This window comes from Pseudarthrobacter sp. As-47, assembly GCF_058215595.1.
Map to the genome: position 1 here is coordinate 4,020,299 of NZ_CM177088.1, position 56,129 is coordinate 4,076,427.

General features: G+C 64.9%; 54 protein-coding genes (2 of these 54 running past the window's edge). 27 read left to right on the plus strand and 27 right to left on the minus strand.

Annotated features, from left to right (window positions below; translation table 11 throughout):
* The 3 genes from pulA to AC4BCK_RS18660 all read left to right on the plus strand — a co-directional run.
* Positions 1-913, plus strand: the final stretch of a protein-coding gene (gene pulA, locus AC4BCK_RS18650; RefSeq protein WP_490566325.1) for a pullulanase-type alpha-1,6-glucosidase. The gene continues 2,165 nt to the left of window position 1, outside the view; only the last 913 of its 3,078 coding nucleotides appear in the window; the start codon falls outside the window, past its left edge; it ends in the stop codon at positions 911-913.
* A 47-nt stretch (positions 914-960) separates the two neighbouring features.
* On the plus strand, positions 961-1,599 hold the full coding sequence (locus tag AC4BCK_RS18655; RefSeq protein ID WP_490566326.1) for a nucleoside/nucleotide kinase family protein: 639 nt from the start codon (positions 961-963) through the stop codon (positions 1,597-1,599).
* Between the two features lie 64 nt (positions 1,600-1,663).
* Positions 1,664-2,656, plus strand: a complete 993-nt coding sequence (locus AC4BCK_RS18660) for an aldo/keto reductase (RefSeq protein WP_490566327.1) — start codon at positions 1,664-1,666, stop codon at positions 2,654-2,656.
* A gap of 59 nt (positions 2,657-2,715) precedes the next feature.
* Here AC4BCK_RS18660 and AC4BCK_RS18665 read toward each other — a convergent pair whose 3' ends face one another.
* From AC4BCK_RS18665 to betT, 3 genes are read right to left on the minus strand one after another with little or no spacing between them, the layout of a single operon-like run.
* Positions 2,716-4,296, minus strand: coding sequence for a GMC family oxidoreductase (locus AC4BCK_RS18665; protein ID WP_400591695.1), 1,581 nt, complete (start codon positions 4,294-4,296; stop codon positions 2,716-2,718).
* 5 nt (positions 4,297-4,301) lie between these two features.
* Positions 4,302-5,801 (minus strand): aldehyde dehydrogenase family protein, encoded by a 1,500-nt coding sequence (locus AC4BCK_RS18670; protein WP_174175207.1) that lies wholly within the window; start codon positions 5,799-5,801, stop codon positions 4,302-4,304.
* Positions 5,798-7,981: a choline BCCT transporter BetT gene (betT, locus tag AC4BCK_RS18675; RefSeq protein ID WP_251420287.1), complete on the minus strand. Its 2,184-nt coding sequence runs from the start codon at positions 7,979-7,981 to the stop codon at positions 5,798-5,800. Before betT ends, AC4BCK_RS18670 begins: the two co-directional genes overlap by 4 nt.
* A 179-nt stretch (positions 7,982-8,160) precedes the next feature.
* Between betT and AC4BCK_RS18680 the strand changes: the two genes are divergently transcribed.
* Positions 8,161-8,811 carry an MBL fold metallo-hydrolase gene (locus AC4BCK_RS18680; protein ID WP_364319247.1) on the plus strand — a complete coding sequence of 217 codons (651 nt, stop codon included), beginning with the start codon at positions 8,161-8,163 and terminating at the stop codon, positions 8,809-8,811.
* Between the two features lie 88 nt (positions 8,812-8,899).
* On the opposite strand, the gene AC4BCK_RS18685 is transcribed toward AC4BCK_RS18680, so the two are convergent.
* Positions 8,900-10,795 carry a DEAD/DEAH box helicase gene (locus AC4BCK_RS18685; protein ID WP_490566328.1) on the minus strand — a complete coding sequence of 632 codons (1,896 nt, stop codon included), beginning with the start codon at positions 10,793-10,795 and terminating at the stop codon, positions 8,900-8,902.
* 327 nt (positions 10,796-11,122) lie between these two features.
* Between AC4BCK_RS18685 and AC4BCK_RS18690 the strand changes: the two genes are divergently transcribed.
* Positions 11,123-11,887, plus strand: coding sequence for a class I SAM-dependent methyltransferase (locus AC4BCK_RS18690; protein WP_174175213.1), 765 nt, complete (start codon positions 11,123-11,125; stop codon positions 11,885-11,887).
* Positions 11,888-11,951: 64 nt separating this feature from the next.
* Here the strand turns inward: AC4BCK_RS18690 and AC4BCK_RS18695 are convergent, their stop codons facing one another.
* Together AC4BCK_RS18695 and AC4BCK_RS18700 are read right to left on the minus strand one after the other, a co-directional pair.
* On the minus strand, positions 11,952-13,340 hold the full coding sequence (locus AC4BCK_RS18695) for an MFS transporter (protein WP_400513076.1): 1,389 nt from the start codon (positions 13,338-13,340) through the stop codon (positions 11,952-11,954).
* 8 nt (positions 13,341-13,348) lie between these two features.
* The gene (locus AC4BCK_RS18700; protein WP_400513074.1) at positions 13,349-14,650 is read right to left on the minus strand and encodes an MFS transporter; all 1,302 of its coding nucleotides are present in this window, start codon (positions 14,648-14,650) and stop codon (positions 13,349-13,351) included.
* Between the two features lie 91 nt (positions 14,651-14,741).
* Here AC4BCK_RS18700 and AC4BCK_RS18705 point away from each other — a divergent pair, with 91 nt between their 5' ends.
* Both AC4BCK_RS18705 and trmB read left to right on the plus strand, forming a co-directional pair.
* The gene (locus AC4BCK_RS18705) at positions 14,742-15,137 is read left to right on the plus strand and encodes a hypothetical protein (protein ID WP_174175219.1); all 396 of its coding nucleotides are present in this window, start codon (positions 14,742-14,744) and stop codon (positions 15,135-15,137) included.
* A gap of 94 nt (positions 15,138-15,231) precedes the next feature.
* On the plus strand, positions 15,232-16,155 hold the full coding sequence (trmB, locus tag AC4BCK_RS18710; protein ID WP_174175221.1) for a tRNA (guanosine(46)-N7)-methyltransferase TrmB: 924 nt from the start codon (positions 15,232-15,234) through the stop codon (positions 16,153-16,155).
* 35 nt (positions 16,156-16,190) lie between these two features.
* Here trmB and AC4BCK_RS18715 read toward each other — a convergent pair whose 3' ends face one another.
* Together AC4BCK_RS18715 and AC4BCK_RS18720 are read right to left on the minus strand one after the other, a co-directional pair.
* Entirely contained in the window at positions 16,191-16,637 is a 447-nt protein-coding gene (locus tag AC4BCK_RS18715; protein WP_363957017.1) for a hypothetical protein, read from the minus strand.
* Between the two features lie 3 nt (positions 16,638-16,640).
* Complete coding sequence (locus AC4BCK_RS18720) at positions 16,641-18,224, minus strand: hypothetical protein (protein WP_364319233.1); 1,584 nt, start codon at positions 18,222-18,224, stop codon at positions 16,641-16,643.
* Between the two features lie 236 nt (positions 18,225-18,460).
* On the opposite strand from AC4BCK_RS18720, the gene AC4BCK_RS18725 reads away from it, so the two are divergent.
* On the plus strand, positions 18,461-19,309 hold the full coding sequence (locus AC4BCK_RS18725) for a DUF1206 domain-containing protein (protein WP_251420277.1): 849 nt from the start codon (positions 18,461-18,463) through the stop codon (positions 19,307-19,309).
* A gap of 19 nt (positions 19,310-19,328) precedes the next feature.
* Here AC4BCK_RS18725 and AC4BCK_RS18730 read toward each other — a convergent pair whose 3' ends face one another.
* A complete protein-coding gene (locus AC4BCK_RS18730; protein ID WP_400513072.1) occupies positions 19,329-19,988 on the minus strand; it encodes a zf-HC2 domain-containing protein in 660 nt (219 codons plus the stop codon).
* On the minus strand, positions 19,985-20,485 hold the full coding sequence (locus AC4BCK_RS18735) for a sigma-70 family RNA polymerase sigma factor (protein ID WP_104186485.1): 501 nt from the start codon (positions 20,483-20,485) through the stop codon (positions 19,985-19,987). Before AC4BCK_RS18735 ends, AC4BCK_RS18730 begins: the two co-directional genes overlap by 4 nt.
* Before the next feature lie 178 nt (positions 20,486-20,663).
* Between AC4BCK_RS18735 and AC4BCK_RS18740 the strand changes: the two genes are divergently transcribed.
* Positions 20,664-21,227, plus strand: a complete 564-nt coding sequence (locus AC4BCK_RS18740) for a COG4315 family predicted lipoprotein (protein ID WP_400513070.1) — start codon at positions 20,664-20,666, stop codon at positions 21,225-21,227.
* 43 nt (positions 21,228-21,270) lie between these two features.
* Here AC4BCK_RS18740 and AC4BCK_RS18745 read toward each other — a convergent pair whose 3' ends face one another.
* The 3 genes from AC4BCK_RS18745 to AC4BCK_RS18755 form a co-directional block, all read right to left on the minus strand.
* Positions 21,271-22,029 (minus strand): hypothetical protein, encoded by a 759-nt coding sequence (locus AC4BCK_RS18745; RefSeq protein ID WP_400513067.1) that lies wholly within the window; start codon positions 22,027-22,029, stop codon positions 21,271-21,273.
* Complete coding sequence (locus tag AC4BCK_RS18750; protein ID WP_400513066.1) at positions 22,022-22,600, minus strand: RNA polymerase sigma factor; 579 nt, start codon at positions 22,598-22,600, stop codon at positions 22,022-22,024. Before AC4BCK_RS18750 ends, AC4BCK_RS18745 begins: the two co-directional genes overlap by 8 nt.
* A gap of 188 nt (positions 22,601-22,788) precedes the next feature.
* Positions 22,789-23,508 carry a protein tyrosine phosphatase gene (locus AC4BCK_RS18755; protein WP_490566329.1) on the minus strand — a complete coding sequence of 240 codons (720 nt, stop codon included), beginning with the start codon at positions 23,506-23,508 and terminating at the stop codon, positions 22,789-22,791.
* Positions 23,509-24,055: 547 nt separating this feature from the next.
* Between AC4BCK_RS18755 and AC4BCK_RS18760 the strand changes: the two genes are divergently transcribed.
* Complete coding sequence (locus AC4BCK_RS18760; protein ID WP_188812199.1) at positions 24,056-24,421, plus strand: peptidase inhibitor family I36 protein; 366 nt, start codon at positions 24,056-24,058, stop codon at positions 24,419-24,421.
* A gap of 747 nt (positions 24,422-25,168) precedes the next feature.
* Here AC4BCK_RS18760 and AC4BCK_RS18765 read toward each other — a convergent pair.
* Entirely contained in the window at positions 25,169-25,549 is a 381-nt protein-coding gene (locus tag AC4BCK_RS18765; RefSeq protein WP_174175252.1) for a MerR family transcriptional regulator, read from the minus strand.
* A gap of 181 nt (positions 25,550-25,730) precedes the next feature.
* Here AC4BCK_RS18765 and AC4BCK_RS18770 point away from each other — a divergent pair, with 181 nt between their 5' ends.
* Complete coding sequence (locus tag AC4BCK_RS18770; RefSeq protein WP_174175254.1) at positions 25,731-27,254, plus strand: SulP family inorganic anion transporter; 1,524 nt, start codon at positions 25,731-25,733, stop codon at positions 27,252-27,254.
* 158 nt (positions 27,255-27,412) lie between these two features.
* Here the strand turns inward: AC4BCK_RS18770 and AC4BCK_RS18775 are convergent, their stop codons facing one another.
* Entirely contained in the window at positions 27,413-27,988 is a 576-nt protein-coding gene (locus tag AC4BCK_RS18775; RefSeq protein WP_246255903.1) for a DUF305 domain-containing protein, read from the minus strand.
* Positions 27,989-28,065: 77 nt separating this feature from the next.
* The gene (locus tag AC4BCK_RS18780) at positions 28,066-28,476 is read right to left on the minus strand and encodes a four-helix bundle copper-binding protein (RefSeq protein ID WP_174175256.1); all 411 of its coding nucleotides are present in this window, start codon (positions 28,474-28,476) and stop codon (positions 28,066-28,068) included.
* A 995-nt stretch (positions 28,477-29,471) separates the two neighbouring features.
* Between AC4BCK_RS18780 and AC4BCK_RS18785 the strand changes: the two genes are divergently transcribed.
* The 3 genes from AC4BCK_RS18785 to AC4BCK_RS18795 all read left to right on the plus strand — a co-directional run bounded on the left by AC4BCK_RS18785 (position 29,472) and on the right by AC4BCK_RS18795 (position 31,810).
* Entirely contained in the window at positions 29,472-30,107 is a 636-nt protein-coding gene (locus tag AC4BCK_RS18785) for a GNAT family N-acetyltransferase (protein ID WP_400513058.1), read from the plus strand.
* A gap of 285 nt (positions 30,108-30,392) precedes the next feature.
* Positions 30,393-31,193 (plus strand): HAD family hydrolase, encoded by an 801-nt coding sequence (locus tag AC4BCK_RS18790; protein WP_400513056.1) that lies wholly within the window; start codon positions 30,393-30,395, stop codon positions 31,191-31,193.
* An 11-nt stretch (positions 31,194-31,204) separates the two neighbouring features.
* Entirely contained in the window at positions 31,205-31,810 is a 606-nt protein-coding gene (locus AC4BCK_RS18795) for a class I SAM-dependent methyltransferase (protein ID WP_400513055.1), read from the plus strand.
* A 13-nt stretch (positions 31,811-31,823) separates the two neighbouring features.
* Here AC4BCK_RS18795 and AC4BCK_RS18800 read toward each other — a convergent pair whose 3' ends face one another.
* Together AC4BCK_RS18800 and AC4BCK_RS18805 are read right to left on the minus strand one after the other, a co-directional pair.
* Complete coding sequence (locus AC4BCK_RS18800) at positions 31,824-32,513, minus strand: SDR family NAD(P)-dependent oxidoreductase (protein WP_400513053.1); 690 nt, start codon at positions 32,511-32,513, stop codon at positions 31,824-31,826.
* A 451-nt stretch (positions 32,514-32,964) separates the two neighbouring features.
* Positions 32,965-33,165, minus strand: a complete 201-nt coding sequence (locus AC4BCK_RS18805; RefSeq protein ID WP_400513147.1) for a three-helix bundle dimerization domain-containing protein — start codon at positions 33,163-33,165, stop codon at positions 32,965-32,967.
* A 201-nt stretch (positions 33,166-33,366) separates the two neighbouring features.
* Between AC4BCK_RS18805 and AC4BCK_RS18810 the strand changes: the two genes are divergently transcribed.
* On the plus strand, positions 33,367-33,594 hold the full coding sequence (locus AC4BCK_RS18810; protein ID WP_306971229.1) for a DUF2188 domain-containing protein: 228 nt from the start codon (positions 33,367-33,369) through the stop codon (positions 33,592-33,594).
* 345 nt (positions 33,595-33,939) lie between these two features.
* Here the strand turns inward: AC4BCK_RS18810 and AC4BCK_RS18815 are convergent, their stop codons facing one another.
* Positions 33,940-35,292, minus strand: a complete 1,353-nt coding sequence (locus AC4BCK_RS18815) for a ParB/RepB/Spo0J family partition protein (protein ID WP_400513149.1) — start codon at positions 35,290-35,292, stop codon at positions 33,940-33,942.
* Between the two features lie 777 nt (positions 35,293-36,069).
* On the opposite strand from AC4BCK_RS18815, the gene AC4BCK_RS18820 reads away from it, so the two are divergent.
* Positions 36,070-36,240: a hypothetical protein gene (locus AC4BCK_RS18820; RefSeq protein WP_490566330.1), complete on the plus strand. Its 171-nt coding sequence runs from the start codon at positions 36,070-36,072 to the stop codon at positions 36,238-36,240.
* A 165-nt stretch (positions 36,241-36,405) separates the two neighbouring features.
* On the opposite strand, the gene AC4BCK_RS18825 is transcribed toward AC4BCK_RS18820, so the two are convergent.
* The gene (locus tag AC4BCK_RS18825) at positions 36,406-36,558 is read right to left on the minus strand and encodes a hypothetical protein (RefSeq protein WP_174182301.1); all 153 of its coding nucleotides are present in this window, start codon (positions 36,556-36,558) and stop codon (positions 36,406-36,408) included.
* A 229-nt stretch (positions 36,559-36,787) separates the two neighbouring features.
* Between AC4BCK_RS18825 and AC4BCK_RS18830 the strand changes: the two genes are divergently transcribed.
* On the plus strand, positions 36,788-37,246 hold the full coding sequence (locus tag AC4BCK_RS18830) for a hypothetical protein (protein ID WP_400513151.1): 459 nt from the start codon (positions 36,788-36,790) through the stop codon (positions 37,244-37,246).
* A 621-nt stretch (positions 37,247-37,867) separates the two neighbouring features.
* Here the strand turns inward: AC4BCK_RS18830 and AC4BCK_RS18835 are convergent.
* From AC4BCK_RS18835 to AC4BCK_RS18860, 6 genes are all read right to left on the minus strand, one after another.
* A complete protein-coding gene (locus AC4BCK_RS18835) occupies positions 37,868-38,932 on the minus strand; it encodes an IS110 family RNA-guided transposase (RefSeq protein WP_400513152.1) in 1,065 nt (354 codons plus the stop codon).
* Between the two features lie 486 nt (positions 38,933-39,418).
* Positions 39,419-40,444, minus strand: a complete 1,026-nt coding sequence (locus AC4BCK_RS18840; RefSeq protein WP_174182280.1) for a DUF4192 domain-containing protein — start codon at positions 40,442-40,444, stop codon at positions 39,419-39,421.
* 569 nt (positions 40,445-41,013) lie between these two features.
* A complete protein-coding gene (gene dprA, locus AC4BCK_RS18845) occupies positions 41,014-41,922 on the minus strand; it encodes a DNA-processing protein DprA (RefSeq protein WP_400513155.1) in 909 nt (302 codons plus the stop codon).
* 376 nt (positions 41,923-42,298) lie between these two features.
* Positions 42,299-42,895: a recombinase family protein gene (locus tag AC4BCK_RS18850; protein WP_174181316.1), complete on the minus strand. Its 597-nt coding sequence runs from the start codon at positions 42,893-42,895 to the stop codon at positions 42,299-42,301.
* 505 nt (positions 42,896-43,400) lie between these two features.
* Complete coding sequence (locus AC4BCK_RS18855; RefSeq protein ID WP_490566331.1) at positions 43,401-47,819, minus strand: RHS repeat domain-containing protein; 4,419 nt, start codon at positions 47,817-47,819, stop codon at positions 43,401-43,403.
* Between the two features lie 188 nt (positions 47,820-48,007).
* Positions 48,008-49,105, minus strand: coding sequence for an IS110 family RNA-guided transposase (locus AC4BCK_RS18860; RefSeq protein WP_174181314.1), 1,098 nt, complete (start codon positions 49,103-49,105; stop codon positions 48,008-48,010).
* Between the two features lie 739 nt (positions 49,106-49,844).
* Here AC4BCK_RS18860 and AC4BCK_RS18865 point away from each other — a divergent pair.
* The 10 genes from AC4BCK_RS18865 to AC4BCK_RS18910 all read left to right on the plus strand — a co-directional run bounded on the left by AC4BCK_RS18865 (position 49,845) and on the right by AC4BCK_RS18910 (position 56,000).
* Positions 49,845-50,429, plus strand: coding sequence for an IS110 family transposase (locus tag AC4BCK_RS18865; RefSeq protein WP_400513159.1), 585 nt, complete (start codon positions 49,845-49,847; stop codon positions 50,427-50,429).
* Entirely contained in the window at positions 50,429-51,076 is a 648-nt protein-coding gene (locus AC4BCK_RS18870; RefSeq protein ID WP_400513161.1) for a transposase, read from the plus strand. Before AC4BCK_RS18865 ends, AC4BCK_RS18870 begins: the two co-directional genes overlap by 1 nt.
* Positions 51,077-51,147: 71 nt before the next feature.
* Positions 51,148-51,519 (plus strand): hypothetical protein, encoded by a 372-nt coding sequence (locus tag AC4BCK_RS18875; protein ID WP_400513163.1) that lies wholly within the window; start codon positions 51,148-51,150, stop codon positions 51,517-51,519.
* Entirely contained in the window at positions 51,516-52,586 is a 1,071-nt protein-coding gene (locus AC4BCK_RS18880; protein ID WP_400513165.1) for a PEP/pyruvate-binding domain-containing protein, read from the plus strand. The genes AC4BCK_RS18875 and AC4BCK_RS18880 overlap by 4 nt, the downstream gene beginning before the upstream one ends.
* Positions 52,583-53,182, plus strand: a complete 600-nt coding sequence (locus AC4BCK_RS18885) for a transcriptional regulator (RefSeq protein ID WP_400513167.1) — start codon at positions 52,583-52,585, stop codon at positions 53,180-53,182. Before AC4BCK_RS18880 ends, AC4BCK_RS18885 begins: the two co-directional genes overlap by 4 nt.
* 271 nt (positions 53,183-53,453) lie before the next feature.
* The gene (locus AC4BCK_RS18890) at positions 53,454-53,810 is read left to right on the plus strand and encodes a hypothetical protein (RefSeq protein ID WP_490566332.1); all 357 of its coding nucleotides are present in this window, start codon (positions 53,454-53,456) and stop codon (positions 53,808-53,810) included.
* 250 nt (positions 53,811-54,060) lie between these two features.
* Positions 54,061-54,189 carry a hypothetical protein gene (locus AC4BCK_RS18895; RefSeq protein ID WP_490566333.1) on the plus strand — a complete coding sequence of 43 codons (129 nt, stop codon included), beginning with the start codon at positions 54,061-54,063 and terminating at the stop codon, positions 54,187-54,189.
* Positions 54,190-54,310: 121 nt separating this feature from the next.
* Complete coding sequence (locus tag AC4BCK_RS18900) at positions 54,311-54,643, plus strand: hypothetical protein (protein ID WP_490566334.1); 333 nt, start codon at positions 54,311-54,313, stop codon at positions 54,641-54,643.
* Positions 54,624-54,950, plus strand: coding sequence for a hypothetical protein (locus AC4BCK_RS18905; protein ID WP_400513174.1), 327 nt, complete (start codon positions 54,624-54,626; stop codon positions 54,948-54,950). The genes AC4BCK_RS18900 and AC4BCK_RS18905 overlap by 20 nt, the downstream gene beginning before the upstream one ends.
* Before the next feature lie 33 nt (positions 54,951-54,983).
* Entirely contained in the window at positions 54,984-56,000 is a 1,017-nt protein-coding gene (locus AC4BCK_RS18910; protein ID WP_490566335.1) for an ATP-dependent DNA ligase, read from the plus strand.
* Here the strand turns inward: AC4BCK_RS18910 and AC4BCK_RS18915 are convergent.
* Positions 55,997-56,129, minus strand: partial view of a hypothetical protein gene (locus tag AC4BCK_RS18915; protein WP_400513178.1) — the 3' portion only. It continues 14 nt past the right edge of the window; only the last 133 of its 147 coding nucleotides appear in the window; its start codon lies off the right edge, out of view — the gene reads right to left on this strand; the stop codon is at positions 55,997-55,999. The genes AC4BCK_RS18910 and AC4BCK_RS18915 overlap by 4 nt on opposite strands.

Sequence of the window (56,129 nt, forward strand, 5' to 3'; positions counted from 1 at the left end):
CGGGACCCCGGAACAGCAGAAGGAAGCACTCCTGCTGGCCCAGGACCTGGTGAAGGTGGGGCTGACAGGCAATCTGAAGGACTACTCCTTCGTGGACCGCACCGGCGCCACCGTCACGGGGGCGGACGTGCCGTACAACGGTGCTCCCGCAGGCTATACGAGCGACCCGCAGGAGGCCGTCACCTATGTGGAGGCCCATGACAACGAGACGCTCTTCGACGCCCTTGCGCTGAAGCTGCCGCAGGACACCCCCATGGCGGAGCGGACCCGGATGCAGACGCTTGCCCTCAGCACCACGGCCTTTGGCCAGGGCATCTCCTTCTGGCACGCGGGCGGCGAAGCGCTGCGCAGCAAGTCCCTGGACCGCAACAGCTACGATTCGGGCGACTGGTTCAACATCATGGACCACACGGACGGCACCAATGGCTTCGGCCGGGGACTGCCGCCCAAGGCGGACAATGAGGACAAGTACGGCTACATGCGCCCGCTGCTGGCAGACCCCTCACAGAAGCCGGCCACCAGCGACATCGCTGAGGCGCGCGGCCGGGCTGCTGAGCTCCTGCAGATCCGCAAGAGCACGCCGCTGTTCCACCTCGGCGAGGCCGGTTTGGTCCAGCAGAAGGTGTCCTTCCCCGACGGCGGTCCCGGACAGGCTCCGGGCGTGGTGGTCATGCACATCGACGACTCCGTGGGCCCGGATGTGGACAAGGACCTGCGCGGGCTGGTGGTGGTCTTCAACGCCGCCGATGACACAGTCAGCCAGACGGTGGCCGCCACGGCAGGCGCGTCCTACGGCCTGCACCCGGTCCAGTCCGGCGGCACCGATCCTGTGGTCAAGACGGCCGCGCACGATCCCGCGACCGGAACCTTCACCGTTCCGGCCCGCACCGTGGCGGTGTTCCAGCTCGGCTAGGCCCGCGAGGCAGCCCAACGGTTTCCCGGGCAGTCTAGGCTTTTGCCATGGACTCCCCCGAGATCTCCGCAGCCGTCGCCGGGCTGCGCCATGCCGTTCGCGGCGCGCCGGGTGTCGGGCGGCGGATACTGCTGGGCATCGCGGGGGCACCGGGCGCCGGAAAGTCCACGTTCGCTGCCTGGCTGCAGCAGCAGTTCGGGCCCGGTGAGGCGGTGGTGGTGCCCATGGACGGTTTCCACCTGGGCAACACCATCATTGAGGGCACGCCGCTGCGGCAGCGCAAGGGGGCCATCGACACGTTCGACGCCGGCGGGTACCTTTCGCTGCTGCGCCGCCTGGTGCGGCGGGACGAGGCAGTGGTATACGCGCCGGAGTTCCGCCGCACCCTCGATGAACCGGTGGCGGCCTCCATCGCCATTCCCGCGGAAGTCCCTCTGGTGATCACGGAAGGCAACTACCTGTTGTTTGAGCAGGAACCGTGGAAGGACATCCGGGCGCAGCTGGATGAGGTCTGGTTTGTCGATGTATCCCCGGCGCTGCGGCTGAACCGGCTGGTGGAACGGCACATCTCATTCGGAATGGAACGGGCCGCGGCGGAAGCGTGGGCAGCCGGCCCGGACCAGGCCAACGCCGTGCTGATCGAGGCCACCCGTCCGGCGGCCAGCAGGATTATTCCCTGGCACTAGGAAGTTGCCACTACCAACGGCATCTCGAAACGGCGCCGGTCACGGCGAGGAACCAGGAGAACTGATGGCACACGTAGTAACCCTCGGAGACGGACTCACTGCCAGCCCGCTCGGCTTCGGCGGCATGGCCCTGACGCCCGTGTACGGGGAGGTGGACCAGGAGGACGCGCTCCGCACGCTGCACCACGCCGTCGACTCCGGTGTCACCTTCATCGACACTGCGGACATCTACGGCGGGGGCAGCAACGAGGAACTGGTCGCCCAGCTTCTGAAAGAGCGGCGGGACGAGGTCCAGCTGGCCACCAAGTTCGGGCTGGTGGGCACGCCGGCGGACGGCTACACGGACATCCGCGGCGACGCCGCCTACATCCGCCAGGCCGTGGACCGCAGCCTGCACCGGCTGGGCACAGACGTGATCGACCTCTACTACATGCACCGCCGCGACCTCCGCGTTCCCCTGACGGAAACCGTGGGAGCCATGGCGGAGCTGGTGCAGCAGGGCAAAATCAGGCACCTGGGGCTGTCCGAAGTAACGGCCCAGGAGCTGGAGGAAGCCACCGCCGTGCACCCCATTGCGGCGGTCCAGAGCGAGTGGTCCATCTGGAGCCGTGACGTGGAACGCAACGTCGTTCCTGCCGCTGCCGCCCTGGGAACCGGTTTTGTGCCGTACTCGCCGCTGGGCCGGGGATTCCTCACCGGCACCGTGGACGCCTCCAGCCTGGGCGAGAAGGACTTCCGCCGCCGGATCCCCCGCTTCGCACCCGATGCCGCCGGCGCCAACCGGGCGGTAGTGGACACGGTGCAGGCCGTGGCGGTCAGCCTGGGCGCGACGCCCGCGCAGGTTGCCCTCGCCTGGCTGCTCGCGCAGGGCAGGAGACTGGGGCTGCCCGTCGTCCCCATCCCCGGCACCCGCAAAGCACACCGGATCGACGAGAACCTCGGCGCCCTGGACCTGGAACTGGCCCCGGCGCACCTGGACGCGCTCGGCGAAGCGTCGGACGCCGTCGTCGGTTCCCGCTCAGCCGATCCCACGTGGGTGTCCGAAGGGCGCGAATAAAGCCTCACACGACGCCGAAGGGCGGCCCCGCAGGGGGCCGCCCGTCGGCACGCGTCAGGTCAGGAGGCGGAACGTGCTTCCCGGACCAGCTCGGCACAGCGTTCGCCGATCATCATGGTGGTGATGTTGGGGTTCACGGTGGTCAGCTCCGGCATGACGGACGCGTCAGCCACCCTCAGCCCGGTGACCCCCTTGACGCGCAGTTCGGGATCCAGCGGTGACATCCCGTCGTCGGCCGCGCCCATCCGGACCGTCCCGGCGGGGTGGTACACGGTGTTGTGGGTCTTCCGGATGTAGTCGGTGATCTCCTCATCGGTCTGGATGTCCGGGCCGGGGTACAGCTCGGTTCCCACCCAGTCAGCCAGCGCCGGCTGCGCGGCAATTTCGCGGGCCTTGCGGATGCCGGCGATCATCACACGCATGTCGTGGCCGTCCGCGTCGGTGAAGTAGCGGGGGTCCACCCTGGGCTTGTCCCGGAAGTCCTTGCTGCGCAGTTTCACGGTTCCTCGACTGCGGGCATGCGTGACGTTGGGCGTGAGGCAGAAGCCGTTCTCCGTGGTGGGGAAACCCTGCCGCAGCGTGTGCATGTCGAACGGCACCGAGCCGTAGTGGAACATCAGGTCGGGCCGGTCCAGGCCTTCCTCCGTGGCGGTGAAAATGCCGGCCTCCCACCACTGCGTGGACGTCTCCGTCATGGGCTGCCTGGCCTCCCACTGGATGACACCCTCGGGGTGGTCCTGCAGGTGCTCGCCGACCCCCGGTGAGTCCACGCGGACAGGGATGCCGAATTCCTCCAGCTGGGCGGCCGGGCCGATGCCCGAAAGCATCAGCAGCTTGGGGGAATCGATGGCTCCGGTGGAAACGATCACCTCGGCCCGCGCCGTGAGCTCATGCGTCCTGGCGAATCCGTTGTCCACCACTGCGACGCCGGTGCAGCGGTTGGCGGCGTCGAAGGTGAGTTCCTTGGCGCGCAGCCCGGTCAGGAGCGTGAAGTTCCCGCGGTCCATGATCGGGTGGATGTAGGACACCGAGCTGGAGGAGCGGGTACCGTCCGCGCGGCGGTTGATCTGGAAGAATCCAGCACCGTTAATCACCGTTTCCCCGGTGTTGAACTGCGCCTTCGGAATGCCGGACTGTTCGCAGGCTTCCAGCATGGCCCGGCCCGTAGGGTCCGACGCCGGGACGTTCATCAGGTGCACCGGTCCGCTGTCGCCGTGGTGAGGTGCGTCGGGGCCGGCGTCCTCGTTGGTTTCCAGCTGCTTGAACAGACGGAAGGCCAGGTCCGAGTTCCACCCGGTGGCGCCGAACTTCTGCTCCCACTCGTCGATGTCCTCGCGGGGCGCCCAGAACGCGATGCAGGAGTTGTGGCTGGAGCAGCCGCCCATGACCCTGGCCCGGGCGTGGCGCATGAAGGAGTTGCCGTTTTCCTGCTCCTCGATGGGGTAGTCCCAGTCGTAGCCGGATTCCAGCAGCTCCATCCAGCGGTCCAGCTGCAGGATCTCGGGAAGGTTCCGGTCATCGGGCCCGGCTTCCACCAGGGCCACCTCCACGGCCGGGTCCTCGCTCAGGCGTGACGCCACGGCGGCCCCGGCGGAGCCGCCGCCGATCACGATGTAGTCGAATTCCGTCTTTGCTGCCATGTGCCTTAGTTCCTCCCTGCAGGTGCGGCGGCGTGGTCCGCGAACCAGCCGGTCACCTGCGGATCGATGTTCTGGTAGACGTGCTTGGCTTCCTGGTACTCGGCCAGGCCCGTGGGCCCCAGTTCACGGCCGACGCCGGACTGGCCGAACCCGCCCCATTCCGCCTGCGGCAGGTAGGGGTGGAAATCGTTGATCCAGATGGTCCCGTGGCGCAATGCCCGGGCCACACGCTGGGACTTGCCGGCGTCCTGGGACCAGACGGCACCGGCCAGGCCGTAGTGGGTGTCGTTGCCCAGTTTTACGGCTTCCGCCTCGGAGGTGAAGGTTTCCACGGTGACCACGGGGCCGAAGGCCTCGTCCACCACCACGGACATGCCGCTCTTGACCTGGTCCAGGACGGTGGGCAGGTAGTAGAAGCCCTTCTCGAGTTCGCCTTCGCCCCACGCACCGCCGCAGCGCAGCCGGGCGCCCTCGGCAATGCCCTTCTCGACGTAAGCGGTGACCTTGTCGCGGTGGGCGGCGGAAATCAGCGGGCCGGTCTCGGCGTCCGGGTCGAACGGGCCGCCGAGGCGGATCTGCTGCGCGCGGCGCACCAGTTCATCCACGAACCTCTCCGCGATGGACTCCTCCACAATCAGCCGGGCGCCGGCCGAGCAGACCTGGCCGGAATGGACGAACGCGGCGTTGAGGGCGTTGTCCAGGGCGGCGTCGAAATTGGCGTCCGCGAAGACGATGTTGGGGTTCTTGCCGCCCAGCTCCAGCGCCACCTTCTTGACCGACGCTGCCGCCGAGGCGGCGATGGCCTTGCCGGTTTCCAGGCCGCCGGTGAAGGACACCAGGTCCACCTCCGGATGGCCGGAAAGGACGGGGCCCACGGTCCTGCCGTCGCCCAGCACAAGGTTCGCGACGCCGTCGGGCAGTCCCAGCTCCGCAAGGACCTCCATCATCAGGATGGAGGTGTGCGGGGTCAGCTCGCTGGGCTTGAGGACGAAGCTGCAGCCCGCGGCGAGCGCAGGGGCGATCTTCCAGGCGGCCTGCAGCAGCGGGTAGTTCCACGGGGCGATCAGCGAGCACACGCCAACGGGCTCGTATTCGATCCGGCTCACCACCGTGGCGCTGCCGGCATCCACCACGCGGCCTGAATCCTGGCCGGCAAGCTTGCCGAAGTACTCAAAGCAGTTGGCGATGTCGTCCATGTCGATCTCGCTTTCCACCAGGCGCTTGCCGGTGTCCAGCGTCTCGGCACGGGCAAACTCGTCCTTGCGCTCCCGCAGCCGGGTGGCGACGCTGACCAGGAAGGTGCCCCGCTCCAGGGCTGATTTCCCGGACCACTCGCCGCAGTCGAAGGCAGCCCTCGCCGCCTCCACGGCACGGTCCGCATCCGCGGCGGTCCCCTCCGAGACAGACCCCACGAGTCCGCCGTCGGCCGGGCAATGGATGTCCCGGGTGCCGCCGTCGGACGCTGCGGTCCAGCTCCCGCCGATGTAAAGCGTTGCCTTGCTCATTTCGTTTCCTCCTGCATGTCGAAGTCGGATTCCCAGTTGTCTTTTGCCACCTGGTCCTCAACCAGGACGGTGTTTCCGGGGGCTGCACGGTTCAGGTGCAGGAATTCAAGGTGCTGTTCGTAGTGGTCCAGGACGTCCGTGATGACCTGTTCCTTGGTGTAGCCCATGAGGTCGTAGCCGTAGCTGCCCTCCTGGGAGAACACCTCCATGCGGTAGTAGTGGTCGTCCGGATCAGCTCTGCGCGTGGCATAGCTGGGCGTCTCGTACTGCACCGGGTAGATCTGGTATTTGAAGGCCCGCTCCTCGCCCATGGGCAGCTGCAGGTCGATGCTGCGGATGCCGCAGGGCTCCACGGTGGTGACGGTCAGCGCGGTCTCCGCACCCTGTGCTTTGAGTTCGGCTTCAACTTCCTGCAGTGCCGGGACGGCCACCGTTTCAGCGAACCGGATGGTCTGCCTCCGCCCTGGGTAGCTCATGGCGCGGCTGAGCCGTTGCCGCCAGGTGCGTCCTCCGCGCAGGTCGCTGGAGCGGCCCGTGATGATGCCGGGCAGGCTGGCGCGGTAGCTGTCGTTGAGCGAGTTCTCCACCCGGAGGGCCTTGTAGAGGCCCAGCATGATGAACACCAGCAGCAGGGACAGCGGAAGGCCCATGACGATCGTGGCATTCTGCAGCGTGGTGACCCCGCCGACCGTGAGCATGGCCAGGGTCAGCAGCCCGGTGGCCACAGCCCAGAACACGCGCATCCACTCAGGGCCGTCGGAGTCCGCGTCCTTCAGGTGTGAGGTGAAGTTGGACATCACCAGGGCGCCGGAGTCCGCCGATGTCACATAGAACAGCAGGCCCGTGAATGTTGCTACCGCCGCTGTGAGGGGGACAGCCGGGTACTCAGCCAGGAGGCTGTAGAAGCCACGTTCCGGATGGCTCATGGCAGCGTCGCCGAAGGCCATGTTGCCGCCCATGACCAGGTCGAGGCTGGAGTTTCCGAAGATGGAGATCCACAGCACGATGAAGAGGAAGGGGACCGTCATGGTGCCCAGCACGAACTGCCGGATGGTGCGGCCGCGGGAGATGCGGGCCAGGAACAGGCCCACGAAGGGCGCCCACGCAATCCACCATGCCCAGAAGAACAGGGTCCACGCGTTCATCCACTCTGTGGGCTTGTCATAGGCAAACGTATCCAGGGTCATGGCGGGGAAACGGCTCACCACGTCACCGATGTTCTGGACGATCCCGTCCAGCAGGAAGTTCGTCTTGCCGGTGGCGAGGATGAACAGCATCAGGGCCACGGCCAGGATCACGTTGAGTTCCGAAAGCCGCCGGATGCCCTTTTCCACGCCGGACACCACGGACACAGTGGCCATCACCACGGACAGGGCGATCAGGCCGATCTGCACGGCAAGGTTCTCCGGGATGCCGAACATGAAGTTGAGCCCGTAGTTGAGCTGCACGACGCCGATGCCCAGTGAGGTGGCGATGCCAAAGATGGTGCCGAGCAGCGCGGCGATATCCACCGCATGCCCCATCGGGCCTTCGATCTTCTTCCCGAAGATGGGGTACAGCGCGGACCTGATGCTCAGCGGCAGGTTGTGGCGGTAGGAGAAGTAGCCCAGCGCCAGTCCCATCAGGGCGTACAGGGCCCAGCCCGTGATGCCGTAGTGGAACAGCGTCCATACGAGAGCCTGCCGGGCGGCCTCGGCGGTTCCGCCTTCCCCTTGCGGGGGCGCCAGGTACTGGCTGACGGGTTCGGAAACGGAGAAGAACATCAGGTCGATGCCGATTCCGGCCGCGAACAGCATGGCCGCCCAGGTGAACATTCCGAACTGCGGTTTGGAATGGTCCGGGCCCAGCTTGGTCCTGCCCACACGGGATACTGCGGCGAACAGGACGAAGACCACTACCGCGGTGACGATCAGGAAGTAGTACCAGCCCATGTTGGTGGACACCCAGCCCACCATGGATCCGATCACGGCTTCTGCGTTGTCCTTGGCAACAATGGCCCACACGGCGATGCCGAGCACCCCGAAAGCGGAGCCGAAGAACACGGCTTTGTTCACCCGGGTGGTGGCTTCGGGGCCGGCGTCGGCGGCCGGGGAGTTCTTCCCGCCCGGTGGTTGCTGCGACTGTGGATCAGCGTTTTTTACTCCCGCGGTGGCCGCGGGTGGCGTTGCGTTGTGGCTCATCGTGTCCCATTCCAGTTTTGAGGCTGTGGTGCGGACGACGTCGGCTAATTGGCTTTCGGACACCGCCGAAAGACCCCAGCCCGCACCATGAGTGACTGTGGCTTGGTTTTCGACGCTACCAAGCCGTTTCCCGAAGGGCCGACTTTTATGAGTCCGGTCACTAGTCCAGACTGAAGCCCATGGACTCACTCATTCACGACCTCCGTGACATCACCATCCGCCGGATTTCGGTCAGCGAGATGGACAACAACGTGTACCTGCTGACTGCCAAAGCCAGCGGCGAACAGGTGCTGATCGACGCAGCGGACGATGCGCCGGCCATCCGGCAGCTGCTGGCAGACAGTGCCGCGGACACGTCCGCGGCCCCGCGGTTGGGATTGGTCGCCACCACGCACCAGCACTGGGACCATGTCCGGGCGTTGAAGGAGCTCGTGGAGGCCACCGGCGCCCCCACCGCTGCAGGAACGGACGACGCCGGCGCGCTGCCGGTTGCGGTGGACCGGAACTTGGAGCACGGGGATACGGTCGCCGTGGACGGGTTTTCGCTGACGGCGGTCCACCTGCGCGGTCACACGCCCGGCTCGATTGCCTTTGTTTATGAGGCACCGGAAGGACCCGTGCACATCTTCTCCGGTGATTCGCTGTTCCCCGGGGGTGTGGGCAACACCCAGAAGGACCCGGAGCGGTTCAACCAGCTCCTCACCGATGTGAGCGAGCGGCTGTTCGGGGCCTACCCGGATGACACCGTGGTGCACCCGGGCCATGGCAAGCCGACAACGCTGGGGGCCGAACGGCCCCACCTCGACGAGTGGCGTGCCCGCGGCTGGTAGCCGTTAAACGCATCGAGTGCTCCGTAGTTGTCTTTATGACGCGTCTAAAGGACAACTACGGAGCACTCGATGGGGGAACTAGTGGGGATTAGCGGCTGCGCCGTTCGTTGGACGCCGGGGCCGATGCGCGGCGGGGACCGCTGCGGGCGGGACGGCCGGAACCGCCGCCGTTGCCGGCGTAGGATCCGCCGGAGGTGCCGCCGGTGTTGGAGGACCAGACGGCCTTGTTGCCGCCGCCGGCCGAAGCTGCACCGGCGGAGCGGGCGCCACCGGTCCGGGCACCTGCACCTGCTGCTGCACGCTGGCCCGTTGCGGGGCGACCGCTGCGCTGGCCGCCGGAAGCAGCCGGGCGCCCTGAGGAAGCCGGGCGGCCGGTGCCGCCACGCGGGGCGTCACTGCGGGTGACGCGTGACTCTGCACGCCCGTCCGAACCGCGGCCAGCCGATGCACGGCCACCTGACGCGGGGACGTCGTTGCGGTGCGTGGAGGCCGTGCCGCGTCCGCGGTTGTTGCGGCGGGCAGCTGCTGCCGCCACTGCGCGGTCCTCGTTCTGCTCAGCTACCCGGTCGAAAGCTGCCCGGGCTTCGGTCCGGCCTTCAAAAGCGACGGCACGGCGCTCGGCGCGGGGAAGGTCGGTGCGGGTGGGCTCAGCCGAAACCCGGCCGCGTCCACCGCGTCCGCCACGTCCACCTGCAGTGGGTGCGGCCTGGCGGCGGGCCCGCTTGCGCTCGGCGTTGGCACCGGTGGAGGTGCCGCCGCCCTGCTGTGCGGCCTTCTTGGCCAGCAGCGCTGCGCGGGTGCGCGGATCGATCTTCTCGGCCATTTCGCCCACCAGTTCTGCAACCAGCGGGGAGCTCGCGGTGACGCGCTCGAAGTTGACCTCGACGCCGGCGGCCTTCATCAGCTTCTTGACGTCGGTCTGCTGCTCCGGGAGGGTCAGCGTGACCACGGTGCCGTCGGAACCGGCGCGGGCGGTACGGCCCGAGCGGTGCAGGTACGCCTTGTGCTCGGTGGGCGGGTCGACGTGGATGACCAGTTCGACGTCGTCCACGTGCACGCCGCGGGCTGCGACGTCCGTGGCCACCAGGACGCGGACGTCACCGGAGGAGAACTCGGCCAGGTTGCGGTCGCGGGCGTTCTGCGACAGGTTGCCGTGCAGATCGACGGCGGGGATGCCGGCGTCGGTCAGGGTCTTGGCGAGCTTGCGGGCGTGGTGCTTGGTCCGCATGAAAAGTACGCGGCGGCCTGCACCGGAGGCAAGCTCAACGATCAGCTGCTTCTTGACGGTCTGGTCGTTGACCACCAGCACGTGGTGCTCCATGGTGGTGACCGCGGCCTGCGGATCGTCCACGGAGTGGGTCAGCGGGTTGGACAGGTAGCGCTGGACGATCTTGTCCACGCCGTTGTCCAGTGTTGCGGAGAAGAGCAGGCGCTGGCCCTGGCTGGGGGTCATGTCCATGAGCTTCTTCACCACGGGCAGGAAGCCGAGGTCGGCCATGTGGTCCGCCTCGTCCAGGACCGTGATCTCCACGGCCTCAAGGGTGAGGACGCGCTGGCGGATCAGGTCCTCCAGGCGGCCGGGGCAGGCGATGACGATGTCGACGCCGGCACGCAGCGCCTTTTCCTGGCGCGTCTGGGAGATGCCGCCGTAGATCACGGTGGTGTTCAGGCCGGCGGCCTTGGCCAGCGGCTCGATGGTGGCGTTGATCTGGGTTGCCAGCTCACGGGTGGGCGCCAGGACCAGGCCCATGGGGCGTCCGGGCTTGCGGAAGTGCTTGGCTTCCCGCTCAGCGAGTCTTGCTACAAGCGGGATGGCGAAAGCGATGGTTTTACCGGATCCGGTCCGGCCGCGGCCCAGGACGTCACGCCCGGACAGCGTGTCCGGGAGGGTCTTGACCTGGATGGGGAACGGTTCAACGATTCCCTGTGCGGTGAGGGTGTCTGCAAGGGCCTTGGGTGTACCGAGGGCAGAAAAAGTAGTCATGTATTTATACGGTCTTTCAGGCGGTATCCAGGCGGATATCGGCCCCCGATGCCGGTTGGACCAGGGGTTCGCCGAAGAAAAGTCAGGTGATCAACCGGGCCGCTGCAAATTTTGGCAGTCAGCCGGGACCAAATGGAACGCGTTCATCGACGCAGGATGTGCCTCTCACATGAAAAAAGCCCAGTCCCTGGCTGGAGGTATACCTCCGAACAGGAAAACCTGGGCATCACTGCACATCAAGTTCCACCAGTCTAGCATCCCGCCGCCGGCAGGTTTCCCCAGTCCCTCCCCGTTGCCTTGAATGGCGGCGCGGGGCAGGCTTGGGGCATGAGCGAAAACGCGGCCCACCAGCATGACACGCAGCATCACCCGCACGACGGCGGCGCCGGCCTTTCCGGCGGCACGCTTGCCGGGGGCGCGGCGATAGGCGGCCCAGCGGACGCAGCTGCCACCTGGGATGAGCGGTACCGGAGCAAACCCCAGATGTGGAGCGGCAAACCCAACCCGCAACTGGTCCGGGAAGCCGGGGGCCTGCGGCCGGGAAAGGCACTGGACCTGGGCTGCGGTGAGGGCGCGGATGCCATCTGGCTCGCCCAGCAGGGCTGGACCGTCACCGCCGTCGACGTTTCCGCGGTGGCGCTGGACCGGGCCCGCTCGCACGAGAAGGCGGCACTCGCCCGGGAAAGCGTCCATGCCGCGGATGGCGCCATCGCGAGCCGGATCACCTGGCAGCAGGCGGACCTGGAGCAGTGGCAGCCCGGGGCGTCCTTCGACCTGGTGACAGCGCAGTTCCTGCATTCCCAGGAGCTCGCCTGGCAGGGGCCGCTGCGCACGGCCGCGTCAGCGGTCAAGCCCGGCGGCACGCTGCTGGTGGTGGGCCACCACCCGGACCGGCTGCCGCCGTGGGGCGGTGCCGGGCACCACCACCGGGGAATGTTCTACACCGGCGATGAGCTGGTCCAGGAACTGGGACTTGCCGGACCAGGGTGGCAGCTGGAGGTCCAGACCAGCCGGGAGCGGCCGGTGACGGGGCCGGAGGGCCAGCAGGCAACCATCGCCGACGTCGTGGTGCGCGCAACCCGGCTCCCCTGACCCCCGATGGAGTTTTGTCCGGACATGCAGGCTTCCGAGGCCTCACCCCTGCCTTGACAAAAACTCAGGGGGTTTTGGCGGCGGCGACCCGGGGCGCCACGGCGGCTGCGGCGGCGGCAAGCACGGCGGCAAGGCCAAAGACCCCGGCGAAGGAACCCGCCGTCGTCGTAAACGCCGCGAAGACAATGCCCGTGGTGGCGAGCGCCAGCGCCCCGCCCAGGGAATCCGCAATGGACATGGCGGAGCTGTTGAAGCCCTCGTTCTCCTTGGTGGACAGTGCCAGGGTCATCACGCTGAGCCGCGGATACAGCAGCCCCATGCCGCCGCCGGCGGAGATCCAGCCTGCTATGGCGACTCCGGCCGGCCAATTGAGCGCTGCCGTTGCCAGGGCCAGGACCACCGCTCCGAGGACCATCAGCGCCCCGATGCCCACGGCGCGGCGGTGCGGCAGTCTGGCACCCAGCCTCCCCTGGACGGCTGAGGCGCCTGCCCAGGACAGTGCCCCGGCGGTGAGGGTCAGGCCCGCGAGGGTGGGTGGGAAGGCGTACTGCTCGATCAGCAGGTAGGGCAGGTAGACCTCCGCGCCGAAGAACCCGGCGGAGGCGAGCCCGCGGGTAAGGATGACGCTGGGCAGGCCGCGCCGGGCAGTGAGGGTGCCCCGGGGAACCAGCGGCCGGACTGCCAGCAGCGCCACAACTACAGCGAAGACGGCCAGGCCGCCTGCGGCTGCGGGGATGCCGGGAACGCGCACCTGGGCGGACAGGTTGAGCCCGAGCACCGCGGCGGCGGCCAGCGCTGCCCACGCCAGCCGGCCCATCGCCCACGGCGTGGCGGGCTGCCCGGCGGGTTTGCTGTCCAGCCTTTTGAGAACGGGAGCGATCATCAGCAGCGCCGGGATCACCAGTCCCACCACGCCCAGGAACACCCAGTGCCAGCTGAAGACCTGCGCCACGACGCCGGCCGCGAACGGGCCCACGAGCGACGGAATCACCCACGCTGCGGAGAACGCCGCGAAGATCTTTGGGTGCAGCGCGCCGGGGTAGATGCGGGCCACCAGCACGTACAGCGAGACGGTCAGGGCTCCCCCGCCGAGGCCCTGCACCAGGCGGCCTGCCACGAGCGCCGGCATCGATGCAGCGGTTCCCGCGATCAGCAGTCCCAGCACAAACAACGCGACGGAGGTGTAGAGCGGGGCCGTGGGTCCGCGCCGGTCGGACCAGTTTCCGGCGGCAACCATGCCGATCACCCCGGTGGCCAGCGGACCGGCGAAGGCGAGGGCGTAGAGGGCCGCGCCGTCGAGTTCGCGGCTGACGAGGGGCATGATGGTGGTGACGGCAAGGGATTCAAACGCTGCCAGGAACACCAGGGCGCACGTGCCCACGGTCACCCAGAGGTACGGGCCGGCAAGGATTCCCGACGCCGGACGGGTGGCTGGAACCACGGAATCCTGCACCTTGTCCCTCAGCTGACGTACCTGTTGCGGCCGGCGCGGTACCCGAAGACCGCGGCCAGCAGGCCGACCACCAGGAACAGGACTCCGGCAGCGGTGAAGGACCCGGTGGCCTGATGCAGCTGGCCCACCATCAGCGTCCCGGTGGAGCCCAGCCCGTAGCCCACGCCCTGCATCATGCCGGACAGGTGCGCCGCAGTGTGCCCGTCGCGGGTGCGGAGCATGATCATGGTGAGTGCGACGGCGGTGAGGCTTCCCTGGCCAAGGCCCAGCAGCCCCGCCCACACCCAGACCAGGTCAAGGGGACCGAAGATGCTCAGGGCGAAGCCGCCGCCGGTCATCAGGGCGACCACGGTGTTGATGGCACGCTGGTCCCGGAACCTGGCTGCGAGCGCCGGGGCAAACAGTGAGCCGAGCATCTGCAGCACGATGCACACGGAGACGATCAGCCCGGCCGTGGCTCCGTCCACGCCCCGTTCCCGCAGGATCGGGGCCAGCCAGGCAAAGACGCTGAAGGACATCATGGCCTGCAGCACCATGAAGATGGTCACTTGCCAGGCCACCGCGGAGCGCCACACGTTGACGCCGTCCCTGACAGCCTGGTGCCGGATGCGGGGCTGGCGGAGTGCCACCGGCAGCAAGAGCAAAAGTACGACGGCGGCAGGCGCGGCCCAGAACCACAGCGCCAGGGTCCACTCCCCCGAGGCCGTGTACACCGGGTAGGTGAAGCCCGCCCCGAGTGCCGCCGAGGCGCAGATGGCCGTGGTGTAGAGCCCTCCCATCAAGCCCAGCCGGTGCGGGAAGTCCCGCTTGACCAGCCCGGGCAGCAGGACGTTGCACAGGGCGATGGCGGCTCCGCATGCGGCTGTCCCGGCGAGCAGCCCGGGCAGGTGGCTGGCTCCCGGCAGCTCAACGGGGCGGAGCAGCAGCCCGGCCGTGAGGACGGCCATGGCGCCGAGGAGCACCCGCTCAGCGCCGAACCGCCTGGCGAGGACCGGGGCAAGCGGCGCGAACACTCCCAGCAGGGTGACGGGCACCGTGGTCAGCACCACCACGGCCCAGCCGGGGAGTGCGGCCTGGGCCGTCACCTCAGGCAGGACCGCCGAGAAGCTGGAGAAGACTGTGCGCAGGTTCAGTCCTATCAGGACCAGGCAGAGCCCCAGGTAGGCGAGCTGCCGGCGGCTCCCAACGTGGGTGGGCCCGGGTACGGGCGACTCATCAACCTCGGCATCCACCAGGATGCCTGCCGGCTCACTCGCCGCAGGTTCATCAGTCCGCTGCTTCCTTGCCCCGGCGTTCGTCGCTTCCCTCACCCGCCCATTCTTGCAGGACTTGTTTCCCCGGTTATCCACATAGAACCTGGGCGCCTCCCGCCCCGCGGATCCGGACCATACCTTGGAAGACATGAGCAATACCCGCCCACCCGGCCCAAGCACTCCGATTCCAGATTCAGCGCCTCCACCCGGGATCACCCGTTCTGCCACGTCCAGCCTGATGCTTGCAGTGATAGCCCCGGCAAGCATCTATCTCACCTTCCCCGTCGCGCTCATCGCACTCATGGGAGCCGCTGATTCCGGACGGCACACTTTGTCGTCTTGGCTGGCCCCCTTAATCTTCTGGAGCCTTCCCATGCCCATTGGGGTCCTCTCCGTCTCCCTGGCCCTTTCCACCATCAGGAAGTTTGGGCCCGAGTCCGAAAACGGGCGCCTGGCGGTGAAGTCGTTGTGGATTTCCGGCATTGTTTCGATTGTCGGTTTCTTCGTCACTCTGCGTTTCATGCACGGAATGCGCTATTTCTGAAGCATCCACCCGCTCCGGAATCACGTACGGCGTCCACGCATGGCCTCCTGCTGCTTTTATTCATCCGCGCCTGCCCGCCGCTATTCTGGAAGGGATGAGCGAATCCCCAGAAAACCCCCAGCAGCCGCATGTTCCGAGGCCCGTCACGCCCGGAACACAGGCTTCCTTCGGCACGTATGGCGGACGGCCGGTGAGCTTTGTCCGCCGCGGCACGCGCCTGCAGGGCCGGCGGCAGGCGGCCTGGGAGGAGCATGCGGAACGGTGGGCTGTGGACGTCCCGCGGCACGTTGCCAACACCTCCGTCCACCCGGATTACACCTTCGACGCCGAAGCGGAGTTTGGCCGAACGGCTCCCCTGATTGTGGAAATCGGCTCCGGCCTGGGCGATGCCGTGTGCCATGCCGCCGAACAGAACCCGGACACGGATTTCCTGGCGGTGGAGGTCTACACCCCGGGCCTGGCCAACACCATCATAAAGATCAACAGCCGCGGACTCAGCAACGTCCGGGTGGTTGAGGCCAATGCCCCGGAGGTTCTGGCCACCATGCTCCCGCCCGGATCCGTCAGTGAGCTCTGGGTCTTTTTCCCCGACCCCTGGCACAAGTCCCGGCACCACAAGCGCCGCCTCATCCAGCCCGAGTTCGCGGACCTTGCGGCGAGGGCGCTGAAACCGGGCGGGCTGTGGCGCATTGCCACCGACTGGTCGAACTACGCCGTCCACGTCCGCGACGTCCTGGCGGACTCCAAAGACTTCGAAAACCTCCACACCGGCGAGCGCCGCGGGCCGGAAAGCCCCCTGACGCAGGTATGGCAGTCCGGCGTCGAGTCCGTGGTGGGCGGGGCCCCGGTCAGGGAAGGCCGGGCTCCCGTCAGCACTGCGCACACCGGACCCAACGAAGGCATCGACGAAACGGGCGGCTGGGCACCCCGCTTCGAAGGAAGGATCCGGACCAGCTTCGAGGCAAAAGCCCACGAGGCCGGGCGGCTGATCTTCGACCTCTGCTACCGCCGGCGCTGACCAGCGCTGGGGACAGGGAGCGGCCAGCGACCGGGTCAGGCCACGCTGATGGCGGCCACAATCTCCTTCAGCATCCCGAGCCTCGGTTCAATGGACGGGTCCGTAGAGGGCCAGATGACCACCACTCCGATGAACCGCCCGTTCTCCCAGACGCCCACTGTCGCTGCAACCTTCGCCGAACCCCCGGCGTCGTTGTAACCCACCACCACGGCGTACGCAGCTTTCCCCGGAAGGTTCAGTTCGCCCTCGGCCAGGAGGGAACCATCCCGTTCTTCCCGGTAGAACTCGGACATCAGGTGCGCCCACCCGTTCGCCTGCGGGGCACCCTGCACGGAGGCATCGTCCTTGATGACGGTCACCAGGACGTCGCCCAGGAGTCCGTACTGCTCTGTGTTGGGCCCGGCGGTGGAATCTTCCAGGACCTGGGTGTGCTCGGGAAATTCTGCGGTGAACCCCAGCGGGGATTCGATGTGCACTGACATGGGTCACAGCCTCTCGAGCTTGGTGTCGTTGGGCACCTTATAGTACGTGGACACGTTGGTGGTGGCCTGGTGTTCGGTCTTGACCTCCACCTCGCCCACCTTCACGTCAAGTCCCGCCTCGTGGGAGGCGGTGACAACACTGTTGACCTGGACGGTGGCAGACCCGGCCTCGTAGAGCTTCGCCGCGTCCCGGGCCGCGCCGTAGTCGTTGCCCAGGGCGACGTTCCGCAGATAGCTGTCGATGACGTCCCTGTTCTCCGGGGTGTAGTCGACGTTGATCTTCACGGTGCCCTGGCTGCCCACGCTGACGGATGATTCCACCTTGGCCGCCTTGACGTCCGTGCCTGCCGTGACGCCCTGCGCTACAGTTCCGTCCATTGACACCGTCACCGAATCGATGTTGCTGTCCTTGTCCAGGCTGACCTGCAGGCCGCCCTTGCCGGACGCTTCGAACACCCGGCCGTCCAGGTTGAGCTTGCCCTGCGCAGAGACCTCGCCGCCCGCCGTCGCGGTCCCGTCCGTGAGGTTCCGTTCGTAGGCCAGGTCCAGCTTCGCGGAGCCGGAGCCGGCGCCTGCCTCCCCCTCTGCTTCAAGGGACAGGGTTCCCTTCGCCTTGTCCGTCTGGCCTGTGGAGCCGTTGTCGCCCGCGGCCTCGTTGATGGTGTCCAGGATGTAGCCCGGCGGGTTGCCGGCCACATCCTTGATCTCGCCCACGCTGTCCGGCGGCAGGTCCCGGTACATCTGTTCCCGGGCCTCCATGGCCTCCTCCACGCTTCCGAACGTGTACTCGCGCGAAACCTCGCCGCTGAGCGTGACTCCCGCAGCGCCGGTGGTGTCATTCACCCCCAGGCCCATGTTCCCGTACACCTTCATGGTGGCGGAGCCGTCAGCGTTCTCCACCACCTCGGTGCCCACTTCCGCGCCGCCGTGGACCCAGGCGACGCGGGCTTCAATGGAAGCCGTGCCGGTCTCGGAGTAGACGGGGATGTCCGCCTTGGCCAGCTCCTGGAGGTGCTGCCTGGCCTGCTCCTGCACGGAGGCGGGGATCCCGCCGTCCATGCGCATGAGGTCCCGGGCAAACGGGCCGGCGTCATTGCCGCCTTCGATCAGGTACTGCCGGTCAGCTGCGGACAGGCTGTCCCACCAGGCGGCCTGCTCTTCCGGGCTTGCCTCCAGCATGCGCTCCAGGTCCGACTGCAGCTCCCGGCGGTGTCCAGCGGCTGCTGCTGCGGCGGCTGCCTGTTCCCGCAGCCAGTCCCGCGCCTGGTCAGCCAGTGACGTGATCCGGTCCCAGGCACTGTTCCCGCCGGTCCCGGCCGGGGACGATGACGATGATTTCTCCTGTTCCTCGGCATGCTGCAGCAGGATCCTGGAGTTCTCCCGCAGGCTGGACACCACCTTTTCCAGGCCTGGGCGGTGGTTTCCGCTCCACTCCTGCCGGAACCGGTCACCGTCGCTGCCCTTCCACGGCGCCGACTGGATCTGGCTGTGCAGTGAGCTTGCCTGGGTGCTCAGCGATGACGCCGCCCTGTCGGCGGCCTTGGCCAGGGCCCGCAGCTGGCTGACGTCAGCGCCGTAAAAAGTCATGGTGTTCCCCCGGGAGAAGTTCGCGGTGCGTGTTTAATCGCTGGTCCATATCGTTGCACGGCTGCCACGGCGGGGCGATGGGCATCCCTCCCCATCGCCCCGTGCCATAGGCAACCGGGCGCGGCCTGGCATGGGCGCAACCGCCGCGGCCAGGCCACAGGGGCGGCCACTGTTCCAGTACCGTCCGGGCGTGGCACGATTGCCCTAGTGTGCAGGGGCGCACACCGGACGAGCACGTGCACAAAGGAACCGCCATCAAAAGAGAACTGAAGCAGGCCGCCGACGCGGCGGAGAATGTCACCAATTCGCGGACGCTGGAACTGCTGGCCAGGGCCGGGTTTGCGGCCAGCGGGATCCTGCACCTGCTGGTGGGGGCAATCGCCATCCGGCTGGCGTTTGGCGGTACCGGGAACGCGGACTTCAGCGGCGCGGTGGCGGAGCTTGCCACCCAGCCGGCCGGGCCGTTCCTCCTCTGGGCAAGTTTCGCGGCGTGCGCTGCACTGGCGCTGTGGCAGGTCAGCGATGCCATTTTCGACTACAACCACCTGCCCACCAAGGAAAAGGCCGGAAAGAAGGCCAAGGCAGGCGCCCAGGCGCTGGTGTTCGCCGGGCTCGCCCTGACCCTGATGTCCTTTGCCACGGGAACGGGCTCCGGCGGGGACAACCAGAAGACCGCCAGCGACCTGACCATTGCGGTCATGAAGGCTCCCGGCGGCGTGGCCCTGCTGGTCCTCCTCGGTGTGGGCATCGCGGTGACCGGGGTGGTGTACGGCATCCGCGGGGTGAAGAAGTCCTTCGAGAAACACCTGGTCATGCCCGCATCCCCCTCGGCGCGGACCGCTGTGACCGTCCTCGGCGTCACCGGGTACGTGGCCAAGGGAACGGTGCTGCTGCTGACGGGCCTGCTGATCGCCATCGCCACCCTGCAGGCGCACCCGGAGGACTCAACCGGGCTCGACGGCGGGCTGCGGGCACTGCGCGACCAGCCCTTCGGCATCTACCTCCTGGCCGCGGTGGGTGCCGGACTGATCTGTTACGGCGTGTTCATGATGGTGCGGGCCAAGCTGGCCAAAATGAACCGCTAAACCGGTAGCGCCAGGAGAATCAGGGGACGGTCACCACGGCCACGGCGCGCTGCGTGCCGTCCCGCAGTTCCACGCTGGAGATGCTCCCCAGCTGGACGGGCGTGGCCCCCGTGATCCTGACCCTGCCGCTGGGAGTGGCCGTCCAGGCGCAGGCACGGTCCTCGCCGCCCGTCCGGTCGCGGACCCACAGAGACAGCGTCCCGTCCTGCGGCAGGCTGCTTCCGTTCACGGCCAGCTCGGTTCCCCAGGTCTTCCGGGCGAGGTCGATGCTGAACTGGAGGCCGCCGGCAGACTGCACCGAGTAGGTGGCGTCCGGCTGCGGCGGCCGGGCCAGGAGCGGACCCGCGGCCAAGCCCAGTGCCAGGCACGCGGCGGCGGCCGCGCCCGCCAGCGCGGTCCACCGCCGTCGTAATGTCCGACGGCGGCGGGCCAGCTTACGCAGCAGCGGCGCGGGATCAGAGGAGGGCAGCGGGTCCGCCGCTCCCGGTGCCACCGTCAGCGCAACAGCGTCCGGCACCGGAAGGGCGTCCAGCATCATGGGAACCTTCTCCATGCCGGCAAGCTCCTTCCGGCATTGTCCGCACTCCTGCAAGTGGGTCTCAAAGGCCTGCAGGTCCGCCGCGTCGAGTCCGCCCAGCAGGTAGGCGCCGAGCAGGTGGTGGGTTTCGGCGCTGTTCACCGTTCCACCCCCATCTCGTCCAGGATGGTCCGCAGCGCCCGCACGGCGTAGTAGGCGCGGGATTTGACGGTGCCGCTGGGGATGTTGAGCTGGACGGCGGCCTCGTTCACGGTGAACCTGCGGTAGTGCAGCGCCACCAGGACGTCCCGGTGTTCCTTGCTCAGCCGCAGCAGCGCCTCCTCGACCAGCACGCGGTTGAGCAGCTCGTCCACTCTCTCCGGAACAGCGGCGGGTTCTGTCAGGCCGCTTTCCAGGGTTTCGGCGGGTCGGCGCCGGGCCCTGCGGTAGTTGTCGATCATGATGTTCCTGGCCGTCCGGTACAGGTAGCTGCGGAGGCTGCCCGTGATCTCGGGGGTGTGCTGCCATACGCGGAGCACCGTTTCCTGCACCACGTCCTCGGCAAGCTGGGGGTCGTGGGAGGCGCTGAGCACAAAGCGGCGCAGGGCTGCGCCGTGGTCGCGGTAGATGGACGCCACCACGTCCTCATCCAGCGGCATGCCGTCCCTCCTGCCGGGCTTCTGCACCACATTCCTGCTTACCACCGTAAAGACGCCGCCCGCGGCCGGAAGGTTCAACCGCCGGCGGCCGTCTGTGTGAACCATTGTTCACCCCGGTACGTCGTAAGGGTTAGCGTCCGGCGGTCCGACGCCGGGCCCACCAGCAAGGAGCAACGCCATGAAACTCAACGTGGGCGCAGGACTCGCCGTCCTGGCCCTTTCCGCGGCACTGGCTGCCTGCGGCGGCAGCACGGGAACGGCACCGGCAACCACCAGCCCGGCCGTCACGGAAGGTTCACCGCCGGCCTCTGCAACAGCCCCCGCCGCGTCCGTCACCCCGCCGTCCGCAACGTCCGCCCCGCCGGCAAGTGCCGCCGTCGACCTTAAGACGGCTTCCTCAAGCGCCGGGGACATTGTGGTGGCCGCCAACGGGATGAGCGTGTATTTCTTCACGAAGGACGTGAAGGACTCCGGGACCAGTGCCTGCACGGACGCCTGCCTGGCAGCGTGGCCCCCGGTCACCACCGCCGCTGAGACGCCCCAGGTGGAAGGTGTCACCGGGACCGTCGGCACCATCACGACGCCGGACGGCGCGAGGCAGGTGACGCTGAACGGACTGCCGGTGTACTACTTCGCCAAGGACACGAAGCCCGGCGACATCCTGGGCCATGGCGTGAACGGCGTCTGGTATCTGGCGGATCCGTCCGGCGAAATGATCAGGATGGGTGCATCCGGCTACTGAGCCGGCCTTCCGGTACCCGGCCCTGCCGTCCAGTGCGCAGGCGTCACGGGAGCGGAACGGACGGAAGGTTCCCGGGCAGCGGAACCTGCGACGGGACCGGCACTTCCGGCGCCTTGTCCAGCCCGTCGGCAACGTGCCCGGGCACATTTTCGGGCACAGTTCCTGACGCGGGGACATCGCCGGGCTTGCCCGGGGTTACCGGCTGACCGGCAGGCGTCTCCGGCGCAACTGCACCGTCCGACGGCGGGGCGGCGGCCGGTTGCGTGGCTTCGGCGGGGTCCCCGGGAACCGAGGCGGGGCCGCCAGGCGCAGTGCCGGCCGGTGCGGTTCCGGCTGGAGCGGTTCCGGCGGGTGCCGTGGGCAGCGGTGCGGCCGGCTGTTCGCCCTGGTGACCGGCCGGGGAAGCGCCACTACCCGTCACGAAGGACGTGATGGTGTGGTTCAGCTGCGTGAGCGAGTCACGGATCCCCTGGTCCGAGGCTGCGGCAACAGCCCCACCGGCACCCAGCGAGACCGCCACGGAGAGGGTGGTGAGGGCAATCCGGCGCTTGGCCCTGCGGCGGGCGGCCAGTTCGTCAACCCGCGGTGACTCTTGGGGGGCGGCGGGACCTGGTGCGGCGGGTGCGGCCGCTCCGGCAGGGGCCATCAGCGCCGCAATCGCGGCGGAAGGCTCGGGCGCGATGTCCGCGAGCGCACGAAGCTCCAGCAGGGCAGGGCGGAGGCGGCCGTCGTCGTCCATGCCTGCCTCAAGCAGCAGCTCGTCGACAAAGGCGTCGCTGCGGGTTCCTGCGGTGTCACTCATGATTCGCCTGGTTTCTCTGGAGCGTTTGTGCCTTGAGGTTGTGAAGGGCCCTGCGCTGGAGCTGTTTGATGGCTCCGGGGCTTTTGCCCATAATTTGGGCAACCTGTTCGATGGACAGATCGGCCACCACGCGGAGGGCCAGCACTTCCTGGTGTTCCTCGCTGAGTCCGTCCAGCAGGGCCACGGCCCCGCCGTTGAGTTCAACCGCGTGGTCCTCCGCGGACGGCGTGGTCCTGGCATCCTGGTGTGGATCGTACGGGCTGAGCTGGGGCCTGCGCTCCAGCCGGCGGTAGTAATCCACCATCCGTGCGTGGGCAATGGAGAAGAGCAGGGACTTGGCGCCCTGGAGTCCCCCGGTAAGTTCGCTGATTTTAGGGTAGAACGCCAGGAACACGTCCTGGGTGACTGCTTCCGGATCGTCCACGCCACGGGCTTTGAGGTATCCCTGCACGGGGCCGGCGAAGGACCGGTAGGCAGCGCCGAAGAGCACAGCCGGGTCTGTTCCGGCCGCGCTCTCGAATATGTCGATCTCTTCTTGGGCCAAAGTGCTGAGCACCAGCGGCTCCTCCATCCCAGGACGCGGGGTGCGGCTGTACGGTTTCCGGAAGGGACAGCCTGTCCCCTGTGTTTCCTGCTGCCTGTCGGCAGGTGCTCCCGGCGGGCCCTCGAACGGGTGGTTGCGTTCGGGCCGCCGGGGCTGTCTGTACTGCGGGAACAGGCCTGGGGCCGGTTCCCGCAGTAAAGACTAGCGATCAGCCCTTAGCGGACTGAAACGGAGGGGGTGTCCACTACGTTGCCGCCCTGGGCGGGAACAGCGGGGACGGCGGGCACCGCGGGCTCACCGTCAACGCCGGGAACGGCAGGCACTGCCGGGACGGCCGGAAGCTCGGGGCGCTCAACATCAACGGCTGCAGAGCCGTTTGCTGCGGCGCCGGCCTCGGCGGCTGCGTCAGCTTCGGTCACGACGTCGGCGCAGTAGGTTTCGATGTTCGCTTCGCCTTCCGCAGCGATCACCAGGGAGGAGAAGCCCTCGGAGGAAGCGTTCAGGCCGCCGTTGGTGAAGGCGGTGCACAGGCCGAAGGCTGCGGCGCCGGCTGCGTCAACGGCGGTGTCCGCGGCAGCAGAAGCGGAAGCGTTGGCGGAGGCGTTCTCGTTGGTGGCCTTGGCGTCGGCTGCGGCTGCGGCTGCGGCTGACGCCTCTGCGTCGGCAGCAACGTCGGCGTCGGCGTCTGCTGCGGTCTCGTTGCCGGCCTCGGCAGCGGTCTCGGCGGTGGCTTCCGCGGTGGCCCGCGCGTCACTGGCTGCTTCCGATGCGAGCTCCGGGGCGGGAGCGCCGAAGAGGTCGTGGGCGGTCTGCTGCGCCTGGGCGGGGAGGACGCCGGAAACGGCTGCGGCGCCGGTTCCGCCGACGGCAATGGTGCCGGCTGCCAGGACTCCGGCAGCGACTTTGCTGGTGGCGAGGACGGTGAACAACGACATTTAAAACTCCAAAACCTAGACAACACTTTCGATTCGGGCCCGTCGGGCGGGCCCATCACCTCCTACATCGCAGGGGACGGCGGAAAGGTTACGGGGGCGCTGAAACTTTTTCAGCGCGCCAGCATCGGTGGTCTGCTGACCGTGGAGGCTGGAGCCCGCTCACACCGCGTCGTGGCGCCTGGACATGGCCTCGCCACGCTTGTGACGTGCCAGAACTGCCTCGATGTTCGCGCGCTACCCCTCCAAGTGAAGTAGTCATCCCTCCGAACGGGATCCCAAGTTGACAGAAATCGCGGTTGCGTATTTGTAGTTCGGCCAGGGCTTCACAGTCACCGGTAGTGATCAGTCGGATGCGTGAGGTCATGGGTTTTTCCAGATCGGGTCCCTGGGGGTAGGCGATTGGCTGGCTTCGGGGCAAGACCCGAGGGGGATGACAAGCCGAGATGCTCGGGCGTCGTAACGGGGAGGCTGGGGTCGGCTAACCTGAACACGAGGTGGTCAGCGGCGTGAGCGTCACGTTGCGCATCGGGAGAAAACAGGGGGAAATATGCGAGTCTTTAAAGCTGGTTTGGTGACGGTCGCGGCAGCGTTCGTGGGCCTCGCGGGTATAGCGACGCCAGCGCAGGCCGCCACAGGATGGGACCGGTGTGAAGCTGGGTACTTCTGTGCGTTCACCGGGCCGAACGGCACTGGAGTGATCGCCCAGTACAAGGTCGGCGATCCGGACCTCTCCGACAATATCGGCCCGACAGGGATGGACGACAACATCGAAAGCATTTGGAACCGTACGGGTTCGATGTGGGGAGTGCATCGGCAGATCGGCGGGCAGCAGGGGTGGGCTATGGGGGCCGGCGCCAAGCTGGGATACCTCGGGGACTTTGCAAACAGGATCAGCGTAATCACCCGCTACTAATCACATATCGGTGTCCTGATCGGGGCCGGGCGCTCAAGCAGCCGTCTCGCGGAAACGCCCAGGTTTCCGCGAGACAGAGTCCCTGATCTTTCAATTTCAGTAGCTGCTGACCCCATTGCTGTGCGGTCAGCTTCTGAAGACGACAGCGGGAATAGTGCTGTGAACGCCACCGACGGCCGTGGCCACCCCCGCACGTTGCCCCAGTCGGGTCCCCCCTGTGCTTTGGAAGGCTCCAGCACATACATGTCGCCGTTCAGTTCGCCGGCTTCGCGTTCGGTTGCGGTGGTGACCTTGATAGCACCGCCAGCGACCAGCGCATCGACCTGGGCATCCAGGGACTGCCCCCGGGTACTGACCCGGGTATAACCAATCACGTTCCGGCTCACATAGCCGCGTCCCGGGGTCCCGCTTGACTGAAAACAGGTCAAATACCCTCTTTCCCCCTGTTCGACCAGCTTTGATACCGGCAATGGGTTCTGATCAAAAATAGCGGCCCCAAACGGCCTTTTTCGTGTGACTGTTGGCGGTAAATGGCGGCTTTTTCACGGCGTTGTCCGGCGGCGTGCTGCCCGGAATGAGAGCCCGGGGTGGCGTCCGCTGGGTTCCATTGCACATGAGTCGTTGGCCGTGTGCCGCTAAGGCAGCCTCTGACAACATTGCGGCGACGTCCCATTTCCGTTGCGTGCCGCGGCTCATTGGGTTATTGGGGAGCTGCCTTGGCTTCGCCGGGTCGGCGGTGCTGGGTGGTCACGGCAGCCGGCTTAGTCTTTCTATGAATTCGTCGGCCTGGGCCAGGTTCCTGGCCATTTTGGCGCGCTGGTGCACTGCCCTGTCCAGGAACCCTGCCAGCACCTCGGACTGTTCAGGGGCAGCGCCCTCCGGGCCGGCGAGCAGTGTAAGGATCTCGGTCATCTCGTCCAGCGAGAAACCCAGTGGCTTCATCTGCTTGATGACCATGAGGCGTTCGAAATCTTCCTCGGAGAAGACCCGGAACCCGCCCTCGGTCCGCGCTGTTGCAGGGAGAAGCCCGACGTCGTCGTAGTGGCGGATGGTCCGCAGGGACAGGCCCGTCCGCTCTGCCAGTTCGCCGATGTGCATGGTGTTGGTGCTGCTGGTCTTGGCTGTCATCAGCGCCTCCGTCCTCTTTCGGATTTAAACTCTACCATCACGTTAGGGTAGAGTTTTCGTATGGGGTGAGACCTTCAAGCGTAATTCCCCCACCTTCCCCGGCGCGGCGCTGCGCCCCCACAGTCATTAGCAAAAACGAAGCCGCACCCGCGCGCCTTCCTCACCATGAACGGAGCCAGCAATGGCCACCACACAAGCCGAACACCCCCCGGCGTTCACACCTGAACAGCTGCAATCCGTGCGTGGCACCCTGATGTCACCGCGCCGGCTCAAAACCGAGGTCCTCGCCGGACTTGTCGTCGCCCTGGCCCTGATCCCCGAAGCGATCGCCTTCTCGATCATCGCCGGCGTCGACCCAAGAATCGGACTCTTCGCGTCCTTCACCATGGCCGTCACCATCGCCTTCGTCGGCGGCCGCCCTGCCATGATCTCCGCCGCCACGGGCGCGATCGCCCTGGTCATTGCCCCGCTGGTGAAGTCCCACGGTGTGGACTACTTCATCGCCGCCGTGATTCTCGCCGGGATCTTCCAGATCATCCTGGGCCTGTCCGGGGTAGCGAAACTGATGAGGTTCATTCCCCGGTCGGTGATGGTGGGTTTCGTCAACGCGCTGGCCATCCTGATCTTCATGTCCCAGGTCCCCGAACTCCTCGGTGTCCCCTGGTTGGTTTACCCCCTCGTGGCCCTCGGCCTGGCCATCGTCTTCGGCCTGCCCAAACTCACCAAAGCAGTCCCGGCGCCCCTGGTGGCCATCATTGTGCTGACCCTGATCACCGTCTTCGCGGCCGTCGCCGTCCCCACCGTCGGCGACAAGGGCGAACTCCCGAATTCCCTGCCGACCCTGTTCATCCCGAACGTCCCGTTCAGCCTCGAGACGCTGCAGATCATCTTCCCCTTCTCCCTGGCCATGGCCTTCGTGGGCCTGCTCGAGTCCCTCATGACCGCCAAGCTCGTCGATGACGTCACCGATACCCGCTCCCACAAGACACGGGAAGCGTGGGGCCAGGGCGTGGCCAACATCGTCACAGGTTTCACCGGCGGGATGGGCGGCTGCGCGATGATCGGCCAGACCATGATCAACGTCAAAGCCTCCGGCGCCCGCACCCGGATCTCCACCTTCCTCGCCGGCGTGTTCCTGCTGATCCTCGTCGTTGCCCTGGGCGGCATCGTCTCTGTGATCCCCATGGCGGCGCTGGTGGCCGTGATGATCTTCGTGTCCGTCGCCACGTTCGACTGGCACAGCATCCACCCCCGGACGCTGAAGATGATGCCTAAGAGCGAAACGGCGGTCATGGTAGCAACGGTCATCGGAACCGTCGCCACCCATAACCTGGCCATCGGCGTCGGCGTGGGAGTCATGGTGGCCATGGTCCTGTTTGCCCGCCGGGTCGCGCACCTTGTCACGGTAGAGCGGACCGTCACCACCGTCGGCGGCCACGAAACTGCCACCTACGTGGTGGACGGCGAACTGTTCTTCGCTTCCTCCAACGACCTCTACACCCAGTTCGAATACGCTTTGGACCCCAACCACGTCGTCATCGACATGCACGCCTCCCACCTGTGGGACGCCTCCACCATCGCAGCCCTGGACGCCATCACCGAGAAATACCACCACCACGGCACGGACGTGAAAATCATCGGCCTCAACCAGGCCAGCACCGCCATGCGCGAACGCCTCGGCGGGAAACTCGGTGCCGGTCACTGACCCGGTGCCGCCCGGAACATCACAGGGCTTCCCTTCCTGGATGGAAGGGAAGCCCTGTGCTTGCATGGAGGCCTGCGGTGCTCAGCTCGCGCCGGGCCCGTCGACGGCCAAGGGCAGCAGCAGCCACCGGCGGCCGGTCCCCATGCCGTGGCGAAGGCTCAGTCTGAACCGTAGCGGTCAAGGATTGCCTGCATCTGCGTGATCTCCTCCTGCTGGGATTTCACGATGGAATCGCAGAGTTTGATGATCTCGGGATCGGTGATTTTTGATTCCTGGCATACGAGAAGTGCGCGGGAATGGTGCGGGATCATGGATTTGAGGAACTGCTCGTTGCCGACGAAGGTTTCGGTGCGGCCGAGGGCGAAGACGGCGGCGAACAGCACGGAGAAACCAACGAGCATGGCGATATTGGCCTTCTTATTGTGGAACATCGACCACATGCCCACGGTCATGACGACCGCCATCGCTGAGACCATCAGCAACGCCATCCAGAAGTTGCTCAGGTTGAAGTAGAAGTGATCGATGGACCGGACCATGGACATCGACAACACCCACATCAGGGCCAGACTGACCAGCAGGATGACACCGAATTTGAGATACATCCTGGACGAGGCCTGACCGCCGCCCTTGTCCTTATCGTCGTGAGCTTCGTGGGGATGCTGCCTGGGTTGCTGTTGCTGATGCCCCTGGGCGTTGTCCGGGTGGCTGCCGGGATGGTGTTCTGCTGTACTCATGGGAGTCTCCTTTCAAGTGGTGAGCCCTTCCCGCCCCCTTAGGAGCGGGAAGGTGCGCCAAACGTGAGTTCGGGCTTCTAGGCCAGTGAGGACAGAAGCTCCTGGCATGCGGTCTCGCAGCGGCGGCATGCTTCGGCGCATATCCGGCAGTGCTCGTGCATGCCGGCATGCTGTTCGCATTCCCCGGCGCACGCCGCGCACGCGGCGCGGCAGGCTTCGAGTATGGCGCGGGTGCTGGTGGCGTCATATCCCGTTCGCCGGGACAGAACATTGCCGGTAGCCGCGCAGATGTCCGCGCAATCCAGGTTGGTGCGGATGCAGGTGGTCAGGTCGGCAACCATCTCTTCGCCGAGGCAGGCGTCCGCGCAGGCGGTGCAGGTTTGTGCGCACGCGAAACAGGCTTCGATGCACTCCGCGAGCTTTTCCTTGTCCACCCCGCCAAGGTCTTTCGGGTAGGTGTTGAGCATGGTCGTGACGTGATGCGTCATGTGAATCTTCTCCTCATTCAGGATGCAGCCGACCTCAACCTCTGCAGGCCCGTCTGCTTTGTGCTTGTGTGGAGGACCGCGAGTGACACGGCCCGGAACCGGGCAGATCCGCCCAGGTCAAGACACTGATGAATGGGGCGCGGTCATGGCACCGCGCCGGCCGGGTTTACGTCCTGCTGATCGACAGGGCCGCCAGTGACGGCCTGAGATGGGCAGACTTCTCCAAGGCAGGATCAAACCCTGCAGCGGGCACAGGCCGGACGGGAAGGAAAGCCTTCGCCTCAGCCTCGGCCGCTGCTGCCGCCGCATCGCCTGGCAGCAGCCGGGAGGCCGGAACGACCGCCGCGGCTGAATCGTGACGGTCAAGACAGCAGGCTGCCTCCGACTGCGGCATGTGCTGCTGCGCTGCGGCGTGTCCGACCCCTGCGGCACTGCCGTGATGGACAGGTGCCGCAACGCTCTGACCCACCGCCATACCAGCGCCGGCGTGCCCCATCGGCATACACAGCGCAGCGCAAACGGTGAACGTGAAAATGGTCACCAGCCACAGACCCGCCACAACGCACACCATCCGAGTGGTGATGCGATGTCCGTCAAATGCCGCTGCTGAAATCGGTCAGCCCTCCGGTCCCGCCGGTCGATGTCTCTTCTCCACCCTAGTAAAAGATCAGCATACTTACTAGTGCTGGATGGTCGCTCGCAAGTGTCTTGTAAATCAAAAGCTTTCCAAGACACTGGTCCGGACCCAAGGAGGGGTTATCGGCCGGCCGAGAAAGCCGGGCACCCCGTTGTCTTGCAAACACGTCTCACCACAAAACGTCTCAGTGCAGGTCCGTGACGGACTTTTTGAGTCAAAATAGCCTCATGAGGCAATTGGGCTACTGTCGATTTCAGAAGCTGATTGCACAAATGTCAGAAGTCCTCTGCACAACTGCCGGCATTGATCGTCCAGGGCTCTGTTCGCTGGAGGATCCTCAGCTGGAATGATGAGAAGCATGGCTGCGTCCCGTCCCGATCCCCAGGCTCGCCTTGAAGGCGCCGTCGTCGTTCTTCGCGAGTTGATCGAGAATGACCTCCCGGCCCTATTCACAGCCATCGGAAAACCCGAGATATTCGCCGGCGGCTGGGGAGGAGGCATGGGGGCATATCGCGAGGACTTCGGGCAGTGGTCGGAGTTTCTGAGGCAATGGCTGCCCTGGCAACAAGGCAACGTGTACGCCGTATGTCTGCGTTCATTGGATGACCGGGTTATTGGCACCACCACGCTCGGCGACTTCGACCTGAAAAACGAGTCGGCGCACATCGGCTGGACGGCGTATTCCCCGGACGTCTGGGGAAGCGGAGTGAACGCTGACGCCAAGCGCCTCCTGCTGGGCACGGCCTTCACCCATGGATTTGAGCGGATCAGATTGCAGGCCGACGTACTAAACGTTCGGTCGCGGACGGCGATAGAACGGATCGGCGCCCAAGAAGAAGGAGTGCTCAGACATGTGCAACGGCGTGCGGATGGCAGTTGGCGAGACACGGCCGTTTACTCTGTTCTGCGCGAGGAATGGCCCCATGTACGCAATGTCCTCGATGAGCGTTTAGCAGCCCGCCGGGCGTGCTCCAGCTATAACCCGTCTCCGTAAGCCGATCCTTCGCGGGCGGCGGGTGAATCAACGTAGCGAATTGTGAACACGAGTGGAGAGCAACGGAGCTCTTGTGCACAGGAGTAGTGGGCAGCCCCTGGTCACAACCCGACTTCACAAAGCCCGGAATTCAGCGGGAAGTTGTGCAATCAGCTTCTGAAAACGACACCAGGCACTCCGGAACGCCGGCGCTTTTGATGAGCGCTATCCGAACCTGGTGGATGGCAGCTGTCGGCGACCGGGTTACGGGTCCTTAGATGACGTCCAGGCCGATACGGTGGGGAAGTGCATATTCGAGCTGTCCTCTTTGATCTGGACAACACCTTGTTTGATCATCGGGCATCTGCCCGCGCGGGACTGGAGGCCTTCCTGCGGCACCTGCAAGCTACCTCTTCGGCGGATCTGGCAAGTTCCTGGTTCGAGATTGAACAGCGCAGCTACGACCGGTTCCTGTTGAAGGAGATCTCCTTCCAGGAACAGCGGCGGGAAAGGCTCCGCCAATTCCTGCCCATGATTGGGTTGACCGGTCCTTTAGATGAGGGCCAACTGGATGATCTGTTCGTCACGTACCTTCAAAGCTACGAACGGGCATGGACGGCCTTTCGGGATGCCGCGCCCGTGCTGCAAGAGCTGCGAGCCAGCGGCATCACTGTCGGTGTCATTACTAATGGCAACCACCATCAGCAGAGCGCGAAAATCGAAAAAATCGGCCTTGGTCCCTTGCTGGATGGCGTGTTCAGCTCGGAATCGACCGGCTATGCCAAACCAGCCCCCGAGGCCTTCCTAATCCCGTGCGAAAGTATGGGCATATCGCCGGCAGAAACGCTGTACGTCGGGGACGACTATGCCACAGACATTGCAGGCGCAAGGAGTGCCGGACTACAAGCACTCCATCTCGACCGGCCAGCCGGCAGAGGCGAGGGGAAGATCCGCAGCCTCACGGAGTTGGTCCCCTTACGCGAGTATCCCAACTTGGAGCAAACCGACGACATGAAGTCCGCCCGAGCGCGACTCAAGGATCAAAGCTTCGAAGCCTCATGCGATTCGCAACTGTCTTCCCCGCTATGCGCTGATCTCGCCCGATAGACGATCGTTTCGTGAGTGATGAACTAGTCTGCCACGCCTACCGCGCACGTGCTGCTGAATACACGAACCTTCTAGGTTCCATCGAGGACATGCACGAAATGGACCGGCAGCGTATCGCACAATGGGCAGCTAGCGTCCCCGGAGCAGTCCTGGACGCCGGCTGCGGGCCGGGGCACTGGACCCACTTCTTGCACCAGCAGGGCATTGACGTGTCCGGCATTGATCTGATCCCTGAATTCATCAACACTGCACGCAGCCGCTTTCCGGAGGTGCCTTTTTGGGTCGGTTCACTTCGTTCACTCGATATCGCTCACGGCAGTCTGGGCGGCGTGCTGGCCTGGTACTCACTGATTCATCTGGACCCGGCGGAGCTGCCCGAGGTTATGGCTGAGCTGCATCGGGTACTCGCTCCGGGCGGGCACTTGCTTATTGGCTTCTTCGAAGGAGAGTCAGGGTTGCCCTTTGATCATGCGGTTATTCGGGCCTACTTCTGGTCCATCGAGCAGGTGAGCCAGCTGTTGCAGGACGCCGGCTTTGCTGTCCTTGAGGTGGAGACCCGGCACGACCCCCCGAACAGGCCTCATGCGGCCATCGTTGCGATTGCTGGCACACGCTAGCAAGAGCCGAGCACTACCAGCTGAGGTCCTGCTCTCCAAGGGAACAGAACCGGGGCGAGGTCCTGTCTGAGGAGTCGACAAGCTCGCGCAGCTCCCGGGCGGCAGTGCAAGGCTTCTTGGATGCGTCAACCTGTCCCATGCCGGTCGTCAGTTTTCCCGGATGGACTGCCCAGCAGCGGACTTTGCCCTGAAGGTCCTGGGCCAGGGACACAGTCAGCATGTTCTGCGCAGCCTTCGAGATCTTGTAGGCATAGCTCGTCGACAGCTCCGCGAAGTCGCCGTCGGCCTGTGCGCTCAGCGAGCCCAGCCGCGACGTGACGTTGACGATGATCGGATCGTGAGCAGCGAACAGGTTCGACAACAGGAACTGCACCAGTCGCAGCGGGCCGGCAACGTTAACATCGACTGAGTTGAGAACTCTTTCGGGATCTATGGAGCCGAGCGGGGCATGCGGCGCACCCTCGGCGGCATTGTTGATAATCAGATCCACCGGCCGCCCATCAACCGCATCCGCGAGTTCCTCGCTGGGCTCAGCACGAACGTCCCACTGCGCGAGTGAGACTGCCTTTGCACCTGGTTGGTCTACTCCGGCCCAAGGCGACTTCGTGATGGCGATGACGTCCCATCCGCACGCAGCAAATTCCTGCACCAGAGAACGCCCCAGCCCTCTACTTGCACCCGTGATGACGGCGAGCTTACTCATTTGAACAGGCTATTCGAAAGCAGTGTGTACTTTTCACCCCGCTTATTGGTCATGACAGGATCCTTCGCGGGCGGCGGGTGAATCGACGTAGCAAATTGTGAACACGAGTGCCGAGCAAAGGAGCTCTTGTGCACAGGAGTAGTGGGCAGCCCCTGGTCACAACCCGACTTCACAAAGCCCGGAATTCAGCGGGAAGTTGTGCAATGAGCTTCTGAAAACGACAGTAACGGAAGGTAGTTCGCGCCGCCGCCGGCTGTGGTCATCCCCGCAGGTTCGCCGCAGCTACAGCCCCCCTGTGCATGAATAGCCCCTATTGCTTCCAGGTCACGTAGGCACTCGTTCCTTGAGCGTCACCCCCGCTGGTGGCGTCCCTGCTGAAAAAAGCCAGCCACGGCCCGTGGCGCCTCAGGGGCGGTGGTCTTGGACCATGGGAAATATGTCTGTGGCATTTCTACGTGAGGCTGCCTTGCAGGCGCTTAATGGCGGCCCGTTCGACGAGTACGGGGACCATCGTCCTTACCGGGCCCGAATTGAAGGCCGAGTACTCTTCACAGACCGCGTCCTCAACGTCCGTCCGGGAGTATCCGGGAAACCTGCAGGCGAGGGTATTAATTACCGACACCACAGCGTGCTGCTCTTCATTGCGGTCCATCGTTCACCTCATCATTGAGCCTTTGCCACAGCTTGAATGATAAGCATGCTTTCTATTATTGTTGGGGTCAAGCTTCTTCGCCTGTCCCCCATCAGGCGGAGTGGTTGCCAGGAAAGCCCTGCAGTTCCAAGTGCTGCGGGGCTTTCCGCTACCCGCACTATGCGGCGGGTGTCAGGATCGGAACGGCAGAGGGAGTATGCAGTGGCTCAGGGCGACATCGAGACGTACTACGAAGACGGTGCCTGGAAGAACAAGCGTGAGGGCACTGACCGCGCGTTCGGCTCCGGCTACAGCACCAAGGACGAGGCAGTAGCCGCGGGCCGGGAAGCGGCACAGGCGGACAAGGTCGAGCACGTCATCAAGAACCAGGACGGCCAGATCGGTTCCAAGAACAGTTACGGCAACGATCCCAGGAACGTCCCGGGCTGAGTACAAACAGCACCCACGGGCGCTCGGGCGCCTGGGGACACAAGAAGGGCCGGCTCAAATGAGCCGGCCCTTCTGCGTTCTCCTCGGCAAAGGAAATCTACGGATTCAGCCTAGCTGAATGTTCTCGATGGTGCCTGCAGCTGCCAGGTGGACGTCGTTGTCCCCGGCAGCGCGGCACTTTTGGTGGTGCGTGGAATGGATGCGTCAATTGGCGGTCCGCCGCTGGTGATTGGCTGCTGTGGTTCGCCCTGGGCGGCGGACCGCCCGATTTCTGGAGGGTTCCGGGCCCTGACGTGGTGGGTGGCCGGGTCTTGCCGGGCGGGGTGTCCGCCCGGCAAGGGTGCTTTACGCGGCCGCGTCGTCCTCGTTTGGTTTCTGGCCGTCGATGATGATGGCTTCGACGTCGCTGGGGGTGTATCCCCATGTGACCAGCTGGTTCAGGTAGTCCCGGTGCGTCTGGCTGGGTGAGCGCCACGAGTCCTTGGCGATGGTCTTCTCATATCCCGCGCAGACCAGCGCAATCAGGGAGAACTCGGGCCGGGCTTCGGTTTTGGCGACGTGGTCCCGGAGAGGGTTCCAGCCCCAGCGGTCGGTTTCGTCGACCTTGGCACCAACCATTTCGGCAGCGACCTTTCCGTCGTATCCGCTGGCGGTTTCGGAGTGGTGGGTGATGGCGTGGACGGTGAAGTACTGCCAGCCCTTGGGTGCCTGCTTCCTGGCCAGCAGGGCTTTGACGAACTCGCGGCGGACCTTCGTCGCTGATTCCATGGCCTTGTTGTTGGCTATCAGGGTTTTCCGTTCGGCCTTCTGCTCATCGGTCATCGGGCCCTTCTGGGCCTGCGTCCCGCCGTTGTAGCGCTCGTACTTCGGGGTGAAGCCGAGATCCTTCCAGTCACTGATGACAGGCTCGGCCCTGTGCTCGCCCCGGTAGTTGGTGCTGATGATGTAGGCATTGGCGTCCTCGTCGGTTGCCGGTTCCCCGTCCGAGCGTTTGGCCGCTGAAACGTACAGGTTCTCCTCGTCGGCGTAGTGCCCGGCGTCTTCGACGATGGCCTTGCCCTGGGCGATCAGTTCTTCGATCAGCGCGGCAAGCTGGGCCTTGGATTCCCGGTCGTCGCGGAGCTTCTGGGCGATGTGGTCAAAGTACTGTGGTTCGTCCCGGATGACTGATTCGAGTTCCTCGATGGCATCCTGGTCTCCTTCAAATTCGGTCATCACCAGCGCCATGTCGAGGGTGTAGCCGCTCTCGAGGGCCTTCGTCCCGGTGGTGGACGCCTTGGCTTTGAGCGCGTTTTCGACCTTGTCCCGGGTCCTGCCTGTCTTCTTGGCGATGGCGGCCGCCGAGACGCCGATCAGGGACAGCTGGTGGTAGGCGTCTGCCTCGTCCGCTTCGGTCAGTTCGGCGCGCTGGATGTTTTCCACGACCTGCGTCACGATGCGCTCGGCTTCCTCCGGCGAGTCGATGATCAGGACCGGAATGAGGGGCCGTTCGGCTTCGACGGCGGCGCGGGTGCGGCGCTGGCCCATCAGCACATGCACGGTCCCGTCGTCCTTGCGGTGGGCGATCACCGGTTCCATCACCCCGTGTTCCTTGATGCTGGCGATGAAGTCAGCCGTCAGGGCGGCGTCCTTGCGGACGTTGATGTCCACGGTCAGGGTTGCCGGGTCGAGCATTTCAAGCGTGGGTGTTGCGTTCATGGTGTTGCTCCTTCTTGCCGAGAAGTTGGGTGGGTGGGGCGACCAATGGTGACCGGCCAGCTCCCCTCTCCCCCCGACGCTTCTATGTCTGTCAAGCGGGTGGAATGGGTGCGGGCGTGGACCCTGTTGTCGCCTGGGGCGGCTTTGGTGACCGGCCAGCTTCCCCTCTCCCCCCGTGTTGTTTTGGCTGCTGGCGAAGCTTGCGGAGCTGTGGCCGACGGAGGCCTGTCTACCCGCAGGGCAAGGGGCGGGAAATTCCCGGAGGAAATCAGCGACGAAGGAGCGCCGCAGGGACATTTCCTGCACCGCGGGCCCCGACGAAGGAGGGGCTAGACCGGCCGGAGCGGACACGTACAATCCGTCAGGACAGCAGCCAAAATGTCGAAGACAAGACAGGGCCAGGGGCGGCGGAGCCCTGCGGAGCCGGCACTGGCCCCACAGCCGGCCGCGCCAGCGGACGCCCATTCTGATCTTTGGTCCCTTAGGCTGAGGCCATGAACAACACCAGAAGAGCAACGCTCATTTGGTCGCTGGGGGCAGTTGTTTTCTCTCTCATCGGCGTATACATCGCACTGAGTTCCAACGGGGCTTGGTACTCCGTCGTTTCGGCAGTCATCCTGCTTCTCGCGGGAACCACTTTCGCGGCTCGTGCGATTTTGTCCCTCCACGCATCTGGTACGTAGCCCAACACGGGACACCGGCGTTAGCAGTAGACGCGAACTGATGACAGCTAAACAAGCCCCCTCTCACGGGTGGCGGCCGCCGACCGGGAGATCCATGAAGATCGTGGCTGTGGTGTTCAGTATTGCCGCCGGCACCTCCGTGGTGTTGGTGCCCGTTGACCTGATCATTGGTCGGCCTGCTGCCGGCGATATCTATATTGCGGTGCTAAACAGTGCTGTGGCCGCCGCTTGCTGGTGGATAGCCTCTGCAAGTCGGCGAGCCTAAGGAATCCGGCAGGACAGCAGCCAAAACAGAATGAGCGCTTCTGCAGCCCGAGCGGAGCGAGGTCCTTTAGCGGTTAAAGGGGCTGAGGCCGGCCCCTTGGGGCCGGCCTCAGTTTTTCCCTCAGCAAAAGGAAAACCAGTGCTGCAGCGTCATTGCTGCATGAAGTTATAGGTCCAGCGGGGATTTCTCCCAGGAGATATCAACGATGGGGGCGCCTGGCTGCGGCATGGTCAACATCGAGAGTTCGAGAACGTCCTGGGCGTGGGTGGCATCGGCGGGTGCGGCGTCGTCGTCGGTGAGGATGTACTCGTGGCTCATGTGCTGCCCCAGGCTGTTAGTGGATCATGTTCCTTTTCCACTGTAGCCCGGCGTTCAGCCGTTTCCGGCTTCTGGGGCTGCGCCCGCGGCAGCGTGATCGGCGGCCGGAGGAGATGTTCCTATAGACAACCCCTGTACCGATTTAGTTGCAGTCAAGTCTGAATCGGTGCCTCGTTTCCGCTTCAGCTTTAGGCTGGGGCAACACAGCTCATTCTGATTGGGGACAGAAATGAAACACACACTTTCCTTCGGTGCTTTGACCATCATTGCGTTCTCCCTGGCTTCCTGCTCCGCGGTAGCCCAAGACTCTCCGACGGCCAGCAGCTCGCCTTCTGTGGTGCAGGAGTTACCAACAGAGCTGCTTCTTAGTGAGGGTGGCAAAAAGGCCGTAGTGCATTCTGGCCCGTCAACCGCTCCGAGAGAAGACGCCCAGCTTACGGGACGTCTCGATAATGATGGAGCGGGCTGCTTTATCGTCCGCGCGGACGACGGTGATGATTACACGTTGGTCTTTCCTGAAGGTACGAAGTTCGATGGTGAGTCATTGGTCCTTCCTGACAGCTCGTCCGTATCCGAGGGTGAGTCGGTTTCTCTGTCCGGTGCTCGTGTTCCCGGCAATGAAAGCCTGAGCATGTGTCTGAACTACGCCCGGCTCCTATCGGTGGAAACGGCCTCAGTCGCTTCTTAGCGCCTTGGACTGTCAGCCAGTTTGAGACTGTCCGCTGTCCGAAAAGTTTTCCGCGAGGTTTAGAGTCATAGGAAGAATGAAATGGGGGATTTCAATGGAGAAGACGGATAGCCCGGCTACGGGGAGTACGGTTTCAACTTCGAAGCGAAGCTCGGCGCTTTCAGTTGTAATCGCTGGAGTCGGTTCCTTGGTGGTGATCTGCTTGACGGGTTACCTCACGATGCAGCTGCAGCTGTCCGAGATTCATGCTGTCTTGGGTCTCGATGGGCGCGCTGTTGGAGTTCCCGGCGACTGGTTGCCGTACGTGTGGCGGCTCTGTCTCGTTCTTGTCGGGCTTGCAGCAGTCCTCACATACCGCCTGCTCGTACACGGCACACCCGCCCGCCTTGTCGCTCTTGCACTTCTGACTGTCGCTGCTTTGTGGGCCACCCCGCTTGCATCAGGAGGACCCCGTGCCGGCGAGGAACACTACCCGCTGCTGGTGTACATCTTGATAGAAGGGGCCAAATCGCCCCTAGTCCTCTCTCTTATTGGTGCCCTTCTAGCTGGTCTAGTTGCAAGCCGCAGCAAGAGACGCGCCGAGTAGTCTTCCTCGTTGTCAGCCAGACTTCCAGGTTGCCCTTATCTTGTCTGGGTCAGGTCCCTTTTGAGGCTGTAGTAGAGCTCGCGGGCGATGAAGCGTTTGAGGCAGCGGATGGCGTCGGCTGATGAGTGCCCTTGAGCACGTTTGCGGTCACGGTATGCCTGGCTCCTTGGGTCATAGCGAAGTCGGCAGATGGCTATGAGGTAGATGACCCTGTTGGCTTGGCGGTTGCCTCCCCGGTGGAGCCGCATGCGGTGTGATTTCCCGGAGGAGACGGGGATGGGAGCGACGCCGCAGAGCCGGGCGAACGCGGCTTCGTTGCGGAAGCGCTCGAAGTTCTCACCGGCGGTTATGAGTAGTTGGGCGACACTGACGGGGCCGACTTGGGGCAGCGCCAGGGTGTTGGGTGCCACGGCGGAGACCAGCCGAGTCAGATGCTTGTCTACCTCGTTGATTTCGGCCGTGAACTCGTAAACGCGGCGGCCGAGCTCCCGCAGTGCGTATTTCACTGCCTGCTCGGGCTCGTGGATCCGGCTCAGATCCGGCCGCAGGGCGCGGGCTTGAGTGGCTTTGCCCTCGAGGGTTCTGGCGGTCAGCCTGGTCCTGAGATGATCCGGTGCGGTGAGCAGAACATCCCGCAGCTGAACACATGCCGCGCTGCGGGCCTTGATCGCAGAGTCTCTGACCAGGTGAAGATTGCGGATTGCTTCGACCGCTCCGGTGGTGTCCTTCGCTGGATCTGTGCATTCACCAGAGAGAACTTTGCGGGCAGCAGCTTCAGCGTCGACAGCGTCGCTCTTACCGACGCGGTGACGGACTTGAGAGTGGCTCTTGTTTACCTCTACGACATCGATCCCTGCCGCGAGAAGGTGCCGGGTCAGGCCCGCGCCGTAGGATCCGGTGCATTCGATGCCGAATGCGTTGATGATGCCGAAGCTTGCTGCCCAGTCCAGCAGTTGTTGGTAGCCCCCGCGGTCCGAGGGGAATTCTCGGTCGCCGAGCATTCGCCCGTCCTGATCTACTGCAGCTGCATGGTGGACCAGCTGGTGGGTGTCCACTCCGATGGTTACAGCCTTGGCGGGGTGTGTCGTTGTCAGAGTCATGCCGCCTCATTCCTGTCGAGGTTGAGAATGGCGAGCACGATTGACCGGGCCGGGCGGACAAAGCACTGAAAAGCTAAGCTGCACGTTCCTATCAAGTCACGACTCCGTCCGGCCCGGTCGCCCTAGGTGAGTGGCAGGACAGCTGTACCGACAGATCTCCGCATAGACAGATTCATGCACCAAGTACCGAACGTCACGCAGCGGGCAAGTCAGGAACTGCTCCCCTGCCACAGTCTCATTCTCGGCAGTTGGCCTGTCTCCAAACATCAGGCTCGCCATAGCCAAACCTTTGGTTCGAGACGGGCAGAGCAATCGAACCGACAAATCTCCTCCAATACAGATCCGGTCCTGTGCCGAACGTCAACATGCGGGTAAGCCAGGAACTACTGCCCTGCCACAGTTGCAATTCTCCTCAGTGCGCACGCGGGGGAGGCCGCCCCCGCACCCATGGGGCCGGACCGTTGTCCCGGCCCGGCCCCCACCCGTTTAGCGGTGCCGCTTGTAGGCGGTGTCCTGGTTCTTGGCGACGGGGGCGATGGTTCCCCGGCTCACCAGTTGGTCCATGAGTTCCGCGAGCCGGTAGCCTGGCGTGTCAGTCAGGGCGAGCTTGAAGTGGTCTCCGGCTACTGATGATTGGCCTTTGAGGTACGCCAGCCATCCGATCAGGGTCAGCAGGGGCGCCCGGTAGCCTTCCGGCGCGGCGTCAATGAGATCCCGGGCAGTTTCCTGCGCCCGGTCCACTCGGTCCCAGTCCGGGGCGATACCCTCCCCCACGAGCAGATTCCCGCTTCCCTCGGCGTCCGGCAGTTCCGGGTCGATCACGTTGCAGAGCAACGTGTCGCGCAGGTCCGGGCGCTGGAAGCATGCCAGCAGCTCCACCGCCGTCTGCGGATCCGTCCACCCGTCGCGGGTCAGGGCCTCGGCCCACAGTTCCCGGCCCGGAGCCAGCTCCGCGCCGAGCACACCTGGGAGCGCGTGACGGATCTGCTCCTCCCTCTCTGCCGGGCCTGCGAACGGCGCGTAACTGGTGCCGGGCGTCTTTTGGTAGCTGCTGCCACGGAACACCAGTTCCGCGTTCAGCTGCCCGTCCGTGATGGACTCCAGCGGTTCGGGCGGGCAGCACCCGGCGTCGCTGTCACACAGCAGGTTTTGCCAGTGCGACGGGGTGACCAGCCAAGCGTCCTGCAACGGGGTGCCTCCGGTGTCCAGCGCGTCGATGACGGCTTCGACGTGGTCGTGGAAGGGGCGGGGCTCTCCGAGGGCGGGGGTGCTGGCAGTGTAAATGGCCAGCAGCACCGCGGTTGCCTGAGTGTCCAGTGCGAGGTAGTCCACCATGGAGCGGGCGAAACCGGCGGGTTCCGCGACCGCGGGGACGTCCACGCGCAGTGTCGCGCCCAGCGTCTTGCCCCGCATGGTCAGGAACACAAAGGATTCACGCGGTACGAACCCGAGGGAGTGCGGGATGAAGCCGAGGATGTCGGCGGGGCTGGAAATGCGGATTGCGTCATTCATGGTTCGAAGTCCTTTGCTGAGGAGTAGGCGGGCGGGGCGGCTTTGGTGACCGGCCAGCTTCCCCTCTCCCCCCGTGTTGTTTTGGCTGCTGGCGAAGCTTGCGGAGCTGTGGCCGACGGAGGCCTGTCTACCCGCAGGGCAAGGGGCGGGAAATTCCCGGAGGAAATCAGCGACGAAGGAGCGCCGCAGGGACATTTCCTGGACCGCAGGCCCCGACGAAGGAGGGGCTAGACCGGCCGGAGCGGACACGTACAATCCGACAGGACAGCAGCCAAAGCATCGTCGTAGACAGAACAGGGCCAGGGGCGGCGGAGCCCTGCGGAGCCGGCACTGGACCCCGCAGCCGGCCGCGCCAGCGGACGCCCCTTTTCCTGGTGAGCCCTGCGAACCTCCCATCAGCACCCCGGGTCTTCTTTCGGCGTCCCTTGGCATCGGCGGCCGCGCGCCCCCGGTCGCCGGAACTGAGTGTGCGAACGGCGGTCCGCCGCAGCCGACCCACCGCGCACGCCGGCCACGACGGCGGACCGCCCGCGGTGACCGCCCCGGTAAGGGACGGCCACCTGAAAGGACTACCCTGCGAGGAGCTCGGCCAGTTCGGCCGCCTCGGACACCAGCACCGCCCCGCCTTCCTTGAGAAGCCGGTGGCATCCTGCAGAGTTCGCGCTGTGCACGCTGCCGGGGACGGCGGCGACGTGCCGGGCAATGGTCTCGGCATGGTGGGCGGTGTTCAACGCCCCGGAGCGCCACCGAGCCTCCACGACACACGTCACCCCTGCAAGGGCGGCGATGATGCGGTTCCTCTGAAGGAAGCGGTACCGGGTCGGGGCGGAACCGGGCGGGAGCTCTGAGATCGTCAGGCCATTGGCACGGATCACGGCGGCGAGGTCGGCGTTTCCGGACGGGTAGTCGCGGTCCAGTCCTCCGGCGAGGACGGCGATGGTGGCGGGACCGTTGCCGTTGCTTCCGGCCAGTGCGGCGCGGTGGGCGTGGGCGTCGATGCCGTAGGCGAGGCCGGCGATGACGCAGATTCCGCGCTGGGCCAGGCTGTAGGCGATGTCTCCGGTGACGGTCGCGCCGTAGCTGGTGCAGTCCCGTGATTCGGCCAGTGCCGCGCAGTTGGACGGGTCGGGGATGCCGTTCCCGATGTTGCCCCGGTACCAGAGACCGAAGGGTGCGTCCGGGAGGTCGTCCAGACCGGTGGGCCAGTGCTCGTCGCCGGGGATGAGGAACCCGCCGCCGAGGCGTTCGATGGTGGCTAGGTCTTTTTCCGGGTCCAGATCCGGCACGCGGGGGGCCCAGCGCTTCAGCGCGTCGGCCAGTTCCTCGGGTGTCACGTCTGGGAGGGTGTGGGCGGGTTGGGCGCCGGTGGCGAGCCGCAGCGCGGCGTACGCGCCGAGCCTGCCCACGAGGGTCCGCCCAACTGTGTCGTTTGGTTCGAACAGGCGGGTCAGGGCTGCACGTGCAATGCGATCGTTCATAGTTTCTCTTCTCCTTTGCTGAGGATCCGGTGGGTGAGGCGGCCTTGGTGACCGGCCAGCTTCCCCTCTCCCCCGGGCGTTTTTTGCCTGCTGGCGGAGCATCGCGGAGCTGTGCCCGACGGAGTCGGGGCAACCCGAAGGGCAAGCAGTGGATGGGTTGTGGGAGGAAATAAGCGAAGCGCCGACACAAGGCATCGGCTGTGCAGCCGTCCGCAGGACGGTTGAGCCGGTGGAGCGGGCACGTACGATCCGGAGGACAGCAGCAAAAAACAGAAAAGCGCTTCTACAGTCCGAGCGAAGCGAGGTCCGTGCAGTAGACCTGGGCGCTGGCTAAGTGAGGCCGGAAATCCAAGCCAGGCCGGGCGTAATTTCCGGGCTAAATCGTGGTGCTCCCGCGTGCAGCATGGGCTTGCTGGTGGCGGTAGAGCGTTGCGCGGCTCCAGCCAACGAGACGGGCAGCGTCCTCGGCGGTGCGGCCTTTGGCGCGGGCGTCCTGGGCGATTGCGAGTTTGTCCGCGATGACGGCCGGGTCGGACTGCGGGCGGCCGAAGCGTGTGCCGTTTTGTCGTGCTGCGGAGATGCCGGCGTTGACCCGCTCGACGATGAGCTCGCGCTCGTACTCGGCAAGAGTTGCGAGCATGTTCAACATCAACCGGCCGGTCGAGGTTGCCGGGTCGATGCCATCGGAGATAGACCGGACCTGGATACCGCGGCCGCGCAGCAGGGCCACCGTGTTCAGCACATCAATGAGCGACCGGCCCAGCCGGTCGACCCGCCACACAACGACGGTGTCGCCTTCCTCGGCGTACTCGAGGAGTTTTTTCATTCCCGGACGCTCGATCGCCGCCTTGCTACCGGAGGTCACATCGGCGAAGACATCGCGTTTTTGCACACCGGCGGCGACCAGTGCATCCAGCTGCAGCTGGGCATCTTGGCTGGAAGTACTGACGCGGGTGTAACCCAGTAGCCTCACGAGGCAATTTTGACTCGAAAAGCCCCCGATGCACCCGCGACGAGACGATTTGCTGCGAGACGCCTTTACGAGACGTCGAGTGGCCCGCTGTTCCGCCCGTTCGCGCGCCCGCCGTTGTCCCGATTGAGGCTCGCGTCAGTGTCTTGAAAAGCTGTTGTTTTCCTAGGCAGCTGCTCACGCCCTCAACTCAGCAGGCGGAGTCCCCGGCGCCTGTTAGTAGGCGGCCACTGAGGCCCCCAATACTGCGGAGCGCAGGCTCACGTTTATGAGTGGCCCGGGAGAAGCAATCAATCTCGACGCAAGCCTCTGCTCTTCCTCCACATCGTCAAACCCACAGCCAGCCACACAACTCCAAATGCGAGTGCGAGGATGGGCTTCCAAATGTCGGCTCCTTCTAGTAGTCCACTGATTCCCAGCCATCCCCACACCAAAGTGCCAAGGATGGTGAAGGCCAACGCAGTTCGAGGTGCTTGCGGTTTCATGAGGACTGCTTTCTTATTTCGCTCTAACAAGTCACAGCGGCGACGAAGACTCCTGCGAAGGCCCATGGGGTCCAGCCGGGAACAAACACACTTGCCATCGAAAATCCTAAGGAGACTCTGCACTTTGCAGTCATTCCGTCGGGAGGGTACGGCACGTTTGCTACCCCAGTGCAGTAAGAAGTGTTATAGAGAGCGCAGCCATAGTCCGTGTCACCAAACAAGAGGCCACTCGGGTCGGTGTTGCTGATGGGATCCGCTGCTGCGTAGAGGTAGCGGTTTTGTTCTTGTCCGGAGGGGTCGGGTTGGGTGAAGCGGCCGCGGGAGGGGTTGTAGTAGCGGGCGCCGAATTTGATGCGGTTGCTGGTGGTGTCGTTGTAGCCGCCGGCGTAGGTCCAGGGGTTGGTTGCGGCGTGGGTGCCGGTGGAGCTGGTCTGCACGCCCCAGGAGTCGTATTTGTATTCGACGGCTTTGGCCTGGGCACTGTCGGTGAGCATGATGGTCGAGCCGATGGCGTCGGTGGTGTAGTAGTAGCTGGCCCCGGTGCTGGTGCGCATGCTGATGAGCGTACCGTCGGGATCCCGGATAAACGAGGTGGCCGCGCCTGACTTGGTTTGCTGTGTGACGCCGAGGGTCCCGTTGAGGAACGAGGTCGACCCGGCCGTGATCCTTTCGTCGTTACGTGTTCCGGCGTAGGTGTAGCTCGTTACTGTTGAGCCGCTGGTGTTGGACGTGAACTGGTCGAACACGTTGTAGGCCTGGGTGGTTCCGGCGGACCCGGCGAGGGTGGTGTTGCCGTTCGCGTCGTACCCGTACTTGACCGCCCCGGACGGCGCGGCGGTGCAGGTCCCGGTCGCGGTGGCGTGCCAGCAGAGCTGGTCCGCGGCGTTGTACGCGTAGTACACGGTCGCGGCCCCGGTCTTGGTGTCGGCGAGCCGGTTGCTGTTGGCGTCGTAGGTCCAGGATTCGGTGACCGTGCCCTTGACCGCTGAGGTGAGCCGGTTGAGCTTGTCGTACCCGTAGGTGGTGACCGAGCCGGAGTCGGTGGTCATGGTCTTCCGGAGTCCGCCGTCCTTCGCTCCGTTGAGGGTGTAGGTGTAGGCGCGCTTTTCCAGGACCGTGCCGCTGGTGTTGGTCGCGGCGATGTCGGTGATCTTGCCTGCCCCGTCGTAGGTGGTGGTGTTTTTCACCCCGTTCGGGTACTTGGTGACGGTGCGCCGATTGGCCTTGTCGTACTCGAAGCCGGTGCATTTGGTGCTGTTCGGGAACACCGGGGTGGCCGGGCAGGACCCGCCCGGTTCGGCCAGGGCGGCCAGCCGGTTCGCCCCGTCATACCGGTAGGCCACAGTCCCCAGCGGGTCCACGCTGGTCAGGATGTTCGAGGCCCCGTCATAAGTGACCGTGGTGGTCACCCCGCCGATGGTTTTACCTGTGGGCCGGTTCTGGGCGTCCCAGGTGTAGGTGGTGGTCCCGGCCGCATCTACCCGGGTGGTGAGGTTCCCGGCATTGTCGTAGGTGTAGGCGACGCAGGTCGCCGGGACACAGGTGACCGCGTAGCGGACCTGGGTCAGGCGGTCGTTGTTGTCATAGGTGTAGGTGGCGGTCTGGTTCTTGCCGTCCTTGGCCGTCGCGACCCGGCCGGCCGCGTCATAGGTGTACGCGAGAGAACCCAGCGGAGCTGGCCAGGTCACCGCGGCCACGTTCCCCGCCGCGTCGTAGCTGTAGGTGGTTTCGTTGCCGTTCCCGTCCGTGGACCGGCACAACGACCCGGGTTTCGCGCCGCAGCTCGTTCCGGCAGCGTCACCCTGGTAGTAGCGCCGGGGTGTGCCGCCCAGGTTGTCAGGGGTCAGGATCGCTGAGGGGTTTTTGGTGTTCGGGTCGTACTGGATTGTGTTGGCGTTTCCCTCGCTGCTGGTGGAGGTGTCCGGGCGGTAGTTCAACAAAGGGTCCCCCACCGCGGTCGGATAGGTGAAGGAGGCATCCCCGGCCGTGCCCGTGGCGCCGGCCAGCGGGGAGGTGATCTTCGTCAGCGAATTGTTCGCGTTATAGGCCGCCGTGGTCGTCTGCCCCAAACCATTGGTGGTGGTCAGCCGATTATCGTGCCCATCGAAGGTGCCCGAGGACTCGTTGCCATTGGGGTCCGTGGCCTTCAGGACCCGGGTTTTGCTCGCATCCAGGGTGTAGGTGCTCTGCTTGCTGTTCGGGTCGGTCAGGTAGGACAGGCTGCCGTCCGTGCTGTGGGTGAGGGTCCACGTCGCGGCCGCGGTTGAACCTTGGCCGTAGGTAACGGTGTTGACCCAGCCGTCCGCTGCGTAGGCGAGGGCGGTGGTGTTGGTGCGCCCGTCGGTGAAGGAGCTGAGTTTCCCGCTGGTGTAGGCGAAGGTGGTGACCGCGCCGGTGGCGTCGGTGATCTTGGACATCCGGCCTTCCCCGCCGCCGTATTCGATGTTCACGGTCCGGTTCAGCGAGTTGTCCGTGATCGCGGAGGGCTGGTTCAGGTTCCGGGTGTCGTTATAGACGTAGGAAACGGTGCGGCCCTGGGTGTCCGTGGTCTGGGTCAGCCTGCCGTTGCCGTAGGTGTAGGTCACGGTGTTCGGGTTGGTGGTGTTTGCATCGACGGACCGGACCAGGGCAAAGTTCGTCCCGTCGTCCTGATAGACGTTGGTGATGCCGGTGTCGTTAAACCGGAGCCAATACTCCGTGGTGGAGACCTTCGTGAGGGAGGCGTTGAGCTCCGGCGCCATGGTAAAGACACCCGCAGCGAGCATGAAGGTGTACCAGCCACCGTCCGGGGCCGTGTACATCATGTTCCCGGTGGCAGGGTCGACCCGCAGCGCGGTTTCCAGCCGGCCCATCGAGAGCGTGGGGCGGTGGTCGTACTTCGAGTTGTACCGCCAGGCGACGTTCATGTCCTGCCCGATGCCCCGGAGATTGAACAGCCGGCCCGTGAACACCGCGTTGCCGTTCGTCGGGTTCAGCGCCAGCTTCGCAGCGTCGGTCAGCGTGTGTCCGACCATTGAGGCCTTGCCCCGCGAGCCTGACTCGGCCCCGTTCACGGTTACCGGTGGCAGCAGGTTCGCGTTGCTGAACCACCCCTGGGAGTCGAGGATGACGTGGACGTTACCGGGTCCGGCGTTGTAGATCTTGACCTTTCCGGTGACGGTGCTGGGCCGTACCACGACAGTGTTGGACACCGAGTCCGCGGTGTAGTTCACGGTGCTCGTTCCGGGTTGAGTCTCATCGGAGGGCCATACGGTCAAGTTGCCGGTCCCGGTCGTGATGGGCGTGATATTCATGGCCACACCCGCCAGGCTAGTCGAGGCCGCGGGCAGCCCACCCACCCCGGCGATCTGCACCTCCACCGAGCTGAAGCCGCTTATAGGGGTGTTTGAGACACGGGAATCATAGATCCGTGATTCGACAGTGGTGAACGCGCTGTCGGAGACCTGCCCATCGAAATAGCCCTGGATATCCACCAGGACGTGGAAGCCCGTGGCGTACGGCTGGTTGTGCTTGATATCAACCACGCCCGCTGCGTTCAGATTCAGGACTGCAGCAACTGCTGTGGTGGAGGAGCCGCGGAAATTGATCGTGGTCCCAGGGTCAGCGCCGCCGTCGAAACCACCCCCGGGCTGGGTCGTGAAAGTGAGCTCGGCCGTGTCATTGTCATTAAGCACCGTAATGTTCGCGAAGACCGCTGTCGCCGTATCCGGAACCCCTCCCTTGCCCTTCAAGGCCAGGCTCTTGATCCCTGCCCCTGACCATTGACCGGCCGGGTACCCGGTGCCGTTACGGGTATCTACTACTCGGGATTGAGGGACGGAAACGAACGCGCCCGGAGCCGGAGTGTCACCTGCAGTGAAATAGCCCTGGACATCGACAATGAACTGCTGCGAGGACGTCGAGTACAGCGCCAGCTTCCCGTCGGTTCCGACCGCGACGGCCACCGTGTTGGAGATTGTGTCATTCTCCCCGGAATACAGGTTCGTCGTGTCATGGTGCCGGGCGGTGTTGGGCACCAGTTGGGCGACGTTGACACCCGTTCCATTCACCACGGTCAAACTCACCAGGGCCGCATCCACACCGCTGGTCGGCACCCCTGCGGCGCCCAGGACCTGGAAGGGATGCCAGGTCTGCGCCGTCACCGGCCCGGTGATACCGCCCAGCCCAGAGCGCGTGTCCAGCGCACGTCCCTGGACCGGGACAAAAACGCCGGCCTGCACCGAAGGTGTGGACTGGGCCGGGACAACCGATGGAGCCTGTACAGACGCCGGAGCCACCGCCGCAGGCGCTGCGACCAAAGGAGCCGCGAAGGCCGGGGCGCTAAACCCGGCAACAGTGACCGTAAAAGCAACAACAGCAGCGATAACAACCCTGACAGCGGTAAAACCAGCTGAAACAGGCCGGAAAAGGGCAGGCCGGATCAGGCTCGGAACAGTAGACATCCCCCAAGAACTTTCTACGAATGATCCGCGGCAATCCCCAGTTCACCGAACGCCCGAACCCCCAACGAGTGATGCCCCGACGCTAACCGTCCCCGGATAAGGCGGCAATGATATTGATCAAAACCTTGGACAAACCTGAGGAGATACCCACCAGCCTGGGCAACGTTCTTCGTGCGCTCCTGTTCTCGCTACGGGGCCGTACCAATAGCCGGGGACGCGGCAGGTTCGGCGGCGGCGTAAAGGGTATTGAGTTGGCGGTAGAGGGTTCGGGCGATGTAGCGCTTGAGGGATCTTCGGATTTCGCGGTAGCTGCGGCCTTCGTGAGTGCGTCTAGCGACATACTCCCGTGTTCCGGGGTCATGCGTCATGCGGGTCATCGTGATGGTGTGCAGGGCCCGATTGAGGCGCCTGTCACCGCCCCGGTTGAGCCGGTGCCGGACAGTATTACCGCTTGAAGCTGGCAAGGGATTCACCCCTGCCAACGAAGCAAAGGCAGCTTCGCTGCGAACCCTTCCTGGATGAGACCAAGCCGTCAGGACAGTCGCGACCGTGACAGCCCCGGCGCCGACCATTTCCAGAAGCGGTGCAGCTGGGCTTTGCTGGATCAGCTCTGTCATTCGCTTCTGGTTCGCAGCCAGCTGAGTAGTTACTTCGAGGACGCGGCGCGCCAACCGAACCGCTTCCTCGCGGGCGATTGATACTTCTAGCTGCTCCTGTCGGTCCCGCCATCTGGTGATCGTCGCGATCTGAGCGGGAACCAATGGTTTACGGGCGTCGATTCCTAGATCATGGGCCCGGAGCAAAGCAAGGAGTGCGTTCGCATTCAATGTTCGGTCCCGGGTCAGCTGATCCCGTGCCGCGCTCAAGATCCTCAGTCCAGCACGGGTTCCTTCATCCCGCCGCGGCGCCCGGAGCTCGGACTCCTCCACGCTCAAGACGGCCGTTCCGATGGCGGCCGCATCCAACGCGTCGGACTTGCCCAGCCCCCGGCGGCCGCGGGCGTTCATACGTGGCGCTTCGGCGACATCGTAGCCGGCATCGACTACGGCCCTGGCCAGACGTGCCCCGTAAGTGCCGACACCCTCGATTGCCCACAAACACCCCTTATCGCCGCCTGTCCGTCGGCCTACCCAGGCAAGGGCGCGGGAAATCCCTGCCGGGGTGGTCGGGAACTGCTCGCTCGCGAGTTGTCGCTTGGTGCTGGCCTCTATGACGGCGAACGTGTGGGTGCGGGCGTGGCAGTCCACGCCGATGACGAACGGGCGGGTCTGCGCAACGATAGTCAACGCTGTCACCCTCCTTCCTTTGGAACGGACAAAGAACGGGCCGCATGACGGCCGGCATTGAACCTGGGAAGAGTCACCTCGAGGCAAAACTGTGATGAGCCACAACCTCCAGAGGCTGGGCAAGCTTCTAATCAAGCCACCGACGTGGGACAGGTCAACGCCGGCCGCTCCACCCAGCGCGGACAAGTCGGGGGAAACGCACCCTCAAGGGGGCAAGTTGTTTTTCGAGTCACGCGCCAGGCAGAACGACCGGCAACAACACTGCCAGCTAGTCCCAGACCAACCACTCCAAGACTCACAGTTGTTTTTTGGCTGCTGGCGAAGCTTGCGGAGCTGTGCCCGTGGAGTCCCGTCTACCCGCAGGGCAAGACCCGGAAAATCTTCGGAGGAAATAAGCGACGAAGGAGCGCCGGAGAAGACTTTTGCGGGGCGCAGGCCCCGGAGGAACGGAGGGGCTAGAGGGGCCGGAACGGGCACGTACAATCCGAAGGACAGCAGCCAAAAAACGGTAATACTGGAACTGTCCTTGAGCCGGCGTGACCCAGCCAAAAACTGACGTACCAGGCGGCACTGTCTTTCCGACGATCTGTCCGCCGGCTCAAGGTCCGTTAAAAGGGGTGTCGAGCCAGGCGGACATGACCTCATAGGAGCCTGATACGACCAGTCCCATTACCGTTTTGTCTGCCCACCTGGCCCGCTCCCGATCAGTATCGAACTCGACTGAGGGGCAATTTTCATCGTGGCAAGCCAACCGAAAAAAGTCATCGCGGGTATCGACACCCACGCCGACACACACCACGTGGCCGTGATCAATGAACACGGCAAACCCCTCGCGGACAGGGAATTCCTGGCCGTGGGATCCGGATACCGGAAAATCATCGACTTCATCACCTCCTACGGCACCGTCATTGCCGTCGGTGTCGAAGGAACAGGCTCCTACGGCGCCGAAATCGCCAGAACCCTCAGCGGTGAAGGGCTCACGGTGCTGGAGGTAAACCGCCCGAACCGGGCCGCCCGCCGACTCAATGGGAAGTCCGACCCGCTCGATGCCTACCAGGCCGCCAAGTCCGTGCTCGAGGGACGGACGAAGGCGATCCCTAAGGCCAAAGACGGCCCCGTGGAATGCCTACGGATCGTACGTTCCGGGCGCGCATCAGCCATCAAAGCCCGCACCGCGGCCATCAACCAGATCAAGGCGCTGCTCGTATCTGCACCGGACAAGATCCGGGCGAAATACCGGGCGATGCCCACCTCCGCGCTGATTACTGCCCTGCAGCGCACGAGACCTTCCGGGCACCTGGCGGACCCCGAGTACGTACCCTGATGACCCTCAAGGCGTTGGCAGCCCGGTGCCAAGCACTGGGAGCAGAAGTCGAGGCTGCTGATGCGGCCCTCAAGGAAATCCTGGACAGCTACGCTCCGATGCTTTGTGATCTCCCGGGTGTCGGGACCGAAGTAGCCAGCCAGCTCTTGATCACTTTCGGGGACAACCCGGACCGGCTGGGCAACGAGGCCCAGTTCGCTTCGCTCGTCGGGGTCGCGCCGGTGCCAGCCTCATCCGGCAAGACAACCCGCCACCGGCTCAGCAGAGGCGGCGACCGCAACGCCAATAACGCCTTGCATCAGGTGGTCCTGGTGCGCATGGGCTCGTGTCAACGGACCAAGGATTACGTGGTTAAACGCACGTCCGAAGGCAAAGGCAAACGCGAAATCATGCGCTGCCTCAAACGCTACGCAGCCAGAGAGATCTACCGCCAGATCACCAATCCCAGGCCGGCACCGGACAACTCAGACCTCCGCCGCATGCGGACCGAACTCGGGCTCACCATCACGGCCGTGGCCGGCGAACTTGGCCAATGGGTGTCCATCCTTTCGCGTCTGGAACGCCAACGCATCCGAAATGACGACCTCGCTGCGACCTACCGCCAATGGCTAACGGAGCAAAAACCTAGGCCCGCACTCCCGGGCTAGCGGCGTTGCCTACGTTAGCAATTAGTCAACACCGTGTTGACAACTTTTTGTTGATGAGGTGAGGTGGGTCCATGACTGCTTCTGACCAGGCCCATGCAAGGCTCTTGGATTCCTACCGGCATCTGCTCGTTCAAGCAGGTGGCGGCGACCTCGTTGCGCGGCCGTGGCAACAAGCAGGGCAGCCGGCCAGCGACAACGATCTAACGCGCCTGGCCGCATGGAAGGCCTCTGACCTGGCCGTGGATGAGGAGCTGGTGATAGCGGGGCTGGGGCTGCTGGCATCGGCGCGTGCTGAATTGGATCAAGTCGAGGCGGGACTGCTATTCGCGGCCCGAGGCGCGGGGATGACATTCCAACAGATTGCGGGTGTGCTCGGGCTCGGCTCCGGACAAGCCGCACAGCAGCGCATGGCCCGTGTGCTGACCAGGCAGGAACAGATATGAGCAGCGTGCTGCCTTTGGGCCAGGCCGAGGCAGCCATTTGCGGGGCGAAAGCAACTACCCTGGCTCTACTGGCCCGGGCCGGGATTGCCGTCCCTGACGGCGTTGTTGTCCACGAGGCCGCAGCCGACGACTGGGAGACGGCCCTGCCCGCGGTGCTCGAAAGGTTGGGAGGGTCGATATTCGCAGTGCGGTCCTCCGCACCCGGGGAAGACGCAGCTGATGCATCGTTCGCCGGTCAGTACCTTACGGTCCTGAACGTGGCCGCCGAGGATGTAGCCTATGCTGTGCGTCGGGTCAGCGCCAGCGGCCCGCAGGCGGCTGCATACGCTAACGCGACCGGACGACCACATGCAGCGAAGATCCCCGCGCTGGTGCAGCCAATGCTGGCCCCGGTCGCTGCCGGCGTGGCCTTCACCCGCCACCCACTCACTGGCCTCGCCCAGACCATCATCGAAGCAGTACCCGGGACCGGTGAAGGACTGGTTTCAGGTAACGCAGATCCGCAGCGCTGGGAGACCGACGCCCTTGGCGCTCTGATTAGCAGCGGCACGCCGGACGTGCTGTCCACGAAACAAGCTCGGGCGGTCATGGCCCTTGCGGAGCGGATTGAGGTGTTGCTCGGCGGCGGACAGGATGTGGAGTGGGCCCTGGACAGTGAGGGTAAGGTGTGGGCGTTGCAGGCCCGTCCCATCACCTGCTGCACGGCGAGCATACCCGCACCGGCCCCCGCCGATGTGGGCCGGGCTCTCGCTTCGGGGACCGGAGCCAGTCCGGGTGTCGCACGCGGGAGGGTGCGGGTACTGTCCGGGCTGGACGACTTTGCAGGTTTCAGGACTGGCGAGGTGCTGGTGTGCCGTGCCACTTCCCCTGCCTGGACGCCGGTCCTGACGCGTGCGGCTGCCGTGGTGACTGAGACAGGGGGCATCCTGGCGCATGCAGCGATTGTGGCCCGAGAACTGGGCATTCCCGCCGTCACCGACGTCGATGGAGCCACGAGCCTGCGCGATGGCTCCTTAATCTTGGTCGACGGGTCCCGCGGCAGCCTCACCTTGTTGGACGACGTGTGAGCACGGCCACCACTCCTGAGCTGTTGGTGCTCCACGCCGTGCGCGTACTCGGGTATGCCGGCACCGAACGGGTCATAGCCCGCGTGAAGCTTGACGAGCACCCGGTCCGTGAACTGATCCAGCGGGCACAGGCCGCCGGACAGGTAACCTGGACCCAGTTCGCAGACCAGGGCGGCTGGTCTTTGACGGAGGCAGGCAAAGCCCACGGCGAGCACCTGCTGGCCGCCGAACTTGGCGCCACCAAGACCCGCACCCTGGTGCAAGAGGTGCTGGACGGTTTCGGCCCGCTGAACAGCCTGGTCGCAGGCGCATGCACCCGCTGGCAGCTGACCGAACTGGGCCTGGCCCAGCCACCGGCCGATCTTGAACAGATTCTTGCCGACCTAGCCCGCGCTGCTGATGAACTTGAAGTCCTCGAGGCCCGCCTGAGCTCGGGTCTGTCCCGTTTCGCCGGTTACCATTGCCGGTTCACCGCTGCCGTAGAGCACGCCCGTCGGGAGACGGGCTGGATCTGCGGCACCGACCGGGACTCGGCCCACCAGATCTGGTTCGAACTGCATGAAGACCTGCTGGCCACTCTCGGCAGATCACGCTGACACGACCCCCAACCCTGACACGCCAATAGGACAAAGATCGAAGACAGGCATCCGGCATCACGACAAGACGCGGACGTTCTCTCTTCGCAGTTTGACGGCTATAGGAGCATCGTCGTAGACAAGACAGGGCCAGGGGGTCCGGAGCTCTGCGACGGCGCGCCCTGGACCCAACAGCCGGCCGCGAAGCGGACGCCCATATGGGTGTGAGCCCTGGCGAACATCACCCGGACTTTCGCATTCAGTGTCCGGCCCTTCTGATAGCTTGCGGGGCATGAAGCTGAAACAGCTGAAACATTGCGGAGCTTGCGGTGAAATGGTCGATCCCAGCGCCGGCCTTCACACCCATGAGATGAAGACATGCAAAGGGAAGTGCGGAAAGCTGAAGCCGGCAGATGCTTTTGGGCTCCATCAGTCCAGCACTGACGGACGCCGGCACGTCTGCCTCGAATGCGTTGCCGACTCATCCGCGGCGGGCAGGGTGCACCGGGCTGTCGAAAAGGACAAGCAGTTCCGCGATGACAGGAAAAGCTCAAAGAACATCGCTACCGTTGGGTGCGGCGGCGCGATCAGTCTGGACCGGATCCTGTCGTTCGCTGGTCATTGCTGGATCCGCAGGGGCATGAGGTAACAAAGGAACAGGCCCTGCGGGATATCGAGATTGCCGAGAACCCGGAGCCCGACGACTACCCGATCTACTAAGAGGAGAAATAGCTTTGGGACTGCGCGAATTTTTTGGTCGGCGACGGACACCAGCTGCGACTGAATCCTTCCCGTTGGCCCCGGCCACGAAGACGGAGCGACCGCCACTGACACCGGCCCAACTGGCCGACTTGGAAGAGGCCTGGGTAGAGCTCCAGCAGGCTTCCCAAGAAGCCGGCGTGAAGTCATTTCGTGCTTGTACGCGCGACGGCAGCCGCTGGGAAGACAACCCGGAGTCGGTGCGGGCCATGACGCGCATGATCAAGGACACGCATAAGTACACAGCGGAAGGTCTGAAGGACGTGTAGGGACTGAGGGGGCAAGTCCTGCCCTTTGTCAGACCCCTCCCCCAAGATTAAAAGGATGGCGGCCGTTCCTGGCCGCCACCTTTTGGCGTGTCTATTCGAATATATATTCTAAGGTTATGGTATGTCCTCCGAAGAGTTCGCGGCCGCGCTCCAGGCGCAGTACGCGCGTCGGGCCGACCCGATCGGGCTGACCGTGGAAGAGCTCGATTTCAAGCACTTCCCGGCCAAGAACGGGTACCCGGGCATCCCGGTGAAGGCCTGGATCCGGTTCCCGAACTGCGCCGAGCTGGTGGACGGCGAAGTGTTCGCCTGGACAACGAAAGCAGCCGAAGTGACGTGGAAGGACGGGCCGGTCACGTACCGGACCTGGGTGTGGAGTTCGGCGGTCACCCGCCGGGAAGAAATGATGAACAGGAATTTGGGAGAGCGAACCCGTGGCAAGAACAGCAAGTGACAAACCCCTGGACGTTCCGGTGCAGGTCCGGTTCACCGCGACCGGCACTCCCCTGGCCATCAGGCACGACGGACGGATTTGGGCCGTCGCCGCCGAACCGGTGCGCTGGTTCACCCGCGCCGACTGGTGGAACACCGCCAAGCGGGCACCCGTGGGCTGCGGGGACCTGGTCAGCGTCGAACACTGGCAGGTCCAAGTCAGGCTGACCTCGACGTCGGCACTTCGAACGTTCGAGCTGCGCCGTGACCCACTGTCCGAGCAATGGCTGCTGGCTGCCATCACGGATGCCGGGGCGGCCGCCGCCTAAGCCCAACAGGGCTGGCGGCTGTAGCGTGGCGCTATGACAGAGGACGTGCCCCCGGCCCTGCATCCGCCCGTGTCGCTGGCCTTGGCCAAGGCCGTTGATTCAATCCCGACTGAGGCCGCATTGCCTGGCGGCAGCCGGTATGAACCCAAGTGGGACGGTTATAGGGCTTGTGCCCTGGTCGGGGCAGACGGGGTGTCCTTTTACTCGAGGCAGGGCAAAGATTTATCCCGCTATTTTCCCGATCTTCTGGAGGCTCTGGAAGGGCAGGTTCCGCCCGGTTGCGTCTTGGATGGCGAAGCCGTCGTTTGGGCCGGTGACCGGCTGGATTTTGACGCCCTGCAGCGGCGCCTCGTGGCTTCAAAGGCCGGCCTGCCGGCCCTGGTCCGGGAACAGCCGGCATCGTTCGTTGCCTTCGATCTGCTGGCCGTTGCCGGGCACGACATCAGGGACACTCCGCTGGAGAAGCGCCGGGAGTTGCTGCAACAACTGGCCGCCGATTGGGTGCCGCCGCTGAACCTCTCCCCCACCACCCAGGACCGCGCCCAGGCGCTCCGGTGGTTCGAGGAGCTGCACCACACGGGCCTGGAAGGTCTTGTGGTCAAAAGTGCTGCACAAAGCTACCAGGGAGGCGTTAGACAGTGGTTTAAGGTGAAGCGCCGCCAGTCTCTTGATGTGGTGTGCGCTGCCGTCATAGGCCCGATGGACCGGCCGCAGCACGTTGTGGCTGGCTTACCCGTGGAGGGCCAGCTACGAATTGTTGGACGCTCCACAGTGTTGCCGGCGAAGACTTCCCGGGAGCTGGCGGCCTACCTCCATCCGCAGCAAGGCCCGCACCCGTGGCCGGAAGTCATCACGGAAACCACGCTGAACAGGTTCAGTAAGGACAAGGGCCCGGTGGCCCTGACTTTGGTAGAGCCCTTGGTGGTGGAAATTTCCGCCGACATCGCCTGGACGGGCAACGCCTTCCGCCACGCCATCAGATACCTTCGACCGCGGCCGGAGCTATCCCCTGCTGACGTTATCCTGCCGGCCCGGCTTCACGAGGGTTAGCGGGCCGTGCGGATCACTATGAGGTTTTGGCCCTCTTCAAGAAGTGCGTAGAGGTTTTCCCGTGCTTCTTCGTAGGTGTCGCCTGCGGCCTCGACGTGGTTGTAGCTGCCGTCCGGGTTGGTAATGGTG

Coding starts and splice junctions, on each gene's coding strand:
- AC4BCK_RS18720 (WP_364319233.1), bottom strand. CDS start 18,224: ATGACTTTTTACGGCGCTGACGTCAGCCAGCTGCGGGCCCTGGCCAAG.
- trmB (WP_174175221.1), top strand. CDS start 15,232: ATGAGCGAATCCCCAGAAAACCCCCAGCAGCCGCATGTTCCGAGGCCC.
- AC4BCK_RS18855 (WP_490566331.1), bottom strand. CDS start 47,819: ATGTCTACTGTTCCGAGCCTGATCCGGCCTGCCCTTTTCCGGCCTGTT.
- AC4BCK_RS18820 (WP_490566330.1), top strand. CDS start 36,070: ATGAAGATCGTGGCTGTGGTGTTCAGTATTGCCGCCGGCACCTCCGTG.
- AC4BCK_RS18805 (WP_400513147.1), bottom strand. CDS start 33,165: ATGGACCGCAATGAAGAGCAGCACGCTGTGGTGTCGGTAATTAATACC.
- AC4BCK_RS18830 (WP_400513151.1), top strand. CDS start 36,788: ATGAAACACACACTTTCCTTCGGTGCTTTGACCATCATTGCGTTCTCC.
- AC4BCK_RS18800 (WP_400513053.1), bottom strand. CDS start 32,513: ATGAGTAAGCTCGCCGTCATCACGGGTGCAAGTAGAGGGCTGGGGCGT.
- AC4BCK_RS18835 (WP_400513152.1), bottom strand. CDS start 38,932: ATGACTCTGACAACGACACACCCCGCCAAGGCTGTAACCATCGGAGTG.
- betT (WP_251420287.1), bottom strand. CDS start 7,981: ATGAGCCACAACGCAACGCCACCCGCGGCCACCGCGGGAGTAAAAAAC.
- AC4BCK_RS18685 (WP_490566328.1), bottom strand. CDS start 10,795: ATGACTACTTTTTCTGCCCTCGGTACACCCAAGGCCCTTGCAGACACC.
- AC4BCK_RS18780 (WP_174175256.1), bottom strand. CDS start 28,476: ATGACGCATCACGTCACGACCATGCTCAACACCTACCCGAAAGACCTT.
- AC4BCK_RS18760 (WP_188812199.1), top strand. CDS start 24,056: ATGCGAGTCTTTAAAGCTGGTTTGGTGACGGTCGCGGCAGCGTTCGTG.
- AC4BCK_RS18815 (WP_400513149.1), bottom strand. CDS start 35,292: ATGAACGCAACACCCACGCTTGAAATGCTCGACCCGGCAACCCTGACC.
- AC4BCK_RS18890 (WP_490566332.1), top strand. CDS start 53,454: ATGAAGCTGAAACAGCTGAAACATTGCGGAGCTTGCGGTGAAATGGTC.
- AC4BCK_RS18770 (WP_174175254.1), top strand. CDS start 25,731: ATGGCCACCACACAAGCCGAACACCCCCCGGCGTTCACACCTGAACAG.
- AC4BCK_RS18740 (WP_400513070.1), top strand. CDS start 20,664: ATGAAACTCAACGTGGGCGCAGGACTCGCCGTCCTGGCCCTTTCCGCG.
- AC4BCK_RS18910 (WP_490566335.1), top strand. CDS start 54,984: ATGACAGAGGACGTGCCCCCGGCCCTGCATCCGCCCGTGTCGCTGGCC.
- AC4BCK_RS18715 (WP_363957017.1), bottom strand. CDS start 16,637: ATGTCAGTGCACATCGAATCCCCGCTGGGGTTCACCGCAGAATTTCCC.
- AC4BCK_RS18655 (WP_490566326.1), top strand. CDS start 961: ATGGACTCCCCCGAGATCTCCGCAGCCGTCGCCGGGCTGCGCCATGCC.
- AC4BCK_RS18705 (WP_174175219.1), top strand. CDS start 14,742: ATGAGCAATACCCGCCCACCCGGCCCAAGCACTCCGATTCCAGATTCA.
- AC4BCK_RS18775 (WP_246255903.1), bottom strand. CDS start 27,988: ATGAGTACAGCAGAACACCATCCCGGCAGCCACCCGGACAACGCCCAG.
- AC4BCK_RS18785 (WP_400513058.1), top strand. CDS start 29,472: ATGGCTGCGTCCCGTCCCGATCCCCAGGCTCGCCTTGAAGGCGCCGTC.
- AC4BCK_RS18880 (WP_400513165.1), top strand. CDS start 51,516: ATGAGCAGCGTGCTGCCTTTGGGCCAGGCCGAGGCAGCCATTTGCGGG.
- AC4BCK_RS18665 (WP_400591695.1), bottom strand. CDS start 4,296: ATGGCAGCAAAGACGGAATTCGACTACATCGTGATCGGCGGCGGCTCC.
- dprA (WP_400513155.1), bottom strand. CDS start 41,922: ATGAACGATCGCATTGCACGTGCAGCCCTGACCCGCCTGTTCGAACCA.
- AC4BCK_RS18870 (WP_400513161.1), top strand. CDS start 50,429: ATGACCCTCAAGGCGTTGGCAGCCCGGTGCCAAGCACTGGGAGCAGAA.
- AC4BCK_RS18755 (WP_490566329.1), bottom strand. CDS start 23,508: ATGTCGTTGTTCACCGTCCTCGCCACCAGCAAAGTCGCTGCCGGAGTC.
- AC4BCK_RS18735 (WP_104186485.1), bottom strand. CDS start 20,485: ATGCCGCTGGATGAGGACGTGGTGGCGTCCATCTACCGCGACCACGGC.
- AC4BCK_RS18875 (WP_400513163.1), top strand. CDS start 51,148: ATGACTGCTTCTGACCAGGCCCATGCAAGGCTCTTGGATTCCTACCGG.
- AC4BCK_RS18825 (WP_174182301.1), bottom strand. CDS start 36,558: ATGAGCCACGAGTACATCCTCACCGACGACGACGCCGCACCCGCCGAT.
- AC4BCK_RS18765 (WP_174175252.1), bottom strand. CDS start 25,549: ATGACAGCCAAGACCAGCAGCACCAACACCATGCACATCGGCGAACTG.
- AC4BCK_RS18680 (WP_364319247.1), top strand. CDS start 8,161: ATGGACTCACTCATTCACGACCTCCGTGACATCACCATCCGCCGGATT.
- AC4BCK_RS18660 (WP_490566327.1), top strand. CDS start 1,664: ATGGCACACGTAGTAACCCTCGGAGACGGACTCACTGCCAGCCCGCTC.
- AC4BCK_RS18750 (WP_400513066.1), bottom strand. CDS start 22,600: ATGGAGGAGCCGCTGGTGCTCAGCACTTTGGCCCAAGAAGAGATCGAC.
- AC4BCK_RS18840 (WP_174182280.1), bottom strand. CDS start 40,444: ATGAATGACGCAATCCGCATTTCCAGCCCCGCCGACATCCTCGGCTTC.
- AC4BCK_RS18900 (WP_490566334.1), top strand. CDS start 54,311: ATGTCCTCCGAAGAGTTCGCGGCCGCGCTCCAGGCGCAGTACGCGCGT.
- AC4BCK_RS18745 (WP_400513067.1), bottom strand. CDS start 22,029: ATGAGTGACACCGCAGGAACCCGCAGCGACGCCTTTGTCGACGAGCTG.
- AC4BCK_RS18670 (WP_174175207.1), bottom strand. CDS start 5,801: ATGAGCAAGGCAACGCTTTACATCGGCGGGAGCTGGACCGCAGCGTCC.
- AC4BCK_RS18690 (WP_174175213.1), top strand. CDS start 11,123: ATGAGCGAAAACGCGGCCCACCAGCATGACACGCAGCATCACCCGCAC.